Source organism: Massilia sp. NBRC 108631 (genome assembly GCF_059704565.1).
Genome location: NZ_BAAKJE010000071.1, coordinates 1 through 57249 on the forward strand (window position 1 = coordinate 1; position 57249 = coordinate 57249).

Sequence of the window (57249 nt, forward strand, 5' to 3'; positions counted from 1 at the left end):
CCCCCCCCCCCCCCCCCCCCCACGACTACGTTGCGCTGGCGCTGATGAAGCTGCTGCTGCATCCGCTGCTGGTGGCCGGCGCCGGCCATGCGGCCATGGCGCTGGGCGTGCCGCTGGACCCGGCCGCGCTGACTGTCATCGTGCTGGTCGCTTGCCTGCCCAGTGCCAGCAACGTGGCGCTGCTGTCCGAGCGCTTCGGCGCCAACACGGGGCGCATCGCGCGCATTATCCTGGTTTCAACTAGCTTGTCTTTTTTGACATTTTCAGCGGCCGTCGCTGTCCTGCGCTGAACTGTGGAATAATGCGGCATTGCGCATAGTGCGTTGCGGCAATATGGTAGAGAAGGACACGATGTAGTGGACATGTTTGCGCTCGATGAGGAATTGGCGCGCTGGGACGCGGAATTGCCTTCCCTGCAAGGCGGATTGCGCCTGCGGTGCCTGGCCAAGCTGGCCTGGCACTTGCGCCAGCGCGACGTCGCGCGGGCCCGGCAGCTGGCTGCCGAAGCGGCCGCGCTGCTGCCGTCCCTGGATGGGGAGCATGCCCATGACGACGGCCTGGACCGGTCCGTTCCGGCTTCGCTGGCGCCGCGCCTGCAATTGATCGAAGCCGAAGCCCAGTGGCTGCACGGCGCGCTGGACGCCGGCCAGGCGCTGGCGGCGCAAGCGCTGCATGCCTTCGAGCGGCAGGGCGACCTGCTGGGCTGCGCCGACGCGCACTGGCTGCTGGCCTGGATCGCCACCGACCGCGGCGACTCCGCCGCCAGCGATGCCGAGCTGGCCATCGCCTCGGCCGAAGCGCGCGCCGGCGGCGACCTGGTGCGGGCCGATATCATCGACGCCGCCGCCGCCATCTTCAGCGTGTTCCACAGCCTGCAGGAAGCCAGCCAGCGCTGGGGCCAGCGCTTCCCGGCCGACGCCGCGCTCGACCCCGGCGTCCACCCCGCCGTGTCCGGCTGGATCAGCGATTTCGACGGCATTGCCGCCTTCCAGGCGGCCGACTTCGGGCGCGCCGTCAGCCGCCTGATGGTGGCCTTCGAAGCGGCCATCGCCACCGGCCAGGTGCGCCGCGCCATCATTATCGCCACCAATATCGGCAACGGTTTCACCAGCCTGAACGCGCACGACGCCGCGCTCGAATGGATGCAGCGCGGCCTGGCGCTGGCGCGTCCCACCGGCTGGCCGATGAGCATCGGCTCCTGCCTGATGCAGAGCGCCGAGACCTTGCGCCAGCTGGGCCAGCGCGAAGCGGCCCAGGAGCTGCTGCGGGAAGCCATCCAGTTGCTGGCGCCGCTGTCCGGCTCGCGCGCCTACGCCGTCTCGCTGGAATACCAGGGCGACCTGGCGCTCGACTTGGGCGACGCGCCCGGCGCGCTGCACAGCTTCACCTTGCTGGAGCAGCGCGGCGATTCGCTGGGCCAGAGCGACTTCAAGAGCGGCGCCCGGCGCGGCCAGGCGCACGCGCTGTCGCAGCTGGACCGGCCGCAGGACGCCTTGTCGGTGGCGCTGTCGGCGCTGTCGCTGGCCAGCGAGCACCGCGACGTGTACAACCAGATCGCCGCGCTGCGCGTGCTGGCGCAGATCCACGCGCGCCACCGGCTGCCGCAGCCGCTGGGCATGGCGGCGCCGAACGCCGTGCTGCACTACCTGCAGCTGGCCATGAACCTGGCCGCCACCATCGCCGGCTATGCGGTGCCGGCGGCGCTGCTGGATGCCGCCGCGCGCGAGTACGCCGCCACCGGCGACCACGCGCGCGCCTACGACATCGCGGTGCAGGCCAACGCCGCGCGCGACCGCACCCACAGCCAGGACGCCACCAACCGTGCCATCGCCATGCAGGTGCAGCACCAGACCGAGCGCGCGCAGACCGAGGGCGAGCACCACCGCCAGCTGGCGGCGGCCGAGGCGCAGCGTGCCGCAGTGCTGCAGCGGACCAACGCCACGCTGGCGCACCTGAGCGCCATCGGCCAGGAGATCACCGCCCACCTGGACGCGGCAGCCGTGTTCCGCGCGCTGGACCGCCACGTGCACGGCCTGCTGGACGCCACCCATTTTTCCATCTTCATGCTGGAGCCGGACGGCGAGCACCTGCGCTGCGCCTTCGGCATCGAGGCGGGGCAGGAGTTGCCGGCCTCGCGCTTCGCGCTGTCCGACCCGCACGCCAATTCGGTGCGCAGCGTGCGCGAGCGGCGCGAGATCCTGATCGAGATCGACGAGAACGGCAATACGCCGAATTTGATCCCCGGCACCTTGCCGACCCTGAGCCTGCTGTTCGCGCCGCTGGCCGTCGGCGAGCGCGTGCTGGGCGTGATGACGGTGCAGTCGCTGCACGCGCGCGCCTACGGCGAACGCGAACGGCTGATCTTCCGCACCCTGTGCGCCTACGGCGCCATCGCGCTCGACAACGCCAGCGCCTACCGGCAGGTGGCCGCCACCCAGGCGCAGCTGCTGGAAAAGAACGTGGAACTGGAACGCGCCTACAAGGCGCTGGAAGAGGTGAGCTTGACCGACCAGCTGACCGGCCTGCGCAACCGCCGCTTTTTCCTGCAGCACGTGGACGCCGACGTGGCCATGGCGCTGCGGCAGTACGATTGCCCGGACGGCCAGGACCATGAGCGTGCAGCCTGCATGCACAAGGACCTGGTGTTCTTCATGGTGGACCTGGACCACTTCAAGGAAGTGAACGACCGCTACGGCCACGCGGCCGGCGACGCGGTGCTGGTGCAGATGCAGGAGCGCCTGCGCGAGGTGTTCCGCGAATCGGACTATTTGATACGCTGGGGCGGCGAGGAATTCCTGGTGCTGGCGCGCGCCACCGACCGCGAGGAAGCCAAGGTGGTGGCCGAGCGCATCCGCAGCGCGGTGGCGTTGCGCGAGTTTCGCCTGCCGGACGGCAGCCCGCTGCGCAAGACCTGCTCGATAGGCTACGCCTGTTTCCCCTTCCTGCCGTCGCAGCCGCGCCTGCTGACCTGGTCGCAAGTGGTGGAGCTGGCCGACATGGGTTTGTACATCGCCAAGCACTCCGGCCGCGACGCCTGGGCCGCGCTGTACAGCACACCGGCCACGCAGCCGGAGGATCTGTTTACGCGCATGATGAAGCAACTGGAACAGACCGTGGCGAGCGGCCAGGTGAAGATCGTCACCAACCTGGCGAACCCGCCCAACCTGGGCGGCGAACGGCGCCGCGTGGGCCTGTCCAGCGACCTGGCCTGATTACACCGGGTCCTCGATGGTGATTTCGGCGCGCAGCGAATTGGCGATGTAGCACTTGTCGTGCGCCTCGTGGTGGATGGCGTCCAGCTCGTCCTGGTCGGGCCAGTCGGTGCCGGCGAACACGATGGCGGGGCGCAGCGTGATGCTGGTCATGGCCATGCGGCCGCGCTCGTCCTTTTCCAGCAGGCCCACCGCGTGGTCGTTGTAGCTCTCCACCACGTGCCCGCGCCGGGCGGCGATGGACAGGAAGAACAGCATGTGGCAGCTGGACGCGGCGGCAATCAGCGCCTCCTCGGGGTCCACATTGTCGGCGTTCGACATCGGCAGCGGCACCGACAGCGGCGACGACGAGGCCGGCACGCGCAGGCCGCCGTCGAAGATCCATTCGTGGGCGCGGCTGTAGCGCTGGTCCAGGAAATCCTGCCCGTTGCGCTGCCACGCCAGTTTTGCTTCGAATTGCATGCCTGCTCCCTGGCTGTGTGGAAGCCCATATCTTAATGTAAACTGCGGCCATGAACCTACACCGCTGCAGCTGGGCCAATCCGGCCAATCCCAGATATATCGCCTACCACGACGAAGAGTGGGGCTTGCCGTGCCACGACGAGCTGCGCCTGTTCGAGATGCTCAATCTCGAAGGCGCGCAGGCCGGACTGAGCTGGGAAACCATCCTGAACAAGCGCGACAGCTACCGTGCCGCCTTCGACAACTGGGACGCGCGCAAGATCGCCGCCTACGGCCCGGACAAGGTGGCCGAGCTGCTGGCCAATCCCGGCATCGTGCGCAACAAGCTCAAGGTGGCGGCGGCCATTACCAACGCGCAGGCCTATCTGCGGCTGGTGGATGAGGGGAGCGGCCTGGACCAGTTCCTGTGGGCCTATGTCGGCGGCCAGCCCATCGTCAACCACGTGCAAAAGCAGGGCGACCGGCAGGCCAGCACCGAGCTGTCCGACCGCATTTCGAAGGATCTCGCCAAGCGCGGTTTCAAATTCGTCGGCTCGACGATTGTGTATGCCTACATGCAGGGCATCGGCATGGTGAACGACCACGACCACGCCTGCTTCCGCCACGCCGCATGCCAGGCGCGATGAAGCACGTCCTGCTGGCCACCGGTTTCGGCAAGGGCGAGCACTTCCTCGCGGCGCGGCTGGCCTGGCGGGGGCGCGGCGCGCTGCACTACATCGCGCTGTTGCCCGCGCTGCCGGCGGCGCAGGATGTGGCGCCGGAACTGCGGGACGGCTGGCCGGTCAACGTGCCCGGCCTGCACCGGCTGGCGTTCGACCAGGGCCGCGTGACGCTCGATTTGCTGGCTGGACCCATCGAGGCCACGCTGCCGCAGATCGCGGCGCGCGTCGACGCGTTTTACTTGCCCGCGCCCATCGAACCGATGCGCGCCCTGGCCAAGCTGGCGCTGCCCGGCGCGACCCTGGCGCTGCACGGCGCCGGCGATGTGGCCCTCAAGGCGCTGCGCTCGGCCGGCTTCGAGTGGCAGCCGGATGACGGCCAGGGCGGTGCACCGGCCACTGTGCAAGCCGTGTTTACCAGCCGGAAACCGCAGCCGCCAAGGGCGCCGGAGCCGCTGCGGCGGGCGGTGGTGATCGGTGCCGGCATGGCGGGCGCGGCGGCATGCGAGCGCCTGGCCGCGCGCGGCTGGGAGGTGACGCTGGTCGAGCGCCACCGGCAGCCGGCGCAGGAGGCGTCCGGCAACCGCTCCGGCATCTTCATGCCGCTGCTGTCCCGGGACGACAATATTCCCACCCGCCTGAGCCGCGCGGCCTATTTGTACGCCATGCGCCATTGGCAGCAGCTCGGCGGGCTGGACGCCAATGCCAGCTTGCCGCCCGCCGAGGCGGGCGCGGCCGCCCCAGCCGCCGCGGCTGCGCGGCCGGCCATCGCCGGTGCCCAATGCGGCGTGCTGCAGCTGGCGCGCGATGCCGGGCACGCGCAGTTGCAGAAGGCGGTGGCGGCGCATTGGAACTATCCGCCCGAATTCGTGCGCTGGGTGGATGCGCAGGAAGCCGGCGCCTTGCTGGGGGCGCCCACGCCCGACGGCGGCTGGCTGTTCAGCCAGGGCGGCTGGGCCAATCCCGCGTCGATCTGCCGCGCCATGCTGGACGCGTGCGGCGCGCGGCTGACGCGCGTGTTCCACGCCGAAGCGCTGCAGCTGGTGCGTACCGGCGACCAGTGGCAGGTGCGCGCGCACGGCGGCGCCTTGCTGGCCGAAGCGCCGCATGTGGTGCTGGCCAACGGCGCCGGCGCGCTGGCCATGGCGCAAACGGCAGAATTGCCGCTCTACACCATGCGCGGCCAGGTCACCCATTTGCAGGAGCAGGATTTCCCCCGCCTGCCGCTGGTGGTGTGCCGCGAAGCCTACCTGACGCCGCCGGTGCAAGGCATCGTCAGCATCGGCGCCACCTATGACAGCGATACCGGACGCGCCTTGCGCGAGGCTAGCCAGCAGGAGAATCTGTCTCGCGCACGCGACATCCTGCCCGGCGCGCTGCCGCAGGATGTGGCGCGCCATCTGCCGCTGGCCGGCCGGGTCGGCTTGCGCTGCATGGCGCCGGACCGCCTGCCGCTGGTGGGCGCGCTGCCGGACTACGGTGCCGCCTTGCGCAGCGAGCGGCTGCGCGACGTGCCCCGCCACGCCGGGCTGTATGGCTTGCTGGGCTATGCCTCGCGCGGCCTGATCTGGGCCCCGCTGGCGGCCGAGTTGCTTGCAGCGCAACTCGAGCACGAAGCGCTGCCGCTGGAGGCCAGCCTGGCCGCCGCGCTTGATCCGGCGCGATTTCTGCTCAAATCCCGCCGTGGCGGGCAGGTATAATCGCTATTCAGAAATAATTGCCCGTGGAGGCCTTATCAATGGAAGATCAAGCGGGCTCGCCCGAGCTGTTCCTGTTCCTGGCTTCAACCGCCCATGACATGAAAAATTCGATCAGCGTCCTCAGCGGCACGCTGGAGAATTTGCTGGGCAATGCCGACGAGAACGACGCGAACCATCCCGCTTATCCCAGCCTGGCCCAGATGCTGTATCAGACCAAGCGCCTGAACGACAACCTGATGCAGCTGCTGGCGCTGTACAAGGAAGTCGGCAAGCCGTCCTACCCATTCGATCCGCGCCCGCAACAGGTGGCCGAGCTGGTGCAGCAAGTCAGCGCGCAAGCCAAGGTGCTGCTGGCTTCCCGCCGCATCGCGCTGCAGACCGATTTCCCGGCCGACCTGATCTGGACCTTTGACGAGGACCTGGTGATCGGCATGCTGGCGCACGCCATCAACAACGCTGTGCGCTACACCGGCGACACCATCCGTATCGCCATCGCCGAGCGCGGCGGCGACCTGGAGCTGCGCGTGGAAGACAACGGCAGCGGCTTCCCGCAGGCACTGATCGACGCCGGCGAGTCCGCCATGAGCGGCAACACCAGCGGCGTGAACTTTCTCACCAACAGCAGCGGCCTGGGCCTGTACTTCGCGTGCGAGGTGGCCAAGATGCACAAGCACCGCCAGCGCAGCGGCAGCGTGCACCTGGAAAACGGCGGCACACTGGGCGGCGGCTGCTTCGTGCTGCGCTTACCTTGAGCGGAGGCGAGATGTCGTTTCCCACCGTCGCTCCCACCGTGCCCGACAACGTCACGGCCGCCATTGCCGCGATAGACTGGACCGCCAAGCAATACCTGATCGTCGACGATTTCGTCGGCATCCGCCAGCTGCTGCGCGAGTCGCTGCGCAACCTGGGCGCCAAGCATATCGACCAGGCCGCCAGCGGCGGCGAGGCCATGATCATGCTGGCCAAGACCCATTACGACGTGGTGCTGTGCGACTTCAACCTGGGCGAGGGCAAGAACGGCCAGCAGGTGCTGGAAGAAGTGCGCATCCGCAACCTGATGACGCCGTCCAGCGTGTGGCTGATGGTGTCGGCCGAGAAGAGCGTGGAGTCGGTCATGGGCGCCGCCGAGCACCAGCCGGACGCCTACATCATCAAGCCCATCACCGAAGGCGTGCTGCTGACACGCCTGAACCGCGTGTGGCAGAAGAAGCAGATCTTCCGCGAGATCGACCACGCCTTCGTGGAGAAGGATTACCTGCGCGCCGCGCGCCTGTGCGACGAGCAGATCGCGCACAACAAGCTGCACGAGATCGACCTGCTGCGCATGAAGGCGGCGCTGCTGCTGAAAGCCGGCGAGCCCGACAAGGCGCGCGCGGTCTACGAGCTGGTGCTGGACGACCGCGACTACAACTGGGCCCGCACCGGCCTGGCCAAGATCCGCATGGGCAACGGCGACCACGAAGCGGCGCGCCAGATGTTCCAGGGCGTGATCGCCGACAACCGTTTCTACATCGACGCCTACGACCAGCTGGCCACGGCGTTCCAGCTGATGGGCAAGCTGGAGGAATCGTGCGACGTGCTGGAGAAGGCGGCCAAGCTGTCGCCCAACTCGGTGCCGCGCCAGCGCAACCTGGGCAACGCGGCGCTCAAGCTGGGCAATATCGCCTTGGCCGAGCGCGCCTTCCGCAAGTGCATCGCCATCGGCGAGTACTCGATCATGAAGACGGTCGATGCCTACTTCGGCCTGGCGCGCGTGTGCGGCCAGAAGAACGACCCCAAGGAGGCGCTGCAGGTGCTGGCCACCGCGCAGCGCGAGTTCACCGGCGACCAGGTGCAGCTGCGCGCCAAGATCACCGAGGGGCTGGTGTACCACGAGAGCGGCGACTACCGCCGCGCCCGCAAGTCGGGCGACGAGCTGGAAGCCATGCTCAACGAAGACCCGGAACGGCCGGACACCGAGACCTGCATCGAGATGGCGACGCTGCTGTTTGCCGTCGGCGTGAAGGACGCGCCGGCCGAGCTGCTGTGCTACGTAATCCGCAACAACCACGACAACACGCTGCTGCTGGAGGAGGTGCAGAAGATATTCGACAAGGCGCGCATGAGCGAAGAGGGCGCCGCGCTGATCCAGGCTTCCCGCAAGGAAGCGGCGGACATGATGAACAAGGGCGTGCTGCTGTGGAAGACCGCCAAGCTGGGCGAGGCGGTGGCGTGGATGCGCACGGCGCGCGCGGCTTTGCCCAACAATATGCGCATCCTGTTCAATTCGGCGCAGATCCTTATTTCGCACATGCAGCAGAACGGCTTCAGCCAGCAGCTGATGGACGAAGCGAACGGCGTGCTGATGCATGTGGACCGGGTGGCGCCCGGCCAGCAGCGTTTCGCTCAGTTGATCGAGCAGCTGGCCTTGCTGATGCCCAGCCGGCAAGCGGCGGAGCCGGCACCGGAAGAAGACCCGGAACAGAGCCAGGAAGAGCAGGACGACGAGGTGTAGTTTCTTAGCAACTGAGCGAAACTTGTTTCCTGGCATTTCAATGATTACACTAAAACACAACGAGGAGAGAACCTATGCGCGATATCGCCAAAGAGGTCTACGAGAAAATGAAAGTCGGCGCCGCCGCCTGGATACGGCCGGTGGCAGTCAAGGGCGACACGCTGGAATCCTTCCAGTCCGCGCATGACGGCGCCAAGGCGCTGGCCGAGGAAGGCTTGATCAAGATTGTAAAAATACAACGCGACGATGGCGGCCTGATCGACGCGATCCGCATCCAGCGGCTGGCGTAGTTGGCACAATGATTGTATGATTTGACAACGTAGTTCGTTCTTGCAACACTGGCTGCGCTGCCGTCATCGGGACGGCGGCCCACCCTGAACAGGAGCGAACATGCGTCGTATCAAAACTGCCGCGCGTCTCACCGTGCTGGCCTTGATGTTGCAAACCCTCCCGGGCGCCATGGCCGCTGCCGCCAAGCCCCCCAAGCAATACACCATCGAGCAGTTCATGGCCACCACGTCGATCTCGGGCGCGTCGTTCAGCCGCGACGAAAAGCAGATCCTGTTTACCAGCAACGAGAGCGGCATCCCCAACGTCTACACCCAGCCGGTGGGCGGCGGCAAGCCGGTGGCGCTGACCAAGTCCACCACCGACAGCACCTACGCGGTGGGCTATTTCCGCAACGATGACCGCATCCTGTTTACGCGCGACAAGGGCGGCAACGAGCAGAACCATTTGTACGTGCGCGAGCTGGACGGCAGCGAGAAGGACCTGACGCCGGGCGACAAGCTGAAAGCCATCTTCGGCGGCTGGTCGGTGGACGGCAAGGTGTTCTACGCGCTGACCAACGAGCGCGATCCCAAGTTCTTCGACTTGTACCGCTACGATGCGAAGAGCTACGAACGCACGCTGCTGTACAAAAATGAGAACGGCATGACCCCGAGCGAGTTGAGCCGCGACGAGCGCTGGATTGCGCTGTCCAAGCCCAACACCACCTCCGACAGCGACATTTATCTGTACGACCTGCAGAAGAAGGATCTGAAGCACATCACGCCGCACCAGGGCACGGCCAGCTACAACGCGGCCACCTTCGACCCGGCCTCCAAGCGCCTGTTCTTCACCTCCAACGAGGGCGGCGAGTTCAACACGCTGCGCACCTACGACCTGGCCACCGGCGCCATCGCGGTGCACGAGAAGGCGGACTGGGACGTGTTCGGTTCCGGCTACTCGCTGGACGGCCGCTTCCGCACCACCGTGGTGGACCACGACGGCAGCCAGGTGGTGCGCGTGGTGGAAGGACCGGAAGAAAAGCCGGTGGCGCTGCCCAAGCTGCCGGGCGGCGAAATGCGCGGCGTGACGTTCTCGCCGAGCGGCAAGCTGATGGCCTTTTACCTGAACGGCGACCGTTCGCCCAGCAATCTGTTCGTCTACGACCTGAAGACCAAAAAGACCGCGCAGCTGACGCAAAGCCTGAACAAGGAAATCGATCCGAACGATTTGGTGGAAGCGGAAGTGGTGCGCTTCAAGTCCTTCGACGGCATGGAGATTCCTTCGATCTACTTCAAGCCTAAGGGCCTGGCGCCCGGCGCCAAGGCGCCGGCGGTGATCTTCGTGCACGGCGGTCCCGGCGGCCAGACGCGGCGCGGCTACAACGCGCTGATGCAGTACCTGGCCAACCACGGCTACGCGGTGCTGGGGATTAACAACCGTGGCAGCTCGGGCTACGGCAAGACCTTCAACACGGCCGACGACGGCAAGCATGGCCGCGAGCCGCTGTGGGATTGCATCGAGGCCAAGACTTACCTGGCTAGCCTGGGCCATGTCGATCCGGACCGCATCGGCATCATGGGCGGCAGCTACGGCGGCTACATGACCCTGGCGGCCATGGCCTTCCGTCCGGAAGCGTTCAAGGTGGGCATCGACATTTTCGGCGTCAGCAACTGGGTGCGCACGCTGGAGTCGATTCCGCCGTACTGGGAATCGCAGCGCAAGGCGCTGTACCAGGAGATCGGCGATCCGGTCAAGGACAAGGAGTTCCTGGTGGCGACCTCGCCGCTGTTCCACGCCAAGGAAATCCGCCGCCCGCTGATGGTCATCCAGGGCAAGAACGACCCGCGGGTGATCAAGCCGGAAAGCGACGAGATCGTGGAAGCGGTGAAGAAGAACAACGTGCCGGTGGAGTACGTGGTGTTCGACGATGAAGGGCACGGCTTCAGCAAGAAGAAGAACCAGATCGTGGCCAACGCCAAGATGCTGGAGTTCCTCGACAAGCACCTGAAGCCGGGACTGGCCGCCAGCGCCGGCAAGGCTGGCGCGGCGCAGGCCAAGCCGTAATCGGAGATCGCCCAACGGACCTGTGCCATGGTCCGTTGGGGCCGAGGGCAGATCAGGTCGAGGCAGGTCGGGGCGCAGCCCTGGCCGTAAGCCGCAGTAAGCCGCTGCCGCGCGCCGCCGGGCTTACTCCTTGGGCGGCTTGACGCTGCCGGCGCGCTTGACAGGCGCCTTGCGCGCTGCTGCTGCGGCGCTGTTCTTGCCGCCATCGCCACCGCCGGCGCCATTGCCATTTCCGTTGGCCTTCTTGGCCGCTGCCGGCTTGTCCTGTCCGGCCGGCAAATTATCCTTGTCCGCCTTGGCCAGCGGCTTGCTGGCCGCCGCCGCGAACTTGCTGGCCGCTTCCGTCGCGCGCGCCGCCGCGCCGCTGACCACGTCGGTGGTCATGGCCGTGCTCACGGCCTGCTTGAACTGTTCCTGCAGCAGATTCCACCACGCCGCCGCATTCACCATGGGCGCTGCGGCAGCCGCTGCCGCCTCGGAATCCGACATGGGCGCCGCTGGCGGAATTGCCGACGCTGCCGGCTCCGGCTTGGCTGCAGGCGACTCGGTGGGCGCCGCCGTGGCCGGAGCCGTTGGCGCTGCGGCAAACTTGAACGTATCGCCGGCCGGCCCCGGTCCCGCCGCACTCGGCGCCAGCGCGTCGGCCGCATGCTGGAAGAACGCCGACGCATACGGAATCGACTCGAACAGCGACTTCTCCTTGGCCGCCCCGGGTTGCTGCTGCACCGCGTCGGCCAGCGTCTTGCCCATGGACTTCAAGGTGGCGATGGTATTGCGCTGCACTTCCAGCGCCTGGATACTGCCGCGCACCATGCTCGAATTCAGGTTCAGCCACGCCTCCACGGCGCGCAGGTCGTTGATCTTCTTGTCCAGTTCATCGACCGACAGCGTCGGCGCGGCGATGCCGGGCACGACGCCCATGCTGCCCCACAGGTTCTTCACGAAATCGAGCGTATCCGTCATCACAGCGGCGCCCGGAATATTGGGCATTTGAGGCATGGGCATAGCGAGTCTCCTGGTGGATGGTAAGTTAGCGTAGCAGATTTGACTATGGCTGTCAGCGAACCGGGCTTGACACGCGTTAAACTAGCGTCATGACGATAGTTTCCTTCCTTGCCCGGCGCCGCCGCGTACTCGCCTTGTGCGCGGCCACCGTGGCCCTGCACTTCGTGACGATAGACTGGCTGGGTTCGCGGCTCGGCCCCCAGCAGAGCAGCGCCGTCAGGCCGGTGCCCTCCGTCATGCAGGCGCAGTTGCGGCTGGCGCTGCCGCGCCGCGCCGCGTCCGCCGAGCCGCCGCCGGAAATCAAGCCGGTAGGCCCGGCCGCGGCCAAACCGGCCCCTCGCCCGCCCACCCGCAGGACGCTGCGCCCGGCGCCGCTGCCGCAGCAATCGGCCGTGGCCGAGCCGGCGGCGCAGGAGAGCGGCGCGCTGAGCGATCCGCTGGCCGGCATCGGGCAGGCGCTGGCCGCGCCGCCGGACCTGGCGCAGCCGGGCGCCGCTTCCGCGCCGGCTGCCGTACAATCGCCGCCGGACGCTGCGGCAGCCGTCCCTGCGCCCGGCGCCAGCGACAAGCCGGCCGCCGCCGCGCCGCCGGCGCCGCCGGCGCCGCTGGCGACCCGCCGCTACAAGGTGGACCTGCCGCCGTCGGCCGAGTTCGAGATGGAATTGAAGCGCACCGACGCCAACGGCACCAGGTGGAGCGGCGTGGCGCACATGTCGTGGCAGACCGACGGCAGCAAGTACAAGGTGGGCATGGAGGCAGGCATCAGCATGCTGGTGACGCGCGTGAACCTGCTGGTGCTGGGCAGCGAAGGCGAGATCGACGATGCCGGCATCGCCCCGCTGAAGTTCACCGAGAAGCGGCGCGGCCGTTCGCAGACCGCCACCCATTTCGTGCGCGACGACGGCCGCATCACGTTTTCGGCCAGCGAGCGCAGCTATCCCTTGCTGGCGGGCGCGCAGGACAAGGCCACGGTGCCGTTCCAGCTGGGCGCGATCGGCCGGGCCGACGTGAACCAGTTCGGCAGCGACATCGACATCCTGGTGGGCGACGAGAAAGAGGCCAGCGTTTACCGCTTCCTGCTGGTGGGGGAGGAGGAGCTGGACACGCAGCTGGGCCGCATCGTCACATGGCACCTGGCGCGGCCGCCCAAGCCGGGCTCGTACTCGGCGCGGCTGGACATCTGGCTGGCGCCCGGCATGAACTGGTTCCCGGTCCAGATCCGCAATACCGAAGCGAATGGTGCGCTGACGACGCAGACCATCACCAAGATCACCCTGAGCGGCAACGCTGGAAAGTAAACATGCGCAACACAGTATTCAGCATCCTCCTCGCCACGGCCACGGCCACGGCGGCAGCCGCAGGCGCAGGCGCCAATGGCGCCGCTGCCGAGCACCCGAGCGCCAAGCGCGCTTTCAGCCTGCCGCCCTCGGCGGACCTGGGCTACACCATCAAGGCGCGCCAGAAGGGCCTGGCCATCAGCGGCGACGCGCTGGTGCAATGGCGCCAGGGCGACGGCAAATACAGCATCGCCACCGAGAGCCACGCCGGCATTTTCGGCAAGATCCTGGAAAACCGCAGCGAAGGCGCGGTGGACAGCTACGGCCTGGCGCCGGCCACCTTCTACGAGAAGCGTTTCCGCAAGGAGGCCACCACGGCCACCTTCAAGCGCGATGTCAAAACCATCACGTTCAGCAAAGGCGACGAGAGCTACCCGATCAAGGGCGGCGAGCAGGACCGCACCAGCGCACCGTGGCAACTGGCCGCCGTCGCCCGCAGTTCGCCGGAGAAGTTCACACCCGGCTCCGAGTGGGCCTTCTTCGTGGCCGGCCGGCGCGACGCCGAACCATGGGTGTTCAAAGTGGTGCGCCGCGAGCCGGTGCAGACCGGCATGGGCGAGCTGGACGCGGTGCACTTCAGCAAATCGCCGCCCAAGGGCGACCAGGGCCAGCAGGTGGACCTGTGGCTGGCGCCGTCGCTCGACTGGTATCCGGTGCGCATCCTGTTCGACGACGACGGCGACACGGTGGACCAGCTGCTGGACAAGGTCACCCGCAAGTAGGCGCATCGCACCGCGCCCCTTGTAATTCCCACGCCACGCCGGGTGCCGGACGCATCCGGCGAACTGCTATACTGACGCCCCCCGCGCGCATTGCCTGCGCGGCGTGTACAAAATGGCAACTCGGAGCAGAATGATAGACATAATGGCAAATGCGGCCCTGGCCGCAGACGCAAACCCAAACGACCAGGCAACGCAGGACGCCCTGCAGGCACACTTCCAGCCGCACGTGGCGGTCGACGAGATCGAGCAGGTGTACCACCTGAAGCGCGCCCAGCCCCTGCTGCAAGTCTTCACGGCCCTGTTCCACGGCGGCTTCGAGGGCGTCGCCGTGCGCCTGCTGGTATTGCGCGAGCTGGCGTCCGACACCGCCTCCTCGACCTTCTCGCGGGCCGACATCAACACGCGCCTGGCCTATTTGCTGCCGGAAAGCCTGGAAACGGTGCTGATGCGCTTGCGCACCAACCAGCTGCTGGCCTGGGACGCGCAGCAGGCCGTGTACCGCGTCACGCCGATGGCGCGCAACGTGCTGTCGGCCATCGACAGCCTGCTGAACCTGAACCAGAACGAAGACGAAGCCGAAATGGGCTTCCTGCTGTCGCAGGTGGCCGGCGCCCAGGCCGTGGGCGGGGTCACCGTGGAGCAGCTGCAGCACCTGCTGGGCCGGCTGGTGGACCTGACCGAGGAATTCCGCGACGCCATCGCCTCCGGTTCCGAATTCCGCCTGCGCGCCTCGCAGGAAAAGTGGCACATGGCCTGCGACTGGGTGGAGAAGGGCTCCGAGATCCTGCGCGCCATCACCTCCGACGAGCGGGCCGACGCCGCCACGCACCGCGCGGCGCAGGCCATCGGCCGCGCCCAGAGCGCGCTGCTGAACATGCAGGGCATGTTCTCGCGCGCGCTGAACCAGATTGAACGCCAGCGGGTGCACCTGGGCCAGTCCGGCCTGTCCACCACCGACATCAAGCGCTGGCTGCTGGCCCATGAAGACCTGGCCCAGCTGGCCGAAGATGCGATCGACCAGCCCGTGGTGCCGCTGTTTATTACCCCTGCCGAGATGATCGACGTGGCTGAAACCGAATTACTGTCCGACCGCGCCGGCAACACGGCGCCGGGCGGCCTGCCGAGCGGGCAGGACGCGCCCACCACCATCAACGACACCCCCGCCATGCAGCGCGAGCTGGATGACTGGCTGGCGCGCCTGTCCGACTTTGCCGCCCCGGCCAGCTTCCCGAACGGCGCCGACGGCGCGCCGCAGGCCAAGCCGGTGCACGAATCGCTGCTGCCGGCCAGCTTCGCCGTGGCCTCCTACCGCGCCTCGATGCTGCCGCTGCTGGGCGACCAGTCCGAAGCGAGCCTGCAAGGCGCCACCGGCAACCTGGCGCGCCTGCCGATCTCCTTCGAGCCGACCGACGACATGGTGCAGCTGGCCGACCCGGAAGTGGCCGCCATGAGCATCGCCTCGCTGTCGCTGAATATCGATTTGAACCTAGAACAACCTGTGGACAAGGGAACCCAAGATGAATGACGATTCCCAGATCCTGATCGCGCGCCTGCTGACGCACCAGACGCTGCGCCGCGACGACCGCCTGGTCAAGCGCGTGCTGTCGGACGAACTGTTCCGCGCCGAAGTGGACCTGCGCCTGGCCAATTGCGGCATGAAGCTGCTCGACAACGTGTACGCGGACCATGTGACGCTGGCCCTGTCGCGCACCATCGAGCCGAAGATCTTCGGCGCGCGCGACGTGTGGCAGAACAATAACTTCGGCCTGGCGCGCGACGGCGTGGCTTTGCTGGTGGTGCTGTGGGCGCAGATCATCCTGCCCAAGCGCGAGCGCCAGGAAACCCACACCCACGCCGAGGACGACCAGGACGACATGTTCGGCATCGACAAGCCGCTGCCGCGCGCGGAAGACTCGTCGATCGGCATCCCGTACAAGGCCCTGCTGGCCGACTTCGGCGACAAGCTGGGCAAGAAAACCCGCATGGACATGAACCTGGGCATCCTGGGCAAGCTGGGCTTCATCGAGCGCCGCGGCGACATCATCGTCGAAGGCCCGCTGCTGGACCTGCTGATGGATACCGACCTGCTGAAAGAGCGCATCATCAACGGCGCGCTGTCGGAAGTGTTCAAGCGCGCCCCGGCGCAAGTGGTGCACATCCCGCGCGCCGCGCTGGCCGAGGCGGCCGCCTCGGCCGCCGCTGAAAACGCCGCCATCGCCGCCGCCGCCGCGGCCGACGCCGCAGGCGGCGACGCTTCCTCCGACACCCCGAACCGAGACTAAGCCATGTTTCATATCAAATCGCTAGAACTGGTCCACTGGGATTACTGGCAGCGCATCAAGAATATTCCGCTGGACGCGAAGATCATCACCATCGCCGGCCAGAACGGCTCCGGCAAGACTACCTTGCTGGACGCGCTGCGCACCCTGTTCGGCCTCGATTGCTCGATGGGCCGCACCTACAAGCACTACGCGCGCCATGCCGGCCAGCAAACCTCCTGGCTGCGCGCCGTGGTGGACAACAAGGCCATGGGCAAGCAGCTGTCGAACCGTCCGTTCCGCAGCTCGGGCTTCTTTGCCGAAGACGAAGTAACGCTGTTCTGCCAGATCCAGAAGAACGGCGGCGACTGGAAGCGCCAGTACCTGATGCGTCCGGGCAATGTGCAGATCGAGGAAGTGACCGAGGCGAACGACTTCCTCGGCGTGGAAAACTACCGCAAGCGCCTGGCCAACGCCGGCCTGTCGCCGGCCATGGCGAAAGTGCTGGCGCTGGAGCAGGGCGAAACCGACAAGCTGTGCGAATACGCGCCGCGCCAGTTGCTGGACCTGGTGTTCCAGGTGTTCGGCGACAAGGAGGTGCTGGACGCCTACGACGAAGCCAAGCGCCACCAGCGCGACACGGAAATCGAGCTGAAACGCTTCGAGGCCGAACTGGAAGGTTCCAAGACCAACCTGGAAGGCCTGCGCCTGCGCGTGGCCAACTACCACCAGTGGGAAGGGCTGACCAAGGAACGCCGCGAGCTGCAGGAAGAAGTGCTGCCGACGCTGGAATACCACGAGGCGCGCGAGAAGCAGGCCAACATCACGCGCCAGCTGCGGGAAGCGCGCAAGCCGCTGATGCTGGCCGACCAGCAGCTGTCCGACAAACGCGCCCACGTGGCCGCGCAGGCGCAGGCGTTTACCGAGGCGCAGCAGCACGAGACCGTGCTGGAACAGGAATCGACCGTGCTGCAAGGCCGCCTGAACGCCATCAACGCCAAGCTCAAGCCGCTGGACAGCCTGCTGGAGCAGAAGGCGCGCCTGCAGAAGCTGGCCGCCGATTCGGGCTCGGATATCGCCGAGGTCAGTGCGCAGCTGGAGACCAAGGAAGCCGAACTGGCGCGCCAGAAGCAGGGCCGCGACATCATCATGTCGCGCATCGCACAAGATAAGGCCACGGTCTCCGCGCTGCAGGGCAAGACCGCCATGCCGGAGCCGGACAATGTGCGCGCCATGCGCCGCGCGCTGAACGACGCCAGGATCGGCCACGCCATGCTGTCGGACATCGTCGAGGTGACGGACCCGAAATGGCAGGGCGCGGTCGAGGGCGTGCTGGGCGGCTACGCTTCGGTGGTGCTGCTCGATAAAGCCAGCGACGCCGCCGCCGCCTACCGCCTGGCCGAGAAAGAGCGCTACCGCCACTTCATCGTGCCGGACCTGATCAGCGCGCCGAGCACCAAGGGCGACAGCCTGATGTCGGTGGTGAAGTTCTCCGACAAGGCACCGGGCTGGCTGATCGAGCAGCTGATGCGCATCACCCGCGTGGACTCGGTGGAAGAGGGCGCGCGCCAGAGCCATATCGAAGAATGGATCACGCCCGAGGCCTACCACAAGGAACGCCGCGGCGGCCGCTCGCTGTTCGTGGAAGCGTCGCGCTACCGCTTCGGCGCTGCCGGCAAGTCGCAGCGCATGGAAGCGATCCTGAAGAACCTGCCGTCGCTGGAAGCGCAGGAAGACGCCTTCACGCTCACCATCAGCAAGCTGGCCTCCGAAGTGAGCGCGCTGAAAGCGCGCCTGGCCGGCGTGGACGCGGCCAAGGAGCTCAGTGCGCGCCAGGAGGAATTCGACGAAGCGGCGCGCGCCGCCGTGCCGCTGAAGGCCGAGCGCACCGAAGTCGGTTCGCGCCTGGGCGAGCTGCAAGGCCTGATCAAGAACGCGACGATTGCACGCACCCGCGCCGACACCACCTGGCAGAACGCGCGCTTTAACCTGTCGGAGTCCGAAGCCGGCCTGCGCCTGAACCACAAGCGCGTGATCGAGCAGCGCGCCGAGCACGCCAAGTCGCTGCTGGCGCTGCGCCGCCAGTGGCGCCACATGCCGTACAACTGGCGCCGCCCTGCGCGCCGCCAGCGCCTGGTGACCGAATACGTCAACGCGCACCAGACCATTTTGCGCATCCACAGCCTGGAAGCCAGCCTGGCGCGCAGCGACTGGGAACTGGACGCGACGGTGATCGACCAGTACGCGCGCCTGAACGACCAGCTGAAGAACCGCGCCACCGAGACCGAAGAGCGCCGCTACCAGAACAACCGCGCCATCGAAGCGACCACCAATGCGCGCGGCGCCTACATGGAGCGGCTGCGCTACACGATCAAGACGTATAGCAAGAACATCAAGGAGCTGGGCGAGCTGGCCAACATCGAGGTGCATACCGACCCGGTCAAGCTGGAGAACGACGACCTGGCGCTGGCGCAGGCCGGCCTGCACGTGCGCTTCAAGTTCGACGGCAAGGGTCCGATCGGCATGAACGACGGCGAAGCCTCCGGCGGCCAGCAGGTGATGAAGTCCCTGGTGCTGCTGATCGGCCTGCTGAAGTCCGAAGACGGCTCCGGCGGCTTTGTGTTCATCGACGAACCGTTCGCCCACCTGGACATCCGCAACATCCAGCTGGTCGGCGAATTCCTGAAGAACACCGAAGCCCAGTACCTGATGACGACGCCGCTGACCCACAACACCGACGTCTACGACCCATCCGAGCTGACGCTGATCACCAGCAAAAAGAAAAAGGACACGCAATGGGCGCAACCCATCTTCGTGCTCCAGCGCCGCACGCCCGACAAGGCGGCAGCGTAGCCCTCCGGCGGACCTCCTGGTCCGCTTTTTTTTCGCCCTGGCTTTCCGAATTCGATTGACTTTGCCGGCTGGGTGGTCTTTAATTTCTGTAATGACAGAAATAAAGGAATTGCCATGCAGCTGACGCCCACCATGCAGAAGTACATCCTCCACTGGGGCGAGATGGGCACGCGCTGGGGCGTGAATAGGACCGTGGCGCAGATCCATGCGCTGCTGTTCCTGGTGAACACGCCGCAGACCGCCGAGGACATCGCAGAAACGCTGAACGTGGCGCGCTCGAACGTCAGCAACAGCCTGAAGGAGCTGCAAAGCTGGGGCCTGATCCGCGTCAGCCACGTGATGGGCGACCGGCGCGACCATTTCCTGGCGCTGCAGGACGTGTGGGAGATCTTCCGCGTCATCATCGAAGAGCGCAAGCGGCGCGAGATCGATCCTACCTTGTCGGTGCTGCGCGAGTGCGCCATCGAGGCCGAGCAGGACGCGGACCTGGAAGCGGCCACCAGGGAGCGCATGAACAACGTGCTGGAGTTCATGGAGATGCTGGGCACGACCTACAACGATTACAAGAACCTGCCGCCGGCCACCATGCTGCGCTTCCTGAAAATGGGCGGCACCGTGGCGCGCTTCCTCGGCCCCGACGGGAAGGAGAAGTAGATGAGCGTCCTGCCATCGGAGGGCGAGCTGTTCAAGCGGGTACTGGGCGCCGAGTGGAGCAAGCTGCACCCGGATATCCAGCGCCGCTTCGACAAGAACCCGGAGCCCGGCAAGCCTTTGCTGTACCACGGCCGCCTGGGCGAGCTGCGCGCGTCGCGCTTCGGCAAGCTGCTGGGCCATCTCACCCGCCCGCTGATCCAGGGCGCGCTGATCCCGTACAGCGATACCGACGTGCCGGTCGACATCCAGGTGTACTCGAAGCACGGCAGCCGCAATATCTACAAGCAGCGCATCTACCGCCTGCGCGGGCGCCAGCCGATCCAGTTCACGTCCTACATGGCGGAGAGCGACAAAGGCGAGGTGCTGGAGTACGTCGGCATGGGGCTGGGCATGAAACTGCTGCTGCGCGTGGAGGATGGCAATCTGCATTTCACCAGCGACGGCTATTTCTGGGACGTGCTGGGCTGGCGCATGCCGCTGCCCGGCCTGCTCACGCCGGGCAAGACCTTCCTCTGCCACCGCAACAACGCGCCCAACCAGTTCGACATCCGCATCGAGATCCGGCATGCGCTGTTCGGCACGGCTTTTGTGCAGGCGGGGGTTTTCCACGAATGTGAACAGGTGAAGGAAGCGGCATGAGTACGCACAAACTGGCTTTGCAGCTGATGGCTGCCCAAGGCGCGCTGGGCGCGTTCGACACGCTGTATCACCACGAGCTGACCGAGGCGCTGCCGCAACGCGCTTCTGCACGCATCGAGCTTGGCATCCACGCGGTGCGGGCGCTGATCTACAGCGTGCTGTTCGTCGGCCTGTCCGCCTGGGCGTGGCACGGCATGTGGGCGCTGGCGCTGCTGGCGGTGTTCGGCGTGGAGATTGTGCTGACGCTGTGGGACTTCGTGGTGGAGGACAGGACGCGCCTGCTGCCGGCCACCGAGCGCGTCACGCACACGGTGCTGGCCATGAACGGCGGCGCCTTCATCGCGCTGCTGGCGCTGAACACGCCGGCGTGGCTGGCGCAGCCCACCGCGCTGGTGTGGCAGACGCACGGCTGGCTGAGCGTGTTCCTGGCGGTGTGCGGCGTGGGCGTGGGCCTGTCCGGCGTGCGGGATGCCTTTGCGGCCGCCGCGCTGGGCAAGGCGGAGCGCGCGGCCGCCGGCGCCGGTGCGGATGGGGCCATAGCGTTCGGCGTGCGCAAGGAGAGCGTGCTGGTGACCGGCGCCACCGGCTTTATCGGCCAGCGGCTGGTGTCGGCATTGCTGCGGGACGGGCATCGCGTCACCGTGCTGACGCGCACGCCGAAGCAGGCCGGCTGGCTGTTCAACGGCGCGCTGCGCTGCGTCGACAGCATGGATGCGCTGGCGCCGGCCGAACGGATCGACGTGGTCATCAACCTGGCCGGCGCGCGCATTCTCGGCTGGCGCTGGACGGCGGCGCGCAAGGCGGCGCTGCGCCGCAGCCGGGTGGCGCTGACCGAGCGGGTGGTGGCTTGGATCGCCAAGGCGGAATGCAAGCCGCGCCTGATGCTGTCGGCCTCCGCCATCGGCTACTACGGCGTGCAGGCCATGGGCGACAAGACGCCGCTGGCGGAGGAGGCGCTGCCGCAGCCGGTGTTCATGTCGCAGCTGTGCCAGGAGTGGGAGGTGGCCGCGCGCACGGCGCAGGCGCATGGCGTGCAGGTGGCCTGCATGCGCTTCGGGATGGTGCTGGGCGAGCAGGGTGCGCTGCCGCCGATGCTGTTGCCCATCAAGCTGGGCATGGGTGGGCCGATGGGCGGCGGCAAGCAGCGCATGTCGTGGATACATGTGGACGATTTGCTGCGCGCGATGGCGCACCTGTGGCGCCTCGGCGCGGAAGGCGGCCAGGGCGGCTCGGGGCGCACGCTGCGCGAGGCGTACAACTTCACCGCGCCTGAACAGGTATCGCAAGCGGAGTTCAGCTGTACGGCGGCGTCGCTGCTGGGGCGGCCATGCTTCATGCCGACGCCGGGCTGGCCGGTGAGGATGCTGCTGGGAGAGCAGGCGGACCTGCTGCTGGAAGGGCAGACGGTGGTGCCGGCGCGTCTGCTGGAAGAAGGCTTCCAGTTCCGCTATCCGGCGTTGCGCGGCGCCCTGGCCGCGCTGCTGGCGAAGTAGCTCAGTCCAGCTCTTTCGGCTCGGGCAGCGGCTGCTGCGTGCGGCGCCAGCGTATCATGCCGATCGAGAAGGCGGCGCAGTAGCCGGCCACCAGGCCCAGCACCACGGCGGTGGCCGGGCTTTGCACGAATTCGGTTTGCGACATCAGGTTGGGCGTTTCCACGCGGCTGATCATGTACAGCTCCAGGCCGCGATACAGCATGCGCGCGGCCAGCAGCATGAACACGGTGATGCCGATGCGCAGATTGGGCGTGAAGAAGTAGCGCTTGCCTATGGTCTCGAAGCGCGTGCCTTTCAGGCCGAACACGCCCAGCCACGCGCCGGCCAGGGCGCCCGCCGCCAGGCAGGACAGGCCCAGCACATTGTCCAGCATGGACAGCCCCAGCCACGCCGCGAGCACGGGGAAGGCGACGGCCGACAGCCAGTGGCGCCAGATCAGCGATTCCTGCCGTTTCAGCATGCTCTTGATGCGCGAATAGATGCGCCATACCAGCAGCGGTATCAGGACAAGCAGGGCTATCGTGGTCATTTCCATATCGGGTCTTCTGTGCGTGCAAAACCTCGATTGTAAAGCAAGGCGGCGCGCCATCCGCTATGCGCCACGCTGTGCGACAAATCGATACATGCCGTTGATTGACTTTCGAGTTATCAATAAGCAATATGTTCTGTCCTCTGACTTGTCCACGAGATAATAATGACCGTACGGAATTCCCTGCTGCCGCTGGCCTTGGGCCTGATGGCGGCTGCGCCGCTGGCCGGCGCCCAGAACGGCGGCTACCAGCTGCCGCCAGCGCCGCTGCAAGCCATCGTCGACGCGCCGCGCGCGCCGCTGCTGAACCTGAGCCCGAAACGCAACCTGGCGGTGATGGTGGCGCAGCCTGCGCTGCCGGGCATCGCCGAAGTGGCGCAGCCGGAGCTGAAGCTGGCTGGCTTGCGCGTCAATCCGCTCACCTACGCGGCCAGCCGTTTTTCGTTCGGCACCGATCTGACGCTGCTCGACATCGAGACCCAGAAGGAAAGCAAGATCACTGGCCTGCCGAAGGAGCTGCGCGTAACGGAACTGGCGTGGTCGCCGGACCAGCGCTACCTGGCGTTCACGCATACCAGCTATGGCGCGGAGTCGGGTAAATACGCGGGCAAGAACGCGGGCGTGCAACTGTGGCTGGTGGACGTAGCTGCGCGCAGCGCGAAGAAGCTGGCCACGCAGCCGCTGTCGGCGGTGTTCAGCCGCGGCTTCCAGTGGCAGCCGGACGGCAAGGGCTTGCTGGTGCAACTGCGCCCCGCCGGCCAGGGGGCTGCGCCGCAATTGACCGGCATCCCGTCCGGTCCCGCCACGCAGGACAGCCAGCCGGGCGCCGGCACGCGCCTGATCCGCACCTATCCGGACCTGCTGAAGAACGAGGACGACGCCAGGCTGTTCGAGCACTACATCACTTCCCAGCTGGCGCTGGTGGACCTGTCCGGCAAAACGCGCCTGATCGGCAAGCCGGGCCAGTACTCGCGCGCCTCGCTGGCGCCGGGCGGCAAGCACCTGCTCACCGCCAGCATCGCCCGTCCGTACTCCTACATCGTGCCGGTGTCGAGCTTCGGCGAGCACTTTGAAGTGCGTGAACTGGACGGCAAGCTGCAGCACACGGTGGCCAACACGCCGCTGCGCGAAGGCCTGCCGCCGGGGAACGACGCGGTGCCGACCGGCCAGCGCAACATCAGCTGGCGCGTGGACGCGCCGGCCACGCTGGTATGGGCTGAAGCCCAGGACGGCGGCGACCCGGCCAAGGCGGCCGAGATCCGCGACATCGTCTACACGCAGGCTGCGCCGTTCACTGCCCCGCCTGCGGTGCTGGCCAAGCTGGGTTCGCGCTACGCCGGCATCGCCTGGGGCCGTGGCGACGTGGCGCTGCTGAACGAGCGCTGGTACAAGACGCGCGCCGTCAAGCAGTGGAAGATCGCGCCGGACCAGCCCGCAGCCGCACCCGAACTGATTTACGCCGGTTCCGCCGAGGACCGCTACAACGCGCCCGGCTCGCCGGTGATGCGGGCCGATGCCGCAGGCTTGCCGCGCTTGCTGATCAGCGCCGACAATGCGATCCTGCTGGACGGCCCCGGCGCTACGCCGGAAGGCGATCGTCCCTTCATCGACCGCCTGAACCTGTCGACCAGGAAGAAGGAACGCCTGTTCCAGAGCGCCGCGCCGTACTACGAGAACGTGGTGGCGGTGCTGAATGAAGACGGCAGCAAGCTGCTGTCAACGCGCGAATCGCCCACCGAACGTCCCAACTACTACGTGCGCAACCTGGCGCAAAAGGGTGACGCGCAGCTGACCGCCCTGACGCATTTCCCGCACCCGCTGCCGCAGCTGAAGGACGTGCAGAAGGAGCAGATCCGCTACAAGCGCAAGGACGGCGTGGACCTGACCGCGACCCTGCTGCTGCCGCCGAAGTATGACGCCAGGCGCGACGGCCCCCTGCCGATGCTGATGTGGGCATATCCGCAAGAGTTCAAGTCGGCCGAAGCGGCCAGCCAGACCACCGGCTCGCCGTACAAGTTCAACGCGGTGAGCTACTCGGGCCCGGCGGCCTTCCTGGCCATGGGCTACGCGGTTCTGGACAATCCATCCTTCCCTATCGTGGGCCAGGGCGAGCAGGAGCCGAACGACACCTATCTGCCGCAGCTGGTGGCGGACGCGGAAGCGGCGGTCGATGAAGTGGTGCGGCGCGGCGTGGCCGAGCGCCACCGCATCGCCATCGGCGGCCACTCGTATGGCGCTTTCATGACCGGCAACCTGCTGGCGCATACGCGCTTGTTCAAGGCCGGCATCGCGCGCAGCGGCGCTTACAACCGCACGCTGACGCCGTTCGGCTTCCAGTCCGAAGACCGTCCGTTCTGGAAGGCGCAGGACGTGTACCAGGCCATGTCGCCGTTTAACAACGCCGACAAGATCAAGGATGCGATGCTGCTGATCCATGGCGCCGACGACAATAATCCGGGCACTTTCCCGATCCAGAGCGAGCGCATGTTCCAGGCGGTGAAAGGCCTGGGCGGCACGGCGCGCCTGGTGATGCTGCCGAACGAGTCGCACGGCTACCGCGCGCGCGAGTCCATCATGCACATGCTGTATGAAACCAACAGCTGGCTGGATAAGTATGTAAAAGCTGCCAAGCCGTAAGGTATGGGATGCCGCCGCCAGGCGGCGTAGAATGGGGCCATTGTTCTCACTTCGGAGTGAACCATGGCCCCGTTTTCCTCCCCAGACGCCGTTCAAGCCCACCGCGCGCCGGATCCGGCGCCGGTCGATGAGCCCTTGCCGGAACCGATCCCGGCCCATCCCCACCATCCGAATCCCCCCGTGCCGCAGGACGATCCGGTGCCGGACCATAATCCCAGCTAGCCGCCGGCCTTCAATCGAAGGCCCAGGTGTACAGCACGTCAAGCGCGTTGTTGGTGCCGGTCTGGAACTGCAGCGTGATGCGCGGATTGAGCTTGTAGCGCAGCTTGACCAGGCTGGTGGCGGTGCCGGCGCCCTGTTCGAAGCTGAGGTAGGCGCGCGACGAGAGCCGCTTGCCGACCGTGACCACGGTATTTTCCAGGCCCTTGGCCTGCGAGCTGCCCGCCGCCTGCGTCACGCCCAGTTCGTCCAGCCCCAGCTTGCCGGCGATGCCGCCGCCGGTGCCGCCGAACAGCGCGCCGGCGGCCGTGCCCAGCAGCGCCATCTCGTTGCCGCCGGCGTCCGCGATGCCGTGGCCGAGCACCAGCCAGGATAGCTTGTCGCTGTCCGGCACGGACGGCGTGGACACCAGCTTGGCCTGCGGCGCCAGCGCGGTGCCGCGCACCTGCACCCCCGCCTCCACATTGGTTTCGCTCAGCTGTTCGCCCTCGGGGCGCTTGCGCACGGCCAGGATGTTCAGGCCGGGGTTGTCGTAGGCGCCGGTGAAATTGAGCACGCCGCGTTCGATGCTGAGGTTCTGGCCGTAGGCCTTGTAGGTGCCGTTGTCGACGCGTATGCTGCCGATCACGCGCGGAGGACGGCGGTCGAAAATGCGCAGGTGCACGGTGCCGGACAGGTCGGCGTCCAGTCCCTTGCCTTTCAGGTGGAAGTCCTGGCCGAGGTCCGCTTCCAGGTCCACATTGAGCGGCATGGCTTGCACGGCGGCCACCTTGCCGGGCGGCTTGCCGCGGCCCAGCACCACCACGTCGCTGCTGATGGTGGGGCCGTTTTCGGAACCGAGTTCGATGCGGGCGCGGTCGGCCTTCACCTTGCCGTCGAGCTGGAAGTGCTTCTGGTCGCGCACCAGGGTGGCCTGGCCGGTGACGGCCAGCGTGCGGTCGGGGCGGGCCAGCACCAGCAGCTTGTCGGCCACCAGCTTGAGCTGCATGGTGGCCTCGGTGTTGGCCAGCTTGACCCAGCCTTCGGCCTGGGCGCGGCCTTGCTCGCCGTCGAAGGACAGTTTCTGCAGGTTGAGCTGGTCGCCTGCCAGCCTGGCTTGCAACTGGCCGTTGCGCAGTTTGATGCCTTGTTCTGCCCAGTTCACCAGCAGCCTGTCGCCGCTGATGTCGCCGTTCAGCACCGGGTCGGCAATGGTGCCGCTGCCGGTGGCCGATACTTTCAGGGCGCCGTCCAGTTCCAGCCCGAATACGCCGGACAGGGGCGCGAGCCAGGCGATGGACGGCATATTGACGCTGCCGGTCAGGGCCAGCGGACTGCTGTTGGCGACGCGGCCGTTCTGCAGCTGGGCGGTGGCGTCGATGCGGGCTACGCCGGCGCGCGTGCCGTCCAGGTTGAGCTGCGTGCGCAGCGCGCCTGCGGCGGCGTCGGCGCGCAGTTCGAACTGGCGCAGGCCGAGGGCGATGGGCTTGTCGCCGCTGGTGACGGTGATGTCGCCGGCCTCGCGGTAGATGCGCAGCATGCCTTCAATGCTGGCGATGGCCGGGGTGGCGCTGCGTGCCGCTGCCGCAGGCGCTGTCGCGGTGCCCTTGGCCGGTGCGCCCGCCGTGGCTGGCGGCGGCAGCGTCGCTGCCGCTGCCGATGCCGGGGCGGCCTGCAGGTCGAGCGCCCAGGCGGCGCCCAGCGTGAGGTCGCTCACCACGTTGTCGCGCCATAGCTCGGACAATTGCGCCAGGTAGCTGACCGGCACGCCGGCGGCGCTGCCTTTACTGCGCCAGCGCGGGCCGTTCTTGTCCAGCGTGTCAATGCGGATACTGCCGTCCGGCAGCTTGATCACGGCGCTGGACAGCGACAGCTGCTCCGGCTTGGCCAGGCCGGCCGCGCCGCCGCCGGCTGCCCCGGCGATACGCAGCGTGGCGGGGGCTTGCAGGGTGAAGGCGTAGCGGCCCTTGTTCTGCAGCGTTTCGATGGTGCCGGTCCAGACGCTGTCGTCGGCGATGCTGCCGCCTGGCGCGGTCCGCGCCGTGGCGCCGGCGCCGCTGCTGCCGCCGCGTACTTTGATCAGCGCGTCGAACTGCGGATTGCTGCCGCTGAGCTGCAGCGTGTGCGCGGCACGGGTGCCGCTGGACTGGAAGCGCGCCTTGTCGATGCTCAGCCCGGGCGAAACGTAGCCCGCCAGTTCCACATCGCTGGTGAGCGGGTCGGCGCCGCCGAAGCCGGTGCCGATGCTGGCGCTGGCCTTGATGCTCTTGATCTGGTGTTCGGTGAACAGGCGCAGGTTGGCGCCGTCCATGCTGAACGCGAGCGCAGGCTGCGCCATGCTGCCGGTGAGCGAGCCGGTGCCGCGCAGCACGCCGCCAAAGCCCGCGCCCAGGGCGTTCAGTTGCGGCGCGTCGACTTTCCAGTCCAGCCGGTCGCGTGCGCTGCCGAAGCCGCCCTTGGCCTGCAGGCTGTTGGCCCCCAGGTGCAAGTCGATGTCGGCGCTGTCGATGCGGGTGTGGTCGGCCGCCAGTTTGGCGTAGCCGGACAGCGCCGCGCCGGACAGGGTGGACGGCTGCAGTTTCAGGTCCAGCACCGCGCGCCAGTCGGCTGCCAGCCTGGCGCTGCCGCTGAAGTCGGCGTTGATGCTGCCGGCCGTGTAGGGACCGAATGCGGCCGGGTTGACGCGCTGCGCGCTGCCCGATACGGTCAGCTCGCCGTGCTTGCCCGGCTTGCCCGGGGCGCCGGCCAGCCACACTTCGCCGGCCGCGTGCAGCACGCTACCCAGCGCGCTGTCGGGCGCCGGGCGCTTGCCGGCGCCCTGGCCTTGGACCAGGCCCAGGCCTTTGGCATCGGCCTCGAAGGTGCTGCGCGGCGCGGCGTAGGTGCCGCTGGCCACGCCGTTTGCGGCCAGTGCGCCCTGCAGGCCGCTGCCGATGGCGGACAACTGGTGCGCATCCACGCGCCACACCAGGCGCTCGGCCGGCGCGCCGAAGCCGCCGCGCAGGTCCAGCGTGTTCTGGCCCAGCGCCAGTTTGGCGTCCACGCCGCTCAGGCGCGTGGCGTCCGCCTGCAGCTTGCCGGCGCCGGACAGCGGCTGTCCCAGCAGGCGGCTGGCAGCCAGCTTGAAGTCGGCCGCCACTTGCCAGGCGGGCAGCAGTTTGCCGCCCGCGTTCAGTTCGCCGTTCAGGTCCGCCGCCGGCAGCGCGCCCAGCGCGGACGGGTCGAAGCGCGCCAGGCTGGCGTTGGCCTTGAAGGGCTGCTGGTCTTTCAGGCTGGCTTCGGCGCTCACGTTGATGCTGCCTTTGCCGGCGGTCAGGCGGGCCTGCTTGAGGCGCAGCAGGGCGTCGGCCAGCGTGGCTTGCGCTTCCAGGCGCAGTCCGGTCTGCGCCAGGTTGACCGTCAGCGTTTGCGTTTTGCCGGTACTGCCCAATGCGATGTCGCCCGCGATCCTGGTGGCGTTGACGGCGCCGTGGATGGCGTGCAGGTCGAGGCGGTCGGTGTGCAGCTGGAAGGTGGCTGCGTCCACGCCGCCGTCCACCGCCACGCGCTGCACGCGGCCGCCGCCGGTGAATGTGCCGGCCGCGCCCAGGTCGATCAGCACCTGGCCGATGGTGGTGGCGGTGAGCGTTCCGCCCAATTGGCCGCTGACGGCGCGCAGCGGAATCCGGTGTTGGTCGAGCGGGCCAGCCTGGCCCCGGTTCTGTATCGATAGCTGGCCGCTGACGGCCTGATTGGGCGCGATCCTGGCTTGCAGGTTCAAGCTCAGATCGGCCTGCGGCCAGGCGGGATCGAACAAGGCCGGATTGATGCCGCGCCCGTTGATGTCGGCCGCGCGCAGGATGATGGGATCGAACGGCGCCAGGCTGATTTTGGCGTCGCCGGCGGCGTTGCTGGAGGTGCCTTGCGCGGCCAGTTCGATCAGCGCCAGGTTACCGCCGGCGGCCAGCGCGAGCTGGGCGGGCTTGGCGCCTGCGGGAATACCGGTGGTTTGCGTCAGGCTGGCCTTGGCGTCGAGCTTGAAGGGGCGCTGGGCGGCGACGCTGCCGTCCAGGGCCACGCGGCCGATGGGTGTCATGGCGCTGGCTTCGCGCACGCGCCAGGCCTGGCTGTCGCCGTCGAGCTTGAGGCGGATCGCTCTGATGACGGTGCCAGCGCCGGCGGCGGTGTCGGTGGCGGCCAGCAAGGTGAGTTTGTCGAGGCGGGCATCGGCCACGCTGAGGCGGAACGGCGGGGCCAGCGTGTCCGGCAGCTTGGCCGGCTCGCCCGGCTTGAGCGTTTGCGATACGGCGCTGGCGATGTGCAGTTCGCTGATGGCGATGCCTTCGCTGAAGTACTGCAGCGGCGACCAGTCGATCGTGATGTCGTTCGCCGTCAGCACGCTTTCCGGCGTGCGGTGAACGACGCGGTCGATGTGCATGCGGCCGTACAGCGAGCCGCTGACGCCGGTGGCGACAATCTGGCCGCCGCTGGCGCTGGCCACGCGCCGGACTATCTGCTGCAAGGTGGACTCGCGGCCCAGCAGCCATGCCAGGCCGGCCAGCAGCGCGAACAGTAGCGCCAGCGCGATCAGCGCGCGGCGCAGCCAGCGGCGCGGCGGCTTGCCGCCGCCCGGGGGCGCGCCCGTGTCGCGGGCATCGCCGCCGCCTTGGTTGCCGCCGCCGTGGCCGGGAACAGTAATGTCTGCCATCAGAACGTGAATCCCAGTGAGAAGTGCAGACGCGCCTTTTGCACGGCATGGCCGTAGGCGACATCGACGTTGATCGGGCCGACCGGGCTTTTCCAGCGCGCGCCGACGCCGTAGCCGGACTTCGGATGCAGGCCGGAGAACGAGTCGGAAGCGTTGCCGGCGTCGTAGAACACGGCGGCGCCCCAGGACGGCTTGAACCAGTACTGGTATTCGGCGCTGCCGGTGGCCAGGTAGCGCCCGCCTACGGTGGCGTCGCCCTTGCGCACGCCCAGCTCCTGGTAGGCGTAGCCGCGCACGGACTGGTCGCCGCCGGCGCGGAACTGGTAGGTGGTGGGCACGCCGTCCTTTTGCCTGGACGCCAGCGCGCCCAGCTCACCGCGCAGTATCACGGTGCTCTTCGTCCCGAAGGGGATGTACCACATGGCCTTGGTGCTGGCGCGCAGGAAGGGTTCGTCGGTGAGCAGCGGCAGCAGCGCGCCGCCCACTTGCCAGTTCAGCACATGGCCCTTGGTGGGGAACAGCAGGTTGTCCAGCTTCCTGCGCGTGACCGAATAGGTCAGCGGCAAGCTGGTGCTGCGCACATTGGGCTGGCCGGCCACGGTCTTCTGTTCGGTCAGCAGTTCCACGCCCAGGCTGCGTTCGAGCAGCGGCGTGCCCCAGGCGCGCTTGGCCGACACGGTGAACACCGTGGTTTCCTCGCCCTCGATGTCGCTGCGTTCGTAGGCGCCGCCGAAGCTGTCGCTGTAGCCGTCCGGCGTGATGGGGAAGTAGAAGTCGCCGCGCGCGGTCTGCTTCTTGGTTTCCAGCGTCAGCGCGCTTTTCATTTTCAGGCCGAAGATGGCCAGGTCGTCGTAATTGAGCTGGACGCGGTTGCCGGTGTTGGTACTGAAACCCAGGCCGGCGCTGACGTTGCGGCGCTTGTTTTCGACCACGCGCACCAGCAGCGGAAGCGGAGCCATTGGGGCCATTGCGGCCGGCGCCGGCTGCGGCGCTGCGGCGGCCGGCTGCCCGGCTTGCTCCGCCTGCTGCTGGTCCTCCTGCTTCTTCTCGGCCACTTCCAGCTGCTCGTCCAGGATGGCGCTCAAGTCGGCGCTTACCTCCACGCTGGCGAAGTAGCCGGTGTCCTGCAGGCGCGACTGGTAGGCTTGCAGCGCCGCTTCACTGTAATAATCGCCCGGCTTGATCTGGTTCAGGTTGGCCACGATGGAGGCCGGATAGCGCTTCAGGCCTTCGATGCGCAGCTCGCCGAAGCGCAGTTCCGGGCCGCTGTCGAGCACCACCCGCAGCGCGGCGGTGCGCAGGTCCGGATCGACCGTGGCCAGGCTGTCGCTGAGCTGGGCGCGCGGGTAGCGCGTCTGCACCACCTGGCGCAGCAGCGCGCGCTTGGCCTGCTCCCACGCGTCCTGGCGGAAGATGTCGCCCTTGGGCAGCGGCCACGCGGCTTGCAGCGCGGCCTTGTCGAACGGCTGCTCGCTGCTGGAGGCGAAGCCTTGCAGCACGATCTCCACGCTGCCCACCCGCACCGGCTCGCCCGGCTGCACGTCCACCACCACGGTCGGCGTGCCGCCTTCGCCTTCGCGCAGGCCGTCAATGCGGGTGCTGACCACCGGCGAATAGTAGCCGGCCGTGGCCAGCAGGGTTTTCGCCTGTTCCGGCGCGCTGCGCGCCATGCGCTGCAGCTGTTCGCGGTCGATGCGCGGGTTGCCGCGGAAGCGCAGCAGGTCCAGGTTCTCGGTCAGCAGCTCTTCCAGTTCGCCGGGCGCATTGACCCTGACGTTGTACTGCATGCCCTGCGCCAGCGCCGCGCAAGGCAGGGCGCAAACCAGCAGGAGGGCGGCCCAGGCACGCTTGCCCATTGCTTTTGTGATGAGTTGTGCCAAAATTCGAGGTCCCGCCGGTTCTTTTGATAGGGAAAACTATTCAGCATGTTACCGGATAGTCCCGAAAGATGGCGTACTACTAAGATTTATTGAAGGCAACGAAATGATCAAGACAGATGCGGCGCTGGTGCTGTTCAGCGGCGGCCAGGATTCCACCACCTGCCTGGCCTGGGCGCTGGAGCGCTATAGCCGGGTGGAGACCATCGGCTTCGACTATGGCCAGCGCCACGCCATCGAGCTGACAGTGCGGCCGCAGGTGCTGCAGGCGCTGCGCGCGCACAAGCCCGAGTGGGCGGCGCGCCTGGGCGAGGACCACATGGTGGACCTGTCGCTGATTTCGGCGCTGTCGCAGACCGCGATGACGGAGGATATCGAGATCGTGATGCAGGAAAACGGCTTGCCGAACACCTTCGTGCCGGGCCGTAACCTGATGTTCATGACGGTGGCGGCCACGCTGGCGTACCGGCGCGGCCTGAACGTGCTGGTGGGCGGCATGTGCGAGACCGATTTCTCCGGCTATCCGGACTGCCGCGACGACACCATGAAGGCGCTGCAGGTGGCGCTGAACCTGGGGATGGACACGCGCATCAAGCTGGAAACGCCGCTGATGTGGCTGGACAAGGCGCAGACCTGGACGCTGGCCGGGCAGCTGGGCGGCACGCCGCTGGTGGACCTGATCCGGGAAGCCACGCACACCTGCTATCTGGGCGAGCGCGGCGCGCTGCACGACTGGGGCTATGGCTGCGGCAGCTGCCCGGCCTGCGCACTGCGCGCACGCGGCTACCGCCAATACGCGGACGGCAGCCCGGCCGCAGCCTGAGGGATTCCTAGGGGATTCCCTTACAATCGGGCCCTGAGGCCCGATTGGGAATGGCAATGCGGCATATTGTATTGCCGCTAATCCACAACAGGGACATTGCGCGGGGCGGTCCCGGTAACGTACTATCAAATCCACTGGTATTTTGTCCCACCGCAGTTTTCCCCGCGAAAACCATGGACTCGACCGATTCCCGGCCCCAGCCTCGCCGGACGCCGCAAGACCTGCTGAGCCCAATTGTCGTGGCCGGCTTGGTGCTGGGCGTGTGCCTGGGCTCGACCTGGTGGCTGTGGCGCAACGCCAGCGCCGACGCGGCGCAGGAAATCCAGGCCGATTTCGACTTCCGCGTGCGCGAACTGGTCAACAGCATCGCGCAGCGCATGCAAACCTATGAGCAGGTGCTGTACGGCGTGCAGGGGCTGTACATCAGTTCGGATTACGTCGACCGCGAAGAATTCCACCGTTACCTGGACAGCCAGAACCTGAACCAGCATTTCCCCGGCATCCAGGGCGTGGGCTACATGCGCCTGGTGGGCGGCGGACAGCGCGAAGTGCACACGCTGGCCGTCCGGCGCGACGGCTTTCCCGGCTACGCGGTGCGCCCGCCCGGCGACCGGCCGCAGTACGCGCCCATTATCTACATCGAGCCGTTCAGCGGCAGCAACCTGAAGGCCTTCGGCTACGATCCGCTGTCCGAGCCGGTGCGGCGTGCCGCGCTGGAACGCGCGCGCGATTCCGGCTTGCCCGCCATGAGCGGCAAGATCCGGCTGGTGCAGGAGGACCAGCGCGAGGACGACGAACAGGCCGGCTTCCTGCTGGTGCTGCCGGTGTACCACAACGCGCAGCCCCGGCACACCATCGAGCAGCGCCGCGCCGCGCTGACCGGCTGGGTGTACGCGCCGTTTCGGCTCGGCGACGTGATGGCAGGCCTGGGCGGCGAGCGCGCCGCCAAGCTGGACGTGGAAATCTATGACGGCGAAGCGCTGAACGCGGGCAGCCGCATGTACGACAGCCGTCCCGGGCCGCCGCAGCCGGGCATGCGGCATACCATGCAGAAGATCAGCCTGGCCGGGCACCGCTGGACGGTGCGCATCAGCGGCCTGCCGGGCAGCGGCGTGGGCGCGGAGCGCGACGGCAAGGTGCAATTGATCGGGGGCGCCGGGGTGGTGCTCAGCGGGGTGCTGGCGGCGCTGGCCTGGATGCTGGCGCGCAGCAGCCTGAAGGCGCGCCGCGCGCTGAGCCGGACGCGCCAGCTGGCCGACGAACTGAAGGAGGGCCAGGCCAGCCTGCTGGCCATGGCCGACAGCGCCCAGCGCAGCCAGGCCGTGCTGCGCAGCATCCTCGACTCCACCGTGGACGGCATCCTGGTCGACAATTTCGAGGGCGGCGTGCTCAACTCCAACCGCCGCTTCCGCGAATTGTGGAACGTGCCCGAGCACCTGGACTGGCAGCAGGACGGCGCCATCCTGCTGCAGCAGGTGGCCGAACAGCTGGCGCAGCCGGCCGTGTTTTTGGCGGCGGTGGCGCGCCGCCAGGGCGAGAACGAGGTGCAGCACGAACTGCTGCACTTGCGCGACGGCCGCGTGATCGAGCTGTTTACGCGCGGCCTGAAGCTGGGCAGCGCGCCGGCGCGATTGTGGTCCTTCCGCGACATCACCGAGCGCACCCAGAGCGAGCGCCGCGAGCAGACCCGGCGCCAGGTGCTGGAACTGCTGGCCACCGGCGCGCCGCTGCAGACCATACTCGACAGCGTGGTGCACGGCGTCGAGGACGGCCATCCGGAACTGCGCGGCGCCATCCTGCTGCTGGACGAGGAGGGGCGCCGGCTGCATGTGCGCGCGGCGCCCAGCCTGCCGCCGTTCCTGAGCGCGGCCATCGACGGCCAGTCGGTCGAGCAGCCGGGCGGCTATTGCGGCCAGGCGGTGCAGCTGGGGCGGCGCGTGATCGTGGCCGACATCGCGCAGGACGCGCTGTGGTCGCAGTACCGCGACCTGGCGCGCCAGGCCGATGTGCAGGCTTGCTGGTCCGAACCGATCCGCGCCGCCAGCGGCGCGATACTGGGCACCTTCGCCATCTTCCACCGCGCCGCGCAGGCGCCCGGGGTGGCCCAGCTGGCGCTGATGGAACAGGCGTCGCGCCTGGCCGGCATCGCCATCGAACAGGCCCAGGCGGCAGTGGCGCTGCGCGCCGGCGAGGCGCGCTTCCGCAGCCTGTACGACCACGCGCCGGTGGCGCTGTGGGAACAGGACTGGTCGGCGGTGCGGGCCGCGCTGGCCGAGCTGGAGCAGTCCGGCGTGGACGACGTGCCGGCCTGGCTGCGCGCCAACCCCAGCCAGGTGGCGCGGCTGGCCGGCCTGGTGCGCATCATCGACGTCAACGCCGCCGCGCTGGCCCAGGTGGGCGCGCCGCCCGGCAGCAAGGACGCCGCCGCGCTGACGCTGGCGCAGAATTTCGACGCCAGCGCCATGCCGGCGTTCGCCCAGGCGCTGGGCGCGCTGGCCCAGGGCGCCCACCTGTTCGCCTGCGAGAGCAGCTTCGAGCGGCTGGACGGGGTGCAGCGCCAGAACGAGCTGACCCTGCTGGTGATGCCGGGCCACACGCACAGCCTGGACTTCATGATCGTGTCCACGCTGGACATCACCGAACGCAAGCGCATGAACGACGAGCTGCTGGTGCTGGCCACCACCGATTTCCTGACCGGCCTGCCGAACCGGCGCGAATTCATGGCGCGCCTGGACGACGAGCAGGCGCGCCTGCAGCGCGACGTCGGCGAGCAGGGCGCGGTGCTGATGCTGGACCTGGACCATTTCAAGCGCGTCAACGATGAATACGGCCACGCCACCGGCGACGCCGTGCTGCGCCACCTGGCGGCGCTGATGCGCGACAGCCAGCGCAAGATCGACACGCTGGGCCGGGTGGGCGGCGAGGAATTCGCAGTGCTGTTGCCGGGCGCCGACATGGCGGCCGCCACCGCCTTCGCCGAACGGCTGCGCCAGCGCATCGCCAACACGCCGCTGGAGGCGGAGGGCCGCACGCTGCCGGTCACGGTGAGCATCGGCATCGCCGCGCTGGACCCGGCCGACGCCAGCGGCGACACGGCCCTGGTGCGGGCTGACAAGGCCTTGTACTGCGCCAAGCGGGGCGGGCGCAACCGGGTGGAGCGGGGCGACCAGTGCGGGCCGGAGGCGGAAAAAAAGCGGCCGCAGGACTTGCCCCCGGCCGCTTGACTGTGTGACTTGATCGCTGCGTCTGTCAGATGGCTGCGTGCGGGTCCATGTCCTTCAGCTTGCTCTCGCGGGCACGCTGCTTGCGGTTGCGCGCCACGATGAACCAGATGATGGCGGCGGGTATCAGCACCGGCAGCATCAGCGGCGACATCACGGCCACCAGCACCACCGCCAGCATCAGCAGGCCGGCCACCATCAGCACGCCCAGGCCGGCGAACAGGAAGCCCAGGAACACCGCCACGCAGACCATGACCACGGCGCCGATCAGCAGGCCCAGGCCGCCGAAGGTGATGCCCAGCAACACACCCAGCGGGCCGTCGAATTCTTCGTCGCCCAGGTGGACCACCATGCCGCTGCTGTCCAGCGTGTTCCAGGCGGCAATAAAGAGCAGGGCGATAAGCAGGATGGCGAGCAGTTTTTTCATGAGGGTTCCCCTGGTTTGGCGAGTGATGCCGTGGTTGGTATGGTGTAACTTTACGGTGCAGCGGGGCGCCGGGCCACCGGATTGCGATGGAGCGCAGAATTCACGGGATCAATGGCGGACGGCGGCGATAAGCTGCGAAGCTTGCCCCGCCCGCGGAAAAAACCGGCGGATCCGTCCTTGAATTAAAGATATCGTTGCCTATACTGAATACCTATCCTGCACATGGAGGGCAATATGGCTTGGCTAGAACTGAGCGAGGGTCAATCGATATCCTCGGGATTCGGCAGTGCAATGCGCCAGCGTAGCGCGACTGAGTGTTCGGGCGGACCCAAGGGGCCGCCATCGGCGCCGCCTACCATTCCGCCGATCATCATCAATCCCTACACCTACCATATGCCGGAGCCGGCGATCGATCCACGCCGCACCCCGCTGGGACCGCCGATCGCGCCGCCGCCCCGGCCTGCTATGTCGCTGCTGGCTGCCTAGCGCGGCCATTCGGGAATAAACCCACCAAATAAAAAGCCCGCATCATGCGGGCTTCCGCGTTTACGGCGCTGGCCGATCCCGCGCTAGAACGCGTGCCGCATGCCGAAGGCGGCGCCCTGCAGCGTGGCCCCGGCGCTGACCGTCAGCGCGTTGATGGCGAAGTCGTGCAGCGCGTTGGCGTCGTTGTCGAGCCGCGTGTAATACGCGTACAGGCTGCTGCGCCTGGACAGCGTGTAGTCGTAGCCCAGCGTGACGTGGCTGGCGCCGGTGTCCGGCCCGCGCTTGAGGTAGCCGATTTTCTGCGTCGAGCCGCCCTTGCCGTCGCCGGCGTGCGCAAAGCCCAGGCGCAGCCCGTGCGGGCCGGCCTGGTGCGTTGCAGAAACATAGTAAGCCGTCTGTTCCAGCTTGCCGGTGGCGGTTTGGTACTTGAGTTTCTCGGCAATGACGGCCAGCCGGGTCTCGCCCAGCCGGTGGCTGAAGCGGTAGGCGGCGGCCAGCTTGGTGCCGCTGTCGTCGCGGCCCTTGCCCTGGTAATCGTGGTGCCGCTCGTGGGCCAGCGCGGCGTACCATGGCCCTTGCTCGTAGACGCCGGCCAGCGAGGTCAGCGACGGCTTGGCGCCGCCGGCCGGACGTTCCTCGCTGATGCCGTGCGCGGTGCGCAGCGTGATGCCGTGCCAGGTGGGCGAGTACCAGCTGATGCCGTTCTGCTGGCGGCGGTCGAAAGAGGACAGGTTGCCCAGGTTGTCCACCGTCGAGCCGGCGCCGTTGCCGATGATGCTCATGTAGCCGGCCGTGGTGGGGTAAAACGGGTCCAGCCCGGAGGTGCTGTTGTTGTAAGGGGTGGTCCAATGCCCGAGGAACAGCTGGCCGTAGCCGCCTTCCAGGCCGACGCGGGTGTCGCGCTGGGCCGGGCTGCCTTCGCCGGTGTCGGGCGACAGCGTGCCTTCGATCTGGAAGATGGCCTTGTTGCCGCCGCCCAGGTCTTCGGCGCCCTTGAAGCCGAACACGGAACGGTTGTTGACCAGGCGCGTGACGGCGAGCCGCTTGCCATTGCTGGCGGCGCCGGCGGCCGAGGTTTCCATGTGTTCCATGGCCACGTTCAGGCGGCCATAGACCGTGACATTGCTCTGCGCGGCGGCGTGGCCCGCCGCGGCAGCCAGGGCCAGGGCGGCCGCGGCGGCGCAGCGCGAGGAGGTATTCGTATTCTTCATATCGTTGTCCTTAGCGGATGGCGGCAAGTTTGTCGCGGTCCAGTTCACCTTCCCAGCGCGCCATGACCACCGTGGCGACGCCGTTGCCTATCATGTTGACCAGCGCCCGCGCTTCGCTCATGAAGCGGTCTATGCCCAGGATCAGCGCCATGCCGGCCACCGGGATGGTGGGCACCACCGCCAGCGTGCCGACCAGCGCGATGAAGGAAGCGCCTTGCACGCCGCTGGCGCCTTTCGAGGTCAGCATGGCCACGCCGAAGATGGCCAGCTGCTGCAGCAGGCTCAGTTCCGTGTTGGTGGCCTGGGCCACGAACAGCGCCGCCATCGTCATGTAGATGCTGGTGCCATCGGTGTTGAAAGTGTATCCGGTGGGGACGATCAGGCCTACCAGCGGTTTGGAGCAGCCCAGCCTCTCCATTTTGGCCATCAGCGTGGGCAGCGCCGTGTCGGACGAGCTGGTGCCGAGCACCAGGAAGATCTCTTCCTTGATGTAGGCCATGAACTTGATGATGCTGAATCCGGCCACCCGCGCGACCAGTCCCAGTACGATCAGCACGAACAGCGCGGAAGTCAGGTAGAAGGTGCCGATCAGCTTGAGCAGCGGCCCGAGCGACACCACGCCGTACTTGCCGACCGTGAAGGCCATGGCGCCGAACGCGCCGATGGGGGCGAAGCGCATCAGGAAGTTGATCACGCCAAAGACCGCCTGCGAACCCATGTCGATCAGCTCCGTCACCGGTTTGGCGCGGCTGCCCATGGCCGACAGCGCGAAGCCGAACAGCAGGGAGATCAGCAGCACCTGCAGCACGTCGCCCCTGCCGAAGGCGTCCGCCACGGTGTTGGGAATGATGTTGAGGAAGAAGTCGGTGGGCGTCATGTGCTTGGCTTTGCCCACGTAATCGGTGACGGCCTTGGCGTCCAGCGTGGCGGGGTTGACGTTGAAGCCGTCGCCCGGGCGCACCCAGTTGCCGACCGCCATGCCGATGAACAGCGCGAAGGTGGACACCAGCTCGAAGTAGAGCAGCGCCTTGCAGCCGATGCGGCCGACCTTTTTGATGTCCTGCATGCCGGCGATGCCGCTGACCACGGTGCAGAACACGATGGGGCCGATCAGCATCTTGATCAGCTTGATGAAACCGTCGCCCAGGGGCTTCATGTCGATCGCCAGCCTGGCGTCGAAGTGGCCCAGCAGGATGCCGAGCGCGATGGCGAACAGTACCTGCACGTACAGGATGGCATAGAACGGCTTGCGGGTGCGGACGGCGGGCGGCAGCGCGCCCGCCCCGGTGGGGCTGGTGGTAATCATGTGTCTCCTCCAATGCTTCGTCGTGTGCTTCGATCAAGGTCTAGCGTATTGTTTGCGACTTATGTAGATTGGTATGGCATGGCGAGCAGGATGCTGGCCGGGTGGTTGGTATGGTTCTTTAATGCTCGCTTTTCCCCGGGCGCCAGGCGCGCGGAATCGTATTGGCGCAGCACGTGTTCGCGTAGCTGCGCGCCGTCTTCGGTGACGATGGTCACTTCGCCTTCCAGCACCAGGTACAGCTTCTCCACGCCGGAAGCGTCCAGCGTGGTGCCGCCGCCGGGCAGCAGGTGCGATAGCCCCAGCCACACCGTGTCGGACGGCCCCGCCTCGTGCCCTTGCAGCCGCAGGCAGTGCATGCCTTCGTGATTGGACGGGAAGTAGGCGGGGGCGCCGCTGTAGCGGGTGACGTTCATGGCTGCGGAGCGGGCTGCTGAACAGGCTGCAGCACGACGCGCTCGCGCGCGCCGCCCAGCACCGCGCGGTAGCCCTGCAAGGCGTCCTTCAGCGCGTAGACGGTGTCCGCCGGCACCGGGAAGGGCTTCAGCGTGCCGTCGGCGAAGCCGGGCGCCAGCGCGTCCAGGATGCGGGCGCAGGCCAGCGAATCGAGCGCCAGGGTGTCGATGCCGACATAGGTGTGCTGGCCGCGGTAGAAGGCGAAAATGTCGAACGGCACGGCGCGCTCGATGGTAGAGATGAAGATCTGCCGCCCGCCGGTGGCCAGCGCCGCGTTGGCCTGTTCGAAGTAAGGGCTGCCGACTGTGTTGTAGACGATGTCCGCGCCGTGGCCGCCGGTCTTGTCGCGCACGTAGGCGGCGATGTCCTGGCTGTCGGCGGCGATCATGTCGACCGCGCCGCTGGCGTGGCCGATGTAGGCTTCCTTGCCGCGCTCCACGGCGAACACGCGGGCGCCGGCGCGGGTGGCCAGCTGGATGGTGGCCTGGCCCACCTTGCCGTTGCCGCCCATGACCAGCACCACGTCGCCCGCCTGCGGCAGGCCGGCGCGGCGCAAGCCTTCGTAGGCGGTGATGAAGGGCACGCCCACCGCGCCGGCCTCCAGCATCGAGATGGCGGCCGGCTTGGCGCGCACGGCGGCCGTGTCCAGCACCAGGTAACGCGCGTGGGTGCCGTCGCGGCGGATGCCCAGCTCGCCGCCGCTGCCCCACACCTCCTTGCCGATCCATTCCGCCGGGCCGTCGATAACGACGCCGGCGTAGTCGCGGCCCGGGGTGCGCGGCCATACGGCGTGCGGCATGGCCCCCAGCGCGGCCTTCACGTCGCTCGGGTTGATGCCCGCGCTGTGCACTTCGATGACGCACTGGCCGGGCTGCGCCACCGGCCGCTCGGTGGTGGACAGGGAGGGGGCCAGCAAATCGATGCTGGCGGCTTTTTCGGATACGCGTACGGTGTTCATGTGGTTCTCCTCGTTGTGATCGGTTGTTCGGTCTTGCCGGGCGGGTTGGCGGCGACGCCGCGTCACCCGCGATGCAGGTTCAGCATGGTTCGCGCTTCGGCCGCGCTGGCAATGGCGCCGCCCAGCGATTCGACGATCAGCCGGGCGCGCGCCACCAGTTCCGCGTTGTCGCGCGCCAGCTTGCCCTTGGCGATGTACAGGTTGTCCTCGAAGCCGACCCGCACATGGCCGCCCAGCAGCCAGGCCTGCGCCACCATGGGAAACTCGTGGCGGCCGATGCCGAAGCCGGTCCAGGCGGCGCCTTGCGGCAGCAGGCCGCGCGCGTAAGCCATGGTTTCCGGGCTGGCGTTGAAGCCGTAGTGCACGCCCAGCACGAAGCTGAACAGGCCGGGGCCGGCCAGGGTGCCGTCGGCGATCAGGTCGCGCGCCAGGTGCAGGTCGCCGGAGTCGAAGATTTCGATTTCCGGCAGCACGCCGGCCTCGCGGATGACCTTGGCCATGCGGCGCACGTTGGCCGGCGTGTTGATGACCACATCGGCGCCGGAGTTCATGGTGTTCAGGTCCAGCGTGGCGATGTCGGGACGCAGCGCGGCGATGTGGGCCACGCGCTTTTCGGGCAGCATCAGCGTGCTGCCGGGCGCTGCCACCTGCGGATCGTCGGTGCTGGGGATGTAGCGGCCGCCCGGGCCGGTGGTGAGGTTGATCACCAGTTCGCGGTTCTGTTCGCGGATGCGCTGCATCACTTCGGCGTAGTGGTCCAGCTCCATGGACGGCAGGCCGGTGTGCGGATCGCGCACGTGGATGTGGACCACGGCGGCGCCGGCGTCGGCGGCGTCCAGGCAGGCTTGCGCGATCTGGCGCGGCGTGACCGGCAGCTCCGGGTGCTGCCCGGGCTTGACGATGTTGCCGGTGACGGCGCAAGTGATGATGGTCTTGTGCATGTGCTCTCCTTACGCCGCGCCGAGGTGGCGGCCGCCGTCGATGCGGATCACGCTGCCGGTGGCGAACAGCAGCGTGGTGGCGCAGGCTTCCACGGCGGCGGCAATGTCGTCCGGCTGGCCGATGCGCTGGAGCGGGGTGGTGGAGGCCTGCTTGTTGTTGAAGGCGGCGTCGCGGCCGGGCACGAAGTGGCTGTCCACCACGCCGGGCGAGACGTTGATGACGCGGATGTGCGGCGCCAGGGCCCGGCCCAGCGAATTGGCCATGGTGTCCAGCCCGGCCTTGGCGGCGCAGTAGGCCACGTTGCTGCCGATGCCGGTGCTGGCGGCGATGGACGAGATGTTGACCACCAGGCCATGCCCGGACGCGCGCAGCAGCGGCGCGAAGGCGCGGATGGCGGCGAACGGCGCACGCCAGTTGGCGGTGAAGATGGCGTCGATCAGCTCATCGTTCAGCGCGTCCAGGTCGGCGTGCGGCACCGGCTGGGTGAAGCCGGCCGAGTTGACCAGGATATCGGCGCGGCCGTAGCGCTCGCGCACCTCGGCGGCGGCGCGGGCCAGCGCGGCGCTGCCGGCCAGGTCGGCCTCGATGGCGCAGTGGGCGCCGCCGGCGGACGGCACAGCGGGCAGCGCGGCGGCCTTGGCGTGCGCGTCGCCGCCGGCGCGGCCGAGCAGCACGATGCGCGCGCCCTGCCTGGCCAGCCGCTGCGCGCTGGCGTAGCCGATGGCGCCGGCGCCGCCGGCGATGACAGCCACCTGGCCGGCGAGTGGAAGTTGGGATGGCATGTATGGTTCCTTATTTGATGGGCGCTTCGGGGAAGCAGCTCTCGCCCTGTTCCAGCACGAAGTCGTAATTGAGGGTGTAGTACGCGTCCTCGCCGGGGGGGGCGTGGCGCACGAACTGTCCCACCAGCGGCTTGGTCACGCCGAAGGAGACGTCGCTGCCGAGGTGGTCGCAGTCGTCGGCGAAGACCTGGGTGATCAGCGTCTTGCAGCGCGGGTGCGACACCATGAAGTGCACGTGCGCCGGCCGCATGCAGTGGCGCTGCTGCAGGCGCAGCAGCACGCCCACCGCGCCGTGCGTGGGCACCGGATAGCCGGACGGGCGCACGGTGCGGAAGCTGTAGCGGCCGTCCTCGCCGGTGATGAAATAGCCGCGCAGGTTCATCTCGGGCTGGTGCGGGTCCTGGTTTTCATACAGGCCGGCGGGCGAGGCCTGCCACACGTCCACCTTGGCGCCGGCGATGGGCTGCCCGTCCAGGCCGCGCACCTGGCCGAATACCCGCATCGGGGTGCCGGGCGTATCGCCGCGCGCGATGGAGGCGCCGTTGTCGCACAGCGGCGCCGCGGCGCGCCAGAACGGCCCGAGCAGCGCGGCCGCGCTCTGGCCCTGGTTCTGCGGGTTGTTGCGCAGCGCCACCAGGGTGGAGATGCCCAGCACGTCGGCTGCCAGCACCACTTCGTTGTGCACGGCGTTGGTCTGCTGGCCGATGTCGGCGACGAATGTCAGCACCGTGTCGAATTCCGCTTCGGTCAGGTTCACTTCGCGTATCAGCGCGTGCATGTGCTCGACAAAGGCGGCCACCAGCTGGCGCAGGCGCGGGTCGGGCGTGCGGGCCATGGCGGCGTGCGCCACGGCGGTGACGGAGGCTTCGCCGTCGATGATATTGGCGGTGTTCATGTCCACTTGCTGTCTCCTTCAAGCTGGTTAGAAGTTATGCGAACGTTCGCATTGATCTGATACTAGCAGATCGACAATCCAATTCAAGAAGAACGCGAAAATATTTGCGAACGTTCGCATCGATTCTTCCGTTTACGCTGGGCGGCAGCGGCGTGCGAAAATACGACATCGCTTATTGGAAGATGCTATGCAGCAAAAAAAGATGACGCTGAAGGGCCTGGCAGAGATCCTGGGCGTGCACACCTCCACGGTCGGCCGCGTGATGGACCCGGAAACGCGGCACATGGTGGGCGAGGAGGTGGCGCAGCGGGTGCTCAGGGAAGCGGCCAGGCATGGCTACCGGCCCAACAAGATGGCGGCGGCGCTGCGCACGCGGCGCTCCAACATCGTCGGCGTGATGCTGCCCGACATCACCAACCCGGTATTTCCGCCCATCCTGCTGGGCATCGAGGACGCGCTGCGCAAGCACGGCTATGTGGCGCTGGTGACCAATGCCGGCGAAGACCCGGAACAGCAGCGCTTCGTGGTCGACCAGCTGCTGGCGCGCCAGGTGGACGCGCTGATACTGGCCACCGCTACGCGCGACGATCCGGTCATCGGCCACTGCCTGGCGGCCGGGGTGGCGCTGGTGACCGTCAACCGCAGCGAGGACCGGGGCCGCGTATCGAGCGTGGTGAACGACGAGTATGCCGGCATGCGGCTGGCGGTGGAGCACCTGCTGGCGCTCGGCCACAGCCGCATCGTGCACCTGGTGGGGCCGCAGACGCTGTCCACCGGCCACCTGCGCCGCGAGGGCTACGAACTGGCGCTGGCGGCGCACGGCGTGGCGCGCGCCGACATGTGGCTGTTCGACTGCAGCGCCTACACGCGCGAGGCGGGACGCGCCGGCTGCCTGGCGGCGCTGGAGCGCTACCCGCAGGCGACCGCCATCCTGGCCGGCAACGACCTGCTGGCGCTGGGCTGCTACGACGCGCTGCGCGAGCGCGGCCTGCGCTGCCCGGAGGACGTGTCGGTGGTGGGCCACAACGACATGCCCTTTGTCGACATGGTCAATCCGCCGCTGACCACCATACGCATCGGCCACCACGCCATGGGCGTGCAGGCGGCCCAGCTGGTGCTGCGCCGGCTGAAGGAGGAGAAGGACGAGCAGGGCGGCGGCCAGGTGGAAATCCGGTTGAAACCGGAACTGGTGGTGCGCAATTCGACAACAGTTCCGCGCAAGGCGTAAATTGCGATATGATACGGTTTTTAACTGTATATATATCCAGTAAAGCGAGCGCCCATGACTGACGATATCCTTCTTTCCGACGACGAACAAGACGCCCTGGTGCAGGAAGACCGCCTGTGGCAAGCCAACGGCTGGACCGCGCGCGTGATCAAGAACGACGAAGACGAGGGCTGGGCCGTGGCCATGATCAAGGACGGCGAGCCGGAGCCGGCGCTGGTGGGGCCGTGGACCATGGGGCGCGACAAGAAAAACCCCAAGCCGCTCGACATCAACGCCTTCAACACCCTGGTCAAGACCGCCAACGAGGTGCTGCGCCGCCACGAGCAGCAGCTGCACGCGCAGTTGCACAAGAGCGTGCGCGTCAACACCGAGGGTGCCGCCTACATCACCGTCAACTTCGACATCACGCCGGACGAGGACGAGCCGTACGCCACCCTGACCGCGTTCGACCCCTACGGCGAAGAACTGGCCCAGGTGCGCGCGCTGCCGACCTTCAAGCTCAGTGTGGCCAGCGCCACAGCGTGGATAGAAAGCGGCTACCGCCGGCCCGGCTGAACTGGTACCATTCCTATGCTAACTTGCTCATAGGAAAATCGATGGAAAGCCGTCTCAGCCGCCTGGAAGCCGTACAAAGCATCTTGCTCGAAATCGGGCAGAAGTCGAGCACGTGCACCGACATCGCCGAATTCGTCCAGGCCGTGCACGAGGCGCTGGGCCGCATCATGTACACGGCCAATTTCTACGTGGCGCTGAGCGATGAAGGCCGTCCCAACTCGGTGCGCTTCGTGTATTTCGTCGACGAGGTGGACGAGGCGCCGGACCGCAGCGAAGTGGTGGAGCTGGCCTCGCCGGAGCAGTCGCCGACCGCCTGGGTGATCCTGAACCGCCAGCGCCTGATCATGACTGCCGAGGAGCACAACTCGCGCGGCGTGGACGGCAGCACTTGGGGCCTGGGCACCACCGCCGAGCACTGGATGGGCTGTCCGCTGGTGGACCACAACCACCAGGTGCTGGGCGCCATGGTGATCCAGAGCTATGACAAGCAGCACACCTTCAACGAGGAAGACCAGGCGCTGTTCCAGCTGATCGCCAACCACGTGTCGGGCGCGCTGCAGGGGCTGCAGAGCATGGACCGGCTGGAGCGCGCGGTACACGAGCGCACCGCCGCGCTGGAATACGAAGTGGCCGAACGGCGCCGCGCGGAAAACCTGCAGCGCGCGCTGTACGAGATCGCCAGCCTGTCCGGTGGCGCCTGGGACCGCGCCACCATGTACCAGCGCCTGCACCAGGCCATCAGCGAAGTGCTGACCGTGCGCAATTTCCTGATCGCGCTTTACCACCCCAGCAACAACGAGATCACGGTACCCTACTTCGTCGACGAGAAAGACCCGACGGCGCCGTGCACCAGCTTCTCCTACGGCGTGGGCATGACCTCCTACATCCTCAAGCAGCGCCAGCCGGTGCTGCTGGACCGCGAGGGCTACCTGGCGCTGATGGCGTCGGGCGACGTGGAGCGGCCGCTGGGCAACGAGGACATCGTCAGCTGGATGGGCGCGCCTATCCTGCTGAACGACTACGCCTACGGCGTGCTGGTGGTGCAGAGCTACGACGAGGACATGATTTACTCGCAGTCCGACCTGGACGTGCTGGCCTTCATGGCCAGCCATGTGGCGGTGGTGATCTCGCGCCTGCAGGCCGACCGCGCCATCCGCCGCGCCAAGACCGCGCTGGAAGAGCAGAACGCGGCGCTGAACACGGCGCTGACGCAACTGCAGACCGCGCAGGGCGAGCTGGTGCGGCAGGAAAAGCTGGCCTCGCTGGGCCGCCTGGTGGCCGGCGTGGCGCACGAGATCAATACCCCGCTGGGCATCTGCGTGACCGCCACCAGCCACTTGGTGCAGGAATTGAAATTGACCAAGGAAGACCTGGCCAGCGGCGCGCTGGACGAGGAGGGCTTGAACCAGTTCTTCGACATTGTCGACCAGACGCTGCGCATCATGACCACCAACACCCAGCGCGCGGCCGCGCTGGTGCGCAGTTTCAAGCAGGTCGCGGTGGACCAGTCGTCCGACAATGTGCGCAGCTTCAACCTGCGCAAATACTTGGACGAAGTGCTGCTGTCGCTGCAGCCCAAGCTGAAGGGCAAACCCATCGAGGTGCAGGTGGACTGCCCGCCGGACATCCAGATGGAAAGTTTCCCGGGCGCGGTGTCGCAGATCGTCACCAACATGGTGGTCAACTCGCTGGTGCACGGCTTTGGCGACGGCCAGTCCGGTTCGATCAAGATCAAGGGCCGGATCGAAGGCGAGCATGTGCACTTCGACTACAGCGACGACGGCATCGGCATGGACCAGGGCACCTTGAGCCAGCTGTTCGACCCCTTCTTCACCACCAAGCGCGGCTCCGGCGGCAGCGGGCTGGGCGCCCACATCCTGTATAACCTGGTGACCGGACCACTGGGCGGCACCATCAAAGTGGTCAGCGCCCCCAACATGGGCCTGCACTACAACCTGCGCTTCCCGCGCGTCCAGCACGGCAAGCCCCAGGTTTAAATACCTGGCGAAGGGGCGGTGCCAGCCCCGCGAGGGGCAGCTGAGGGACCTCGCCGGTGGTGCGCGGCAGGCGAAAAAAAACCGGCGGCAGCCGGTTTCCGCAGGGCGGGCCGGCTTAGTCCGGGAAGCGCTCGTTGATGGCCAGCGCCTTGTCGATGTTGTTGATCAGGTGCTCGACATAGACCGGGTCCAGGTGCTGGCCGGCCACTTCGCGCAAATGGCTCACCACTTGCTCCACCGGCCAGGCGTCCTTGTAGCAGCGCTTGTGCATCAGCGCGTCGAACACGTCGGCCACGGCCACGATGCGGGCGTACAGGTGGATGTTCTCGCCCCGCAGGCCCTGCGGATAGCCGCTGCCGTCGAATTTCTCGTGGTGCTGGTGCGCGATCACGGCGGCCGCCTTCAGGATCGGCCGCTGCGAGCCGTCCAGGATGGACAGGCCCACCGCCGGGTGCTGCTTCATGATTTCCCACTCCGCCGCGTCCAGCTTGCCCGGCTTGAGCAGCACCGCGTCCGGCGTGGCGATCTTGCCGATGTCGTGCATCGGCGCGGCGTGCCGCAGCACGGCCACTTCGTCGTCCGGCATGCCGCTGGCCACGGCCAGCAAATGGCACACTTCGGACATGCGCCGCACGTGGTTGCCGGCTTCGTTCGAGCGCGATTCCACCACGTCGCCCAGGCGCAGGATCAGCTCGGCCTGGGTGTCGGTGATTTCCTGGGTCAGCAGGATATTGTCGAAGGCGATCGCCACGCCGGAGCAGAACACTTCCAGCAGCTTGGTGTCGATCTCGGAAATTTCTTCCACGCCCTTGAGCACCAGCAGCGACGCCTTGCCGCTGCTGTTGGGGAAGTAGCCGACATAGGTGTCGCCCTGCACCTTGGAAATGCGGTTGCTCTTGGCGTCGTCCAGCTGGGCCAGCAGTTCGGGCGTCAGGATGTTTTCCTCGTCGCCGATCTTGGCCAGGATTTCGTATTCGTTCTCGCCGCTGATGGCGGTGGCCGCGCGCAGGCGCAGCAGCATGCTGTTTTCCAGGCGCAGCAGCGCCACCACTTGCTGCAGCAGGCCGTTGGCGAAGTCCTTCAGGTTGCGCTGCTGGAAGATATGGGCCGAGGCGGCAATCACGCGCTCCAGGCCTTCGCGGTAGTTCAGCTGGGCGATGCGGGCCTCCTCCACCTTCATGATGTCGCGGTAGGCGCGCAGCGCGGCGAAGGTGGTGGTGAACAGCTTGGTGCGGTCCAGCTCGGTTTTTTCCTTGTAGTCGTTGATGTCGTAATTGACGATCACGCGCTCTTCCGGGGCCTGGCCCGGCTGGCCGGTGCGCAGCACGATGCGGGTGAACTGGTTGTCCAGTTCCTGGCGCATCCAGCGCGCCACTTCCAGGCCGCTGTCCTCCTGTTCCATCACCACGTCCAGGAACACCAGCGCGATGTCCTGCTCGCGCGCCAGCACTTCCTTGGCCTCGGCGCCGCTGTAGGCGTGCACAAAGCTGAGTGCACGGCCGTCGAGGCGGAAGCGGCTCAGCGTGAGCTTGGTGACGTCGTGGATATCGGGTTCGTCATCGACCAGCAGAACTTTCCATGGCGCAAGCTTGGGCGACGGTGAGGACAAAAAAGACATAAGGCGTATTTCCGCAAAAAGACACTTGTATGCGCAATTTTTAGGCGCACTCTTTTGATTGTAGTCCCACAGCCAGTGGATTAACAACAGGCAATAAAAATTACACGTAAGCTTAACAACAATCGAGCAACTGCGGCAAATTTTTATACACTTTTTGACAACGTTCGCAATAGAAGCTGCGCCGCCTGGTGCGCCCCAGATGCCCCTTTGTCAAAGGGTTCTTGCACTTGGGACACCTCTTTTTCGTATGCACCAGCCAGTGCTTTTTCAGTTCACAGGCTTGCTTCCAGGCCTTGAATTCGAAACTGTACTCCCGCGCCTGTTTGACGAGCGCACGCAGCTTTGCCGGCGGCAGCGCGCCCACCTCGGACAGCGGGTGTATGCGCACACGAAACAGTACTTCGTTTTTGATGATATTCCCCACGCCGGAGAAAATATTCTGGTCCAGCAAGGCGTCGCAGGCCAGCATGGCGGGCGCGGCGCGCAGCTTTTTCAGCGCCAGGGCCGGCTGCCACCGGTCCGACATGACGTCGGCGCGCCAGTCGTACAGCGCGTCCAGGCCGCCCTCCCGTCCAGTCTCGAGCTGCTGCACCGAGCACGCGTAGAAGTTGAACTCGCCGCCGCCCTGGAATTGCAGGCTCAGGCGCGGCATCGCGTCCTTGCGCGCATTGATGCGGTAGCTGCCGAACAGCAGGAAATGGATCCTCAGCACCAGCTCCGGCAATTCGATCAGGAAGTGCTTGCCCCAGCTGTGCAGGGCCAGCACGGGCTGGCCGACCAGGCGGGCGTAGTCGACCGCCTTGCTGTTGCCGCCGGCGGCGGCGATGCTGCGGCCGCTGAAAGCGGCCGCTTCTTCCCTCAGGATGACGATGGATGGACCTTCGGGCATGGCGCCTCCCGCATGCGATGGCCCAGTGTGCGTGAAGTCCCGCCGCGTCCGCCGTGCGCTGACGCACCATGCAAGTCACAATGTTGTCATTTTCCTTGCATAGAATGGCCGGCGTCGCAGCCCCTCCACTCTAAAAGACAAGAACCATGAACAGCAAAGACCGCGTGCCAGCTTCCATCGATCCAGACGACATTGGCTACAACGATACCCCGAACGAACATTTCAGCACCGTGCTGGAGCAGCGTATCAGCCGCCGCAGCCTGCTGCGCGGCGGCGCCGCCAGCGCCGCCACGGTGGTGCTCGGTTCCATGGGCTTGAGCGCCTGCGGCAGCGACAACATCGTCTCGCCCACCGTGCCCGATCCGGTGATCCCGCCGCCGCCGGCTGAAAAGCTGCTCGGCTTCACCGCCGTGGCCAAGAGCCTGGCCGACGTCGTCACCGTGCCGGTTGGCTACACCGCCAGCGTGCTGTACGCGCTGGGCGATCCGCTGACCGCCAGCGCCACCGCCTTCAAGAACGACGGCACCGACGCCGACTTCGAAAACCGCGCCGGCGACCACCACGACGGCATGGAATTCTTCGGCCTGAGCGCCGACGGCAAGCCGTCCGCCAGCGCCGTCGAGCGCGGCATCCTGGCCGTCAACCACGAGGCGACCACCAACCAGCAGCTGTCGTCCTTTTTCATCCACGCCAACGGCGGCACCAACACGCTGCCGCGCCCGGCCGCCGAAGTGGACCGCGAAACCGCGCTGCACGGCCTGTCCATGGTCGAAGTGCGCAAGACCGGCGGCAAGTGGGAATACGTCAAGGATTCGGCCTTCAACCGCCGCGTCACCTGCCTGACCGAATGCGAGATTTCCGGCCCGGCGCGCGGCAACGCGCTGCTGGTGACCAAGTACTCCAAGGACGCCACCAAGACGCGCGGCACGCTGAACAACTGCGGCACCGGCAAGACCCCATGGGGCAGCTTCGTGTCCGGTGAAGAAAACTGGTCCGGCTACTTCGTGCGCGGCGCGGCCGACAATGCCGCGCGCGGCAACGACAAGAGCGTGGCCTCGCTGAACCGCTACGGCCGCAGCCAGGGCGCCGCTTCGCGCCACGCCTGGGAAACCGGCGGCGCCGACGACAAGTACGCGCGCTGGAACAACAGCAAGCTGGGCGCGTCCGCCGACGGCAGCGACGACTACCGCAATGAAATGAACGGCATGGGCTACATTGTCGAAGCCGATCCGTACAACAAGGCCAAGGCCGTCAGGAAGCGCACCGCGCTGGGCCGCTACGCGCATGAAAGCGCCGCCTTCGGCAAAGTGGTGGCCGGCCAGCCGCTGGCAGTCTACATGGGCGACGACTCGCGCAACGAGTACATCTTCAAGTTCGTCTCCAGCGCCGTCTGGAGCGCGGCCGACGCCAACCCGGCCGACATGCTGGCCACCGGCGACAAATACCTCGATTCGGGCAAGCTGTACGTGGCCAAGTTCGCCGCCGACGGTTCCGGCAGCTGGATCGAGCTGTCCATCAGCAACCCGGCCATCGCCGCCTACGCCGGCTACAAGTTCGCCGACCAGGCCGACGTACTGATCAACGCCCGCCTGGCTGGCGACGCGGTCGGCGCCACCAAGATGGACCGTCCTGAATGGTGCTCGGTCAACCCGGCCAACGGCGAGGTGTACTTCTCGCTGACCAACAACAGCAACCGTAACGTCAACCCGACCGGTTCGTCGGCGCTGGCGCCGGACAGCGCCAATCCACGCGCCTACACCGACATGAAGGGCACTGCGTCGCAGAACGGCAACCCGAACGGCCACATCCTGCGCGTGAAGGAAGCGCTGGCCGGCTCCACCGCGCTGAGCTTCACCTGGGACGTGTACCTGTTCGGCGCCGAAAGCGGCGCCGACGCGGGCAAGGTCAACCTGTCGAGCCTGACTTCGGACCAGGACTTCTCCAGCCCGGACGGCCTGGCCTTCAGCCCGTCCACCGGCATCTGCTGGATCCAGACCGACGACGGCGCCTATACCGACGTGACCAACTGCATGATGCTGGCCGGCCTGCCGGGCCAGGTGGGCGACGGCAAGAAAGTCACGCTGAGCTACCCGACCACCGGCGGCGGCACGCTGGCCGTGGACACCTACGTCGGCAAGGCGGCCACCGCCGACACGCTGAAGCGCTTCCTGGTCGGCCCGGTCGACTGCGAACTGACCGGCATCTGCGAAACGCCGGACGGCAAGGCGCTGTTCGTCAACATCCAGCATCCGGGCGAAGGCACCAGCCAGGCCAACCTGGCCGACCCGAGCAAGTACACCAGCCAGTGGCCGGCCAGCGCCGGCTACGGCGCCGGCAAGCGTCCGCGTTCGGCCACCATCGTCATCACCAAAAATGACGGCGGCCGCATCGGCAGCTAAGCGCTAACTGGCCGTAAAAAAGGCCGGCGCCAGCGATGGCGCCGGCCTTTTGTATTAATCGTAAGAAATCATTTCAAGGCGGGGCAAGGCGGCGCAAACGGAGTATATTGAAACGATCCGCTATGCTCTATGTGAAAGGAATCATCATGCGTGCATTCCGTTATACCGCCGCCGCCGTGCTGGCGGCCCTGGCCGCGCTGGCCAGCGGCGGCGCCCTGGCCGGCGCCACCGTCACCTATGTCGAACCCGAGAAGTTCCCGGACATGCCGTTCTCGCCGATCGACCGCGAGCGCGTGCTGGAAGACCTGAGCGCGCACTTCGCCGAGCTGGGCAAGCTGCTGCCCGCCGGGCAGGAACTGAAGGTGGAAGTGACCGACCTGGACCTGGCCGGCCGCATCGACATGAGCCGCCGCGGCGCCAATGAAATCCGCGTCATGCGCGGCATGGCCGACTGGCCGCGCATGGAACTGCGCTACACGCTGGAAGAGGGCGGCAAGGTGCTGCGCAGCGGCGACGCCAAGCTGTCCGACATGAACTATATGGACCGCGCCCGCATGGCCACCGCCAACGAGCCGCTGCGCTATGAAAAGCAGATGCTGGACGACTGGTTCAGCAAGACCTTCGGCGTGAAGGTGCGCGGCGCGCGCGGCTGAGCCTGCAATGCTTAGTCCAGCCAGTTTACCCGGGGGAACTTCGCCAGGAAGTCCTCCGGCATCGGCACCACCTGGCTGCTCTTGTAGTTAAAGAAGACGAAACCCGACTTGGCCATCGCCACCAGCGCCTGGTCCAGCGGGCGCGTGATGCGGAAGGTAATGTCGCCGCCGTATTTATTGAAGTCCATCACGCCCACCTCGAACAGCAAATGGTCGCGCGCATGGGCTTCGGCCTTGTAGGTGGTGGCCAGGTCGGTGACGATGATGCCGTTGCCGTCGCCCTCCGTCTCGCGCACGCCGAACTCGTACAGGAAGCGCGCGCGTGCCTCCGAGATCATGGAGATCATCGAATCGTTGCCCAGATGGTTGGCGCCGTTGATGTCGGTGACGCGTACGGTCAGCTGGGTGGAAAAGTAAAACTGGTCTTCCGGGAATTCAAGTTTCAGGCGGGCCATGGCGAAATAAGCGAAATGAGCGGGAGGGCGGGTTGCAATCCCCGCCATTTTACCTCGCGCCGCCTCAGCGGCGGACGATGCGGTATACCTGGCCGCCGCCGGCCAGCACGTACAGCTCGCCCTGCGCGTCCTGTCCGAACGACAGCACATTGCCTGGATTGTCCACCGCCCATTCCTGCGCCGCGCTGACCGTGCCGTTGCGGTAGACCAAGCTTTTCAGGTAACCCTTGCAGTAGTCCGAATAGAAATAGGTGCCCGCCAGTTCGGGGATGGCCGCGCCCCGGTACACATAGCCGCCGGTGATCGAGCAGCCGTTCACGTCGCTGGCGCCGTGCAGGTATTCAAATACCGGCAGGGTCAGGCCGGCCCGGTCGCAGCTGGCGGCGTTGTAGCAGGCCGTGCCTTCCATGATGTTCCAGCCGTAGTTCTGGCCGCCCTGCGTGGCCGCCACCGCGTTCACTTCCTCGCGCTGTTCCTGGCCCACGTCGGCGATGTACAGCAGGCCGTCGGCGCGGTCGAACGAGAAGCGCCACGGGTTGCGCAGCCCGGCAGCCCAGATTTCGCCGCGCCGTCCCGCCTGGCCCGCGTAGGGGTTGCCGGACGGGATGCCGTAAGTCTGGCCGGGCACGATGATGCCCACGTCCAGCCGCAGCAGCTTGCCCAGCAGCGAGCCGAGGTTCTGGGCATTGCGCTGCGGATCGCCACCGCCGCCGCCGTCGCCGGTGCCGATGTACAGGTAGCCGTCCGGCCCGAAGGCCAGCTGGCCGCCGTTGTGGTTGCTGAATTCGCGGTGCGGGATGGTGATGACGCGGCCCGCCGTGGCGGGATCGGCCAGGTTGGCGTTGCTGGCCGACACCTTCATGCGGTCCACGGCAATGTCGCCGTTGAGGTCGGTGTAATAGAGGAAGAAGCTGCCGTTCTGCGCGTATTGCGGGTGGAACGCCATCGACAGCAGGCCGCGCTCGCCGGTGGTGCTGGTGCGGCTGCTGATGTCGAGGAAGGGCGTGGCCAGCAGCGTACCGTTGGCGATAATGCGGATGCGGCCCGGGCGTTCGACCACGAACAGGCGGTTGTCGCCGGCCGGCGCGGTCAGGTACAGCGGCTGCGCCAGCCCGCTGGCCACGCTCTGCAAGGCCAGCTGCACGGTGGCCGGCGGCGTGGGCGGCGGCGTCACGGGAGGCGCGGTGACCGGGGGCGGCGCCGGCACCAGCGGCGCGCTGACGCTGCCGCCGCCGCCGCCGCCGCCACACGCGGCCAGGCCCGCCAGGGCCAAGGACAGAACCAGCATTCTCAGCGCAGTCGATCGCATGGCAGCCTCCATATCCGTGGCAGCCATTGTAGCGGGCCGGCGCGGCCGGCGGCGCGCAGCACGGCGCCGCTTCAGGCGGTACCGGCGCTGCCTTTGTGGCGCGTCAATGCGGGCCCATTTTGCGCATGTACTGCTCGAGATAGGACTTGAACTGCTGGCCGGCAAAGGCGGCGCTGGCTGCCTTGTTGAAGCGCGCGATGGCAGCCGCGTCGGCCCGCGCCGAATACGCCCTGCAGCGGCGCCGGCACCGTGGTGCCGCCCACCCAGCCGAGCTCCATGCCGGCCAGCTGCTGCAGCGACTGCACTCCGTTCAGCGGCGCATCCCGGCGCACGGCCAGGTGCGGCTGCGTGCGCAGATAGGACCAGTTGAACATTGCCACCTCCGGCAGGTGGTCATAGCGTTCGCTGGTCACCAGCAGGATGTCGATGGCGCCGTTTTTCAGGCGCTCGATGGCGCGCCCGGCGCGCCCGTGATGATGGGCGCCACCACGAAGCCGCCCACGCGCAAGGGGCCGGCGGCGGTCGGCGGCGGCAGCAATGCCGCGAGGAATAGGAGCTTCCGTAAGGACATTGCATGATGTTAGCGCAGCGTCAGCCCATCCCTGCCTTTTGCCATAAGACGGCGCAGCGCAACAGGACTAGCATGGCTTGGCAGCGCGCTCGCTGCGCACCCCCACCATTTTGCTAAGGACCGACATCATGCTTGGACTTACACCGCTGGGCGCCGTCCACACTGCCATCAGCCTAGTCGCAGTCGCGGCCGGCCTGATCGCCTTCTGGCGCGACAAAGGCATCACCCCCGCCAACCTGCTGGGCCAGGTTTACATCTGGACCACCGTGCTCACCTGTTTAACCGGCTTCGGCATCGTCGAGCGCGGCGGTTTCGGCAAGCCCCACGCGCTGGGCGTGCTGACTTTGCTGGTGCTGGGCCTGGCCTGGCTGGCCGCGCGCGGCAGCCTGTTCGGCGCCCGGTCCGCCGCCGTGATGACGGTCAGCTACTCGCTGACCTTCTTTTTCCACATGATTCCGGCCATGACGGAAACGGCGGTGCGCTTGCCGGTGGGCAAGCCGCTGGCCGACAGCCCGGAAGCCGAATGGCTGAAAGTGGCCGCCGGCATTTTGTTCTTGGTGTTCCTGATCGGCGCCACGCTGCAGCTGCGCCGGCTGCGCCGGGCGCCGGGCGGCGAGGCGGCGCCGCGCTACGACAGGCCGGGTGGCGCGGTGGATTCCAATATGTAAGCAAGACCGTTCTGTGTCACCATGGGGCTGCCCGCAAGGGCAGACCATGGTGAAGGATGCCGGCACCCTGGCAGCGTAGCTGGGGTCGGCCGCCGGCCTGCCGGCGCTGCCGAAACGGCGGCGTGCCCGGCCAGCGGCGCCAGCCTGCGCACCATGCTCAGGGAGTGTTGAGCTGCCTCTACATCATGCCGGCGGCGACATAGCCGGCCGTCATGGCCACCACCAGCAGCGCGCCGACCGGCGTCGGCGGCGACGGGGAGGGGATGTCGAACCAGCGGCATACGCCGCCAACGGCCAGCCCCAGCAGGGCGCCTATGAAGAGCGGGCTCATTGGTTCGCCTCCTCCTGGCCGCGCTCCAGCGCGTGGCCGCCGCAGTGCTGCTTGTTCTGCGCCGGCTGGCGGGCCTGGCTGCCGGCCAGGTAGCGGTCCACCAGCCAGTAGCCGCTGCTCATGGCGAACACCAGCAGCGCGCCGCTGAGCACCGGCGGCGACGCGGCCGGAATGCCGAACAGCTTGCAGCCGGCGCCCACCACAAAGGACAGCACCAGGCCCAGCCCGATTTTCGTGTAGTTCATGGCCGCCCCCGTCAGAACGCGAAGCAGCTGCAGCCCAGCGCGCCCCAGAAGCCGCTGAAGTCCGATACCGGCACCGACGAGCGGCGCGCGCGGTCGTGCGCGTGCGCGTGCACGCCGCACGGCCCCTGGCACTGGTGCGGCAGCGCGGCGGCTGCCTGCGGCGCGGGCGCGGCCCGGCGCCAGTGTCCCGGCGTGCTGGCCACTGGCGACCAGTCCGGCAGCACCGGGATGGCCGGCGGCGCCAGCGGCGTGAACTCGGCCTGGCCGTGGACCACCTTGCCGCCGACGATGGTCAGCACCGATTCGATCGATTTGATGGCGTCCTCGTCCACCGTGAAGAAGTCGGCCGACAGCACCGCCAGGTCGGCCAGCATGCCTTCCTGGATGCGGCCCTTCTTGCCCTGTTCATTGGAGAACCAGGCGCTGCCGGCGGTCCACAGTTCGATGGCGGTGTCGCGCGAGAGCTTGGCGCCGGCGTCGTACAGGCGCATGCCGCCCACGGTGCGGCCGGACACCAGCCAGTACAGCGCGGTCCACGGGTTGTAGCTGGCCACGCGGGTGGCGTCGGTGCCGGCGCCCACCGGCACGCCGTTCTCCAGCATGCGCTTGACGGGCGGCGTGGCCTTGGCCGCTTCCGTGCCGTAGCGCTCCACGAAGTACTCGCCCTGGAAGGCCATGCGGTGCTGGATGGCGATGCCGCCGTTGAGCGCCTTGACGCGCTCGATGTTGCGCGGGCTGATGGTCTCGGCGTGGTCGAACATCCAGTGCAGGTCGCCGAAGGGGATGTCGCGGTTCACTTTCTCAAACACGTCCAGCATGCGCGAGATCGATTCGTCGTAGGTGGCGTGCAGGCGGAACGGCCAGCGCTTGCTGACCAGGTGGCGCACCACCTTTTCCAGCTCCGCTTCCATGTCCGGATTCAGGTCCGGACGCGGCTCCAGGAAGTCCTCGAAGTCGGCCGCCGAGAACACCAGCATTTCGCCGGCGCCGTTGTGGCGGTAGAAGTCCGTGCCCTGGCCCGGCGTGACCATGCCGGTCCATTTCTCGAAGTCTTCCAGCTCCTTGCCCTTGTTTTGC

Annotated in this window: 47 protein-coding genes and 1 pseudogene (1 of these 48 only partly in view); 26 read left to right on the top strand and 22 right to left on the bottom strand. The window is 67.4% G+C overall.

Annotated features, from left to right (window positions below):
- Together AC6H42_RS09120 and AC6H42_RS09125 are read left to right on the top strand one after the other, a co-directional pair.
- A pseudogene (locus AC6H42_RS09120) lies at positions 1–290 on the top strand (AEC family transporter); the annotation flags it as partial.
- Between the two features lie 72 nt (positions 291–362).
- Positions 363–3212, top strand: a complete 2850-nt coding sequence (locus AC6H42_RS09125) for a sensor domain-containing diguanylate cyclase (protein ID WP_057158239.1) — start codon at positions 363–365, stop codon at positions 3210–3212.
- Here the strand turns inward: AC6H42_RS09125 and AC6H42_RS09130 are convergent, their stop codons facing one another.
- Entirely contained in the window at positions 3213–3674 is a 462-nt protein-coding gene (locus AC6H42_RS09130; protein ID WP_497547871.1) for an OsmC family protein, read from the bottom strand.
- Between the two features lie 50 nt (positions 3675–3724).
- On the opposite strand from AC6H42_RS09130, the gene AC6H42_RS09135 reads away from it, so the two are divergent.
- From AC6H42_RS09135 to AC6H42_RS09160, 6 genes are all read left to right on the top strand, one after another.
- Positions 3725–4300 (top strand): DNA-3-methyladenine glycosylase I, encoded by a 576-nt coding sequence (locus AC6H42_RS09135; RefSeq protein WP_497547872.1) that lies wholly within the window; start codon positions 3725–3727, stop codon positions 4298–4300.
- Entirely contained in the window at positions 4297–6033 is a 1737-nt protein-coding gene (mnmC1, locus tag AC6H42_RS09140; RefSeq protein WP_497547873.1) for an FAD-dependent 5-carboxymethylaminomethyl-2-thiouridine(34) oxidoreductase MnmC1, read from the top strand. The genes AC6H42_RS09135 and mnmC1 overlap by 4 nt, the downstream gene beginning before the upstream one ends.
- A gap of 38 nt (positions 6034–6071) precedes the next feature.
- Positions 6072–6785, top strand: coding sequence for a sensor histidine kinase (locus AC6H42_RS09145; protein WP_057158235.1), 714 nt, complete (start codon positions 6072–6074; stop codon positions 6783–6785).
- Between the two features lie 11 nt (positions 6786–6796).
- Complete coding sequence (locus AC6H42_RS09150; protein ID WP_057158234.1) at positions 6797–8527, top strand: tetratricopeptide repeat-containing response regulator; 1731 nt, start codon at positions 6797–6799, stop codon at positions 8525–8527.
- A 74-nt stretch (positions 8528–8601) separates the two neighbouring features.
- Positions 8602–8817 (top strand): hypothetical protein, encoded by a 216-nt coding sequence (locus AC6H42_RS09155; RefSeq protein ID WP_057158233.1) that lies wholly within the window; start codon positions 8602–8604, stop codon positions 8815–8817.
- A 100-nt stretch (positions 8818–8917) separates the two neighbouring features.
- Entirely contained in the window at positions 8918–10861 is a 1944-nt protein-coding gene (locus AC6H42_RS09160) for a S9 family peptidase (protein ID WP_497547874.1), read from the top strand.
- Positions 10862–10984: 123 nt separating this feature from the next.
- On the opposite strand, the gene AC6H42_RS09165 is transcribed toward AC6H42_RS09160, so the two are convergent.
- A complete protein-coding gene (locus tag AC6H42_RS09165) occupies positions 10985–11866 on the bottom strand; it encodes a PhaM family polyhydroxyalkanoate granule multifunctional regulatory protein (RefSeq protein WP_497547875.1) in 882 nt (293 codons plus the stop codon).
- A gap of 89 nt (positions 11867–11955) precedes the next feature.
- Here AC6H42_RS09165 and AC6H42_RS09170 point away from each other — a divergent pair, with 89 nt between their 5' ends.
- The 8 genes from AC6H42_RS09170 to AC6H42_RS09205 all read left to right on the top strand — a co-directional run bounded on the left by AC6H42_RS09170 (position 11956) and on the right by AC6H42_RS09205 (position 21822).
- Positions 11956–13164 carry a DUF3108 domain-containing protein gene (locus AC6H42_RS09170; protein WP_497547876.1) on the top strand — a complete coding sequence of 403 codons (1209 nt, stop codon included), beginning with the start codon at positions 11956–11958 and terminating at the stop codon, positions 13162–13164.
- A 2-nt stretch (positions 13165–13166) separates the two neighbouring features.
- On the top strand, positions 13167–13925 hold the full coding sequence (locus AC6H42_RS09175; protein WP_497547877.1) for a DUF3108 domain-containing protein: 759 nt from the start codon (positions 13167–13169) through the stop codon (positions 13923–13925).
- A gap of 142 nt (positions 13926–14067) precedes the next feature.
- The gene (locus AC6H42_RS09180; RefSeq protein ID WP_157201171.1) at positions 14068–15450 is read left to right on the top strand and encodes a hypothetical protein; all 1383 of its coding nucleotides are present in this window, start codon (positions 14068–14070) and stop codon (positions 15448–15450) included.
- Complete coding sequence (locus AC6H42_RS09185) at positions 15443–16207, top strand: hypothetical protein (protein WP_057158227.1); 765 nt, start codon at positions 15443–15445, stop codon at positions 16205–16207. The genes AC6H42_RS09180 and AC6H42_RS09185 overlap by 8 nt, the downstream gene beginning before the upstream one ends.
- Positions 16208–16210: 3 nt before the next feature.
- Positions 16211–19036 (top strand): ATP-binding protein, encoded by a 2826-nt coding sequence (locus AC6H42_RS09190; RefSeq protein ID WP_057158226.1) that lies wholly within the window; start codon positions 16211–16213, stop codon positions 19034–19036.
- Positions 19037–19150: 114 nt separating this feature from the next.
- Positions 19151–19690, top strand: a complete 540-nt coding sequence (locus AC6H42_RS09195; protein ID WP_057158225.1) for a GbsR/MarR family transcriptional regulator — start codon at positions 19151–19153, stop codon at positions 19688–19690.
- On the top strand, positions 19691–20329 hold the full coding sequence (locus AC6H42_RS09200; RefSeq protein ID WP_057158224.1) for a DUF4166 domain-containing protein: 639 nt from the start codon (positions 19691–19693) through the stop codon (positions 20327–20329).
- On the top strand, positions 20326–21822 hold the full coding sequence (locus AC6H42_RS09205; protein WP_497547878.1) for a TIGR01777 family oxidoreductase: 1497 nt from the start codon (positions 20326–20328) through the stop codon (positions 21820–21822). Before AC6H42_RS09200 ends, AC6H42_RS09205 begins: the two co-directional genes overlap by 4 nt.
- A 1-nt stretch (position 21823) precedes the next feature.
- Here the strand turns inward: AC6H42_RS09205 and AC6H42_RS09210 are convergent, their stop codons facing one another.
- Positions 21824–22351: a CcdC protein domain-containing protein gene (locus AC6H42_RS09210; protein WP_229418366.1), complete on the bottom strand. Its 528-nt coding sequence runs from the start codon at positions 22349–22351 to the stop codon at positions 21824–21826.
- Positions 22352–22516: 165 nt separating this feature from the next.
- On the opposite strand from AC6H42_RS09210, the gene AC6H42_RS09215 reads away from it, so the two are divergent.
- Both AC6H42_RS09215 and AC6H42_RS09220 read left to right on the top strand, forming a co-directional pair.
- Positions 22517–24988: an alpha/beta hydrolase family protein gene (locus AC6H42_RS09215; RefSeq protein ID WP_497547879.1), complete on the top strand. Its 2472-nt coding sequence runs from the start codon at positions 22517–22519 to the stop codon at positions 24986–24988.
- A gap of 63 nt (positions 24989–25051) precedes the next feature.
- Entirely contained in the window at positions 25052–25210 is a 159-nt protein-coding gene (locus AC6H42_RS09220) for a hypothetical protein (protein WP_200954105.1), read from the top strand.
- Positions 25211–25220: 10 nt separating this feature from the next.
- Here AC6H42_RS09220 and AC6H42_RS09225 read toward each other — a convergent pair whose 3' ends face one another.
- Both AC6H42_RS09225 and AC6H42_RS09230 read right to left on the bottom strand, forming a co-directional pair.
- Positions 25221–29873 carry a translocation/assembly module TamB domain-containing protein gene (locus AC6H42_RS09225; RefSeq protein ID WP_497547880.1) on the bottom strand — a complete coding sequence of 1551 codons (4653 nt, stop codon included), beginning with the start codon at positions 29871–29873 and terminating at the stop codon, positions 25221–25223.
- Complete coding sequence (locus tag AC6H42_RS09230; protein WP_057158220.1) at positions 29873–31729, bottom strand: autotransporter assembly complex protein TamA; 1857 nt, start codon at positions 31727–31729, stop codon at positions 29873–29875. The genes AC6H42_RS09225 and AC6H42_RS09230 overlap by 1 nt, the downstream gene beginning before the upstream one ends.
- Before the next feature lie 127 nt (positions 31730–31856).
- On the opposite strand from AC6H42_RS09230, the gene queC reads away from it, so the two are divergent.
- Positions 31857–32573 (top strand): 7-cyano-7-deazaguanine synthase QueC, encoded by a 717-nt coding sequence (gene queC / locus AC6H42_RS09235; protein WP_057158219.1) that lies wholly within the window; start codon positions 31857–31859, stop codon positions 32571–32573.
- 173 nt (positions 32574–32746) lie between these two features.
- Positions 32747–35797, top strand: coding sequence for a CHASE domain-containing protein (locus AC6H42_RS09240; protein ID WP_497547881.1), 3051 nt, complete (start codon positions 32747–32749; stop codon positions 35795–35797).
- A 25-nt stretch (positions 35798–35822) separates the two neighbouring features.
- On the opposite strand, the gene AC6H42_RS09245 is transcribed toward AC6H42_RS09240, so the two are convergent.
- The 8 genes from AC6H42_RS09245 to AC6H42_RS09280 form a co-directional block, all read right to left on the bottom strand.
- Positions 35823–36221: a hypothetical protein gene (locus tag AC6H42_RS09245; protein WP_497547882.1), complete on the bottom strand. Its 399-nt coding sequence runs from the start codon at positions 36219–36221 to the stop codon at positions 35823–35825.
- A gap of 569 nt (positions 36222–36790) precedes the next feature.
- On the bottom strand, positions 36791–37918 hold the full coding sequence (locus tag AC6H42_RS09250) for a porin (RefSeq protein WP_497547883.1): 1128 nt from the start codon (positions 37916–37918) through the stop codon (positions 36791–36793).
- A 10-nt stretch (positions 37919–37928) separates the two neighbouring features.
- Positions 37929–39224 (bottom strand): dicarboxylate/amino acid:cation symporter, encoded by a 1296-nt coding sequence (locus AC6H42_RS09255; RefSeq protein WP_497547884.1) that lies wholly within the window; start codon positions 39222–39224, stop codon positions 37929–37931.
- A gap of 59 nt (positions 39225–39283) precedes the next feature.
- A complete protein-coding gene (locus tag AC6H42_RS09260; protein ID WP_057158214.1) occupies positions 39284–39637 on the bottom strand; it encodes a cupin domain-containing protein in 354 nt (117 codons plus the stop codon).
- A complete protein-coding gene (locus AC6H42_RS09265; RefSeq protein ID WP_497547885.1) occupies positions 39634–40635 on the bottom strand; it encodes a quinone oxidoreductase family protein in 1002 nt (333 codons plus the stop codon). The genes AC6H42_RS09260 and AC6H42_RS09265 overlap by 4 nt, the downstream gene beginning before the upstream one ends.
- A 62-nt stretch (positions 40636–40697) precedes the next feature.
- Positions 40698–41576 carry a beta-keto acid cleavage family enzyme gene (locus tag AC6H42_RS09270; RefSeq protein WP_057158212.1) on the bottom strand — a complete coding sequence of 293 codons (879 nt, stop codon included), beginning with the start codon at positions 41574–41576 and terminating at the stop codon, positions 40698–40700.
- A gap of 9 nt (positions 41577–41585) precedes the next feature.
- Entirely contained in the window at positions 41586–42359 is a 774-nt protein-coding gene (locus AC6H42_RS09275; RefSeq protein WP_497547886.1) for an SDR family NAD(P)-dependent oxidoreductase, read from the bottom strand.
- A gap of 10 nt (positions 42360–42369) precedes the next feature.
- Entirely contained in the window at positions 42370–43254 is an 885-nt protein-coding gene (locus AC6H42_RS09280) for a dioxygenase family protein (protein WP_057158210.1), read from the bottom strand.
- Between the two features lie 187 nt (positions 43255–43441).
- Here AC6H42_RS09280 and AC6H42_RS09285 point away from each other — a divergent pair, with 187 nt between their 5' ends.
- Genes AC6H42_RS09285 through AC6H42_RS09295 form a run of 3 tightly spaced genes read left to right on the top strand, consistent with a single transcriptional unit; the run spans position 43442 to position 47034 of the window.
- Positions 43442–44482 carry a LacI family DNA-binding transcriptional regulator gene (locus AC6H42_RS09285; RefSeq protein WP_497547887.1) on the top strand — a complete coding sequence of 347 codons (1041 nt, stop codon included), beginning with the start codon at positions 43442–43444 and terminating at the stop codon, positions 44480–44482.
- A 54-nt stretch (positions 44483–44536) separates the two neighbouring features.
- Complete coding sequence (locus tag AC6H42_RS09290) at positions 44537–45037, top strand: hypothetical protein (protein WP_057158208.1); 501 nt, start codon at positions 44537–44539, stop codon at positions 45035–45037.
- Between the two features lie 41 nt (positions 45038–45078).
- Positions 45079–47034, top strand: coding sequence for a GAF domain-containing protein (locus AC6H42_RS09295; protein WP_057158207.1), 1956 nt, complete (start codon positions 45079–45081; stop codon positions 47032–47034).
- Positions 47035–47149: 115 nt separating this feature from the next.
- Here the strand turns inward: AC6H42_RS09295 and AC6H42_RS09300 are convergent, their stop codons facing one another.
- Complete coding sequence (locus AC6H42_RS09300; RefSeq protein ID WP_057158206.1) at positions 47150–48652, bottom strand: DUF3369 domain-containing protein; 1503 nt, start codon at positions 48650–48652, stop codon at positions 47150–47152.
- A 112-nt stretch (positions 48653–48764) separates the two neighbouring features.
- Positions 48765–49541 (bottom strand): DNA-formamidopyrimidine glycosylase family protein, encoded by a 777-nt coding sequence (locus AC6H42_RS09305; RefSeq protein WP_497547888.1) that lies wholly within the window; start codon positions 49539–49541, stop codon positions 48765–48767.
- 146 nt (positions 49542–49687) lie between these two features.
- On the opposite strand from AC6H42_RS09305, the gene AC6H42_RS09310 reads away from it, so the two are divergent.
- Both AC6H42_RS09310 and AC6H42_RS09315 read left to right on the top strand, forming a co-directional pair.
- A complete protein-coding gene (locus tag AC6H42_RS09310; RefSeq protein WP_057158205.1) occupies positions 49688–51940 on the top strand; it encodes a PhoX family protein in 2253 nt (750 codons plus the stop codon).
- Positions 51941–52086: 146 nt separating this feature from the next.
- Positions 52087–52593 (top strand): DUF3016 domain-containing protein, encoded by a 507-nt coding sequence (locus AC6H42_RS09315; RefSeq protein ID WP_057158365.1) that lies wholly within the window; start codon positions 52087–52089, stop codon positions 52591–52593.
- 11 nt (positions 52594–52604) lie between these two features.
- Here AC6H42_RS09315 and AC6H42_RS09320 read toward each other — a convergent pair whose 3' ends face one another.
- From AC6H42_RS09320 to AC6H42_RS09335, 4 genes are all read right to left on the bottom strand, one after another.
- The gene (locus tag AC6H42_RS09320; RefSeq protein WP_057158204.1) at positions 52605–53048 is read right to left on the bottom strand and encodes a thioesterase family protein; all 444 of its coding nucleotides are present in this window, start codon (positions 53046–53048) and stop codon (positions 52605–52607) included.
- Between the two features lie 64 nt (positions 53049–53112).
- A complete protein-coding gene (locus AC6H42_RS09325; protein WP_497547889.1) occupies positions 53113–54357 on the bottom strand; it encodes a PQQ-dependent sugar dehydrogenase in 1245 nt (414 codons plus the stop codon).
- Positions 54358–54428: 71 nt separating this feature from the next.
- Entirely contained in the window at positions 54429–54770 is a 342-nt protein-coding gene (locus tag AC6H42_RS09330) for a hypothetical protein (protein WP_497547890.1), read from the bottom strand.
- Positions 54771–54796: 26 nt separating this feature from the next.
- A complete protein-coding gene (locus tag AC6H42_RS09335; protein ID WP_497547891.1) occupies positions 54797–54928 on the bottom strand; it encodes a hypothetical protein in 132 nt (43 codons plus the stop codon).
- Between the two features lie 128 nt (positions 54929–55056).
- Here AC6H42_RS09335 and AC6H42_RS09340 point away from each other — a divergent pair, with 128 nt between their 5' ends.
- Positions 55057–55596 carry a DUF2306 domain-containing protein gene (locus AC6H42_RS09340; protein WP_497547892.1) on the top strand — a complete coding sequence of 180 codons (540 nt, stop codon included), beginning with the start codon at positions 55057–55059 and terminating at the stop codon, positions 55594–55596.
- A 178-nt stretch (positions 55597–55774) separates the two neighbouring features.
- Here the strand turns inward: AC6H42_RS09340 and AC6H42_RS09345 are convergent, their stop codons facing one another.
- The 3 genes in view from AC6H42_RS09345 to AC6H42_RS09355 are tightly spaced (at most 11 nt apart) and all read right to left on the bottom strand, a layout consistent with a single transcriptional unit that may run on beyond the window.
- Positions 55775–55927: a DUF1427 family protein gene (locus AC6H42_RS09345; RefSeq protein WP_057158200.1), complete on the bottom strand. Its 153-nt coding sequence runs from the start codon at positions 55925–55927 to the stop codon at positions 55775–55777.
- Positions 55924–56172 (bottom strand): DUF1427 family protein, encoded by a 249-nt coding sequence (locus AC6H42_RS09350; protein WP_057158199.1) that lies wholly within the window; start codon positions 56170–56172, stop codon positions 55924–55926. Before AC6H42_RS09350 ends, AC6H42_RS09345 begins: the two co-directional genes overlap by 4 nt.
- 11 nt (positions 56173–56183) lie before the next feature.
- A protein-coding gene (locus tag AC6H42_RS09355) for an amidohydrolase (RefSeq protein ID WP_057158198.1) crosses the window boundary here: on the bottom strand, positions 56184–57249 show its 3' portion. 824 nt of this gene lie beyond the right edge of the window; only the last 1066 of its 1890 coding nucleotides appear in the window; its start codon lies beyond the right edge, outside the window; it ends in the stop codon at positions 56184–56186.

Bases quoted from the DNA above. Each gene is read 5' to 3' on its own strand.
- AC6H42_RS09125 (WP_057158239.1), top strand. From the start codon at position 363: ATGTTTGCGCTCGATGAGGAATTGGCGCGCTGGGACGCGGAATTGCCT.
- AC6H42_RS09130 (WP_497547871.1), bottom strand. From the start codon at position 3,674: ATGCAATTCGAAGCAAAACTGGCGTGGCAGCGCAACGGGCAGGATTTC.
- AC6H42_RS09135 (WP_497547872.1), top strand. From the start codon at position 3,725: ATGAACCTACACCGCTGCAGCTGGGCCAATCCGGCCAATCCCAGATAT.
- mnmC1 (WP_497547873.1), top strand. From the start codon at position 4,297: ATGAAGCACGTCCTGCTGGCCACCGGTTTCGGCAAGGGCGAGCACTTC.
- AC6H42_RS09145 (WP_057158235.1), top strand. From the start codon at position 6,072: ATGGAAGATCAAGCGGGCTCGCCCGAGCTGTTCCTGTTCCTGGCTTCA.
- AC6H42_RS09150 (WP_057158234.1), top strand. From the start codon at position 6,797: ATGTCGTTTCCCACCGTCGCTCCCACCGTGCCCGACAACGTCACGGCC.
- AC6H42_RS09155 (WP_057158233.1), top strand. From the start codon at position 8,602: ATGCGCGATATCGCCAAAGAGGTCTACGAGAAAATGAAAGTCGGCGCC.
- AC6H42_RS09160 (WP_497547874.1), top strand. From the start codon at position 8,918: ATGCGTCGTATCAAAACTGCCGCGCGTCTCACCGTGCTGGCCTTGATG.
- AC6H42_RS09165 (WP_497547875.1), bottom strand. From the start codon at position 11,866: ATGCCCATGCCTCAAATGCCCAATATTCCGGGCGCCGCTGTGATGACG.
- AC6H42_RS09170 (WP_497547876.1), top strand. From the start codon at position 11,956: ATGACGATAGTTTCCTTCCTTGCCCGGCGCCGCCGCGTACTCGCCTTG.
- AC6H42_RS09175 (WP_497547877.1), top strand. From the start codon at position 13,167: ATGCGCAACACAGTATTCAGCATCCTCCTCGCCACGGCCACGGCCACG.
- AC6H42_RS09180 (WP_157201171.1), top strand. From the start codon at position 14,068: ATGGCAAATGCGGCCCTGGCCGCAGACGCAAACCCAAACGACCAGGCA.
- AC6H42_RS09185 (WP_057158227.1), top strand. From the start codon at position 15,443: ATGAATGACGATTCCCAGATCCTGATCGCGCGCCTGCTGACGCACCAG.
- AC6H42_RS09190 (WP_057158226.1), top strand. From the start codon at position 16,211: ATGTTTCATATCAAATCGCTAGAACTGGTCCACTGGGATTACTGGCAG.
- AC6H42_RS09195 (WP_057158225.1), top strand. From the start codon at position 19,151: ATGCAGCTGACGCCCACCATGCAGAAGTACATCCTCCACTGGGGCGAG.
- AC6H42_RS09200 (WP_057158224.1), top strand. From the start codon at position 19,691: ATGAGCGTCCTGCCATCGGAGGGCGAGCTGTTCAAGCGGGTACTGGGC.
- AC6H42_RS09205 (WP_497547878.1), top strand. From the start codon at position 20,326: ATGAGTACGCACAAACTGGCTTTGCAGCTGATGGCTGCCCAAGGCGCG.
- AC6H42_RS09210 (WP_229418366.1), bottom strand. From the start codon at position 22,351: ATGACCACGATAGCCCTGCTTGTCCTGATACCGCTGCTGGTATGGCGC.
- AC6H42_RS09215 (WP_497547879.1), top strand. From the start codon at position 22,517: ATGACCGTACGGAATTCCCTGCTGCCGCTGGCCTTGGGCCTGATGGCG.
- AC6H42_RS09220 (WP_200954105.1), top strand. From the start codon at position 25,052: ATGGCCCCGTTTTCCTCCCCAGACGCCGTTCAAGCCCACCGCGCGCCG.
- AC6H42_RS09225 (WP_497547880.1), bottom strand. From the start codon at position 29,873: ATGGCAGACATTACTGTTCCCGGCCACGGCGGCGGCAACCAAGGCGGC.
- AC6H42_RS09230 (WP_057158220.1), bottom strand. From the start codon at position 31,729: ATGGGCAAGCGTGCCTGGGCCGCCCTCCTGCTGGTTTGCGCCCTGCCT.
- queC (WP_057158219.1), top strand. From the start codon at position 31,857: ATGATCAAGACAGATGCGGCGCTGGTGCTGTTCAGCGGCGGCCAGGAT.
- AC6H42_RS09240 (WP_497547881.1), top strand. From the start codon at position 32,747: ATGGACTCGACCGATTCCCGGCCCCAGCCTCGCCGGACGCCGCAAGAC.
- AC6H42_RS09245 (WP_497547882.1), bottom strand. From the start codon at position 36,221: ATGAAAAAACTGCTCGCCATCCTGCTTATCGCCCTGCTCTTTATTGCC.
- AC6H42_RS09250 (WP_497547883.1), bottom strand. From the start codon at position 37,918: ATGAAGAATACGAATACCTCCTCGCGCTGCGCCGCCGCGGCCGCCCTG.
- AC6H42_RS09255 (WP_497547884.1), bottom strand. From the start codon at position 39,224: ATGATTACCACCAGCCCCACCGGGGCGGGCGCGCTGCCGCCCGCCGTC.
- AC6H42_RS09260 (WP_057158214.1), bottom strand. From the start codon at position 39,637: ATGAACGTCACCCGCTACAGCGGCGCCCCCGCCTACTTCCCGTCCAAT.
- AC6H42_RS09265 (WP_497547885.1), bottom strand. From the start codon at position 40,635: ATGAACACCGTACGCGTATCCGAAAAAGCCGCCAGCATCGATTTGCTG.
- AC6H42_RS09270 (WP_057158212.1), bottom strand. From the start codon at position 41,576: ATGCACAAGACCATCATCACTTGCGCCGTCACCGGCAACATCGTCAAG.
- AC6H42_RS09275 (WP_497547886.1), bottom strand. From the start codon at position 42,359: ATGCCATCCCAACTTCCACTCGCCGGCCAGGTGGCTGTCATCGCCGGC.
- AC6H42_RS09280 (WP_057158210.1), bottom strand. From the start codon at position 43,254: ATGAACACCGCCAATATCATCGACGGCGAAGCCTCCGTCACCGCCGTG.
- AC6H42_RS09285 (WP_497547887.1), top strand. From the start codon at position 43,442: ATGCAGCAAAAAAAGATGACGCTGAAGGGCCTGGCAGAGATCCTGGGC.
- AC6H42_RS09290 (WP_057158208.1), top strand. From the start codon at position 44,537: ATGACTGACGATATCCTTCTTTCCGACGACGAACAAGACGCCCTGGTG.
- AC6H42_RS09295 (WP_057158207.1), top strand. From the start codon at position 45,079: ATGGAAAGCCGTCTCAGCCGCCTGGAAGCCGTACAAAGCATCTTGCTC.
- AC6H42_RS09300 (WP_057158206.1), bottom strand. From the start codon at position 48,652: ATGTCTTTTTTGTCCTCACCGTCGCCCAAGCTTGCGCCATGGAAAGTT.
- AC6H42_RS09305 (WP_497547888.1), bottom strand. From the start codon at position 49,541: ATGCCCGAAGGTCCATCCATCGTCATCCTGAGGGAAGAAGCGGCCGCT.
- AC6H42_RS09310 (WP_057158205.1), top strand. From the start codon at position 49,688: ATGAACAGCAAAGACCGCGTGCCAGCTTCCATCGATCCAGACGACATT.
- AC6H42_RS09315 (WP_057158365.1), top strand. From the start codon at position 52,087: ATGCGTGCATTCCGTTATACCGCCGCCGCCGTGCTGGCGGCCCTGGCC.
- AC6H42_RS09320 (WP_057158204.1), bottom strand. From the start codon at position 53,048: ATGGCCCGCCTGAAACTTGAATTCCCGGAAGACCAGTTTTACTTTTCC.
- AC6H42_RS09325 (WP_497547889.1), bottom strand. From the start codon at position 54,357: ATGCGATCGACTGCGCTGAGAATGCTGGTTCTGTCCTTGGCCCTGGCG.
- AC6H42_RS09335 (WP_497547891.1), bottom strand. From the start codon at position 54,928: ATGTCCTTACGGAAGCTCCTATTCCTCGCGGCATTGCTGCCGCCGCCG.
- AC6H42_RS09340 (WP_497547892.1), top strand. From the start codon at position 55,057: ATGCTTGGACTTACACCGCTGGGCGCCGTCCACACTGCCATCAGCCTA.
- AC6H42_RS09345 (WP_057158200.1), bottom strand. From the start codon at position 55,927: ATGAGCCCGCTCTTCATAGGCGCCCTGCTGGGGCTGGCCGTTGGCGGC.
- AC6H42_RS09350 (WP_057158199.1), bottom strand. From the start codon at position 56,172: ATGAACTACACGAAAATCGGGCTGGGCCTGGTGCTGTCCTTTGTGGTG.